The organism is Affinirhizobium lemnae, from assembly GCF_022968395.1.
In the GTDB taxonomy this organism is placed as follows: Bacteria; Pseudomonadota; Alphaproteobacteria; order Rhizobiales; family Rhizobiaceae; genus Neorhizobium; species Neorhizobium lemnae.
The window spans coordinates 113199-169805 of record NZ_JALJQZ010000006.1; the positions used below are offsets into that span (position 1 = coordinate 113199).

Here is a 56607-nt window from a genome sequence, read left to right on the forward strand (position 1 = left end):
GCCGCGCGCCAGCCCGTGCCATTCATAGAAGGCATAGGCGAAGGCCGACAGGATCGGATAGACGAGAAACAGACACATGAAGGCGATGGGCGGCACGACGAGTGCTGCAATCCATAATCTTCGACCTGTCAACTGGCTGGAAATCATCAGACGATCCTGCACGGCCTGCGAGGGAAAGGGTCGCCCGTGTTCAGGCGACCCATTGAGATGCTACTTCTTGAAGGGCGCGTACCAGGCAGCCAGACCATCGGTCATCGACTTGCCGACATCGGCAGGTGTCGCCTGACCATTCAGCAGCTTCGAAACGCCAGCCTGAATGAGGTTGGAGCCCGTGGGTTCGCCGTAGCGGAAGTTCACCAGCGTCATATATGCGATGGAGTTCTTGTTCAGCTCTGCCACCTTCGCCAGAAGCGGGCTGTCGAAGGTGACGCCCGGAACCGCGGACACATTGCTGAGGCGGTTGGCAAAGGCCTGCGCGAAATCCTTACTGGCCGCATAGTTCAGGAACTTGACGGCGGCAGCCTCATCCTTTGGCTTGGCATTGGCACCGAAACCGGAATCGAAGAACAGGCCGACGAGCTTCTCGTCTTCCGCCTTCAGGCCGGGAGCTGCGAAGACGCCCATCTTGAGGGAAGGGTTCTGCTTGGCGAAGTTTGCCAGTTCGAAGGAACCGCCTGCGAACATGCCCGCCATGCCGGAGGTAAAGAGCTGCTGGGCGGAGGCATAATCAAGACCGACGAAACCTTCCGGGAAGTATTTGGAGATTTCCTTCAGCTTCGTCAGCGCTTCGACGTAGCGCTTGTCATTGAAGTCGGTCTTGCCCGCCATCAGGTCTGCATAAAATGCCTTGCCCATGATGGAGGAGGTGAGTGCCGAAACGATGGTTTCGTTCTGCCACGCGGTTGCCGTGCCGTTTGCAAACGGCATGACACCCGCAGCCTTCAGCTTTTCGCAGGCAGCGATGAATTCATCCCAGCTCTTCGGCTCTGTGATGCCGTTCTTCTGGAAAATTTCGGTGTTGTAGATCACCAGCATGGTCTGGCTCGCGGCAGGCACCGCATACAGCGTCTTGTTGGAGCGCATGGTGACAGACGCGAGCGCGGCTTCGGAGAAGCCCTTGACCGCTGGAATCTTCTTGTCGTCAAGCGGCATCAGGTAACCAGCGCCGGCAAGACTTTCGATGCCGCCATAGGTGCGCGTCATCATCAGGTCCGGACCCTTGCCACCGGCAAGTGCTGTGGAAAGCACCGTGTTGTAGTTGGTGGCCTCGAACGCCTCGAACTTGATGGTGATATCAGGGTTCGCCTTGGTGAAATCGGCGAAGAACTTTTCGTATTCAGCCTTGTCTTCTTGGCGCCAGGTCCAGAATGAAAGCTCGGTCGCGAAGGTCGCGGTTGCTGACAACAGGCTTGTGCAGGCGATGGCTGCTCCCAAAAGAAGTCTTTTCATGTGTTCCTCTCTCTTTGTTTTATCATTCACAGGGTGACCATCCTCACACCGCCAGGCGTTGTGAGGTATTGCTGCTGAAGAAGTGGAGCTTGTCCGGCATAACGCGGATCTTGACCGGCGTATCGGGCGCGTATTGCGTATCCGGCGTGCAGCGAATGGAAACCGGTGCCCCTTCGCCCATCTTGACATAGACGTAGGCGCTGTCTCCCAGATATTCGGTGTAAACCACCTGGGCGGCAAAGCCTTCGCCTTGCAGATCTGGAGAGATGCTCATTCCATCCGGGCGCACGCCCATCAGCAACTCACGATCTGCGGCAGAGGGCAGGCGTGTCAACGAAATCGCGCCAATGCCGGGCGCGATCAACCGATCTCCCTCGCGCTCGACGCCAAGCATCGCCATGCGCGGCGAGCCGATAAAGTTCGCTACGAAGGTATTGGCAGGCGTCTCATAGAGTTCACGCGGAGAACCGAACTGCTCGATCCGGCCGCCATTCATCACGACAATCCGGTCTGCCAGGGTCATGGCTTCCACCTGGTCATGCGTGACATAGATCGTCGTGCCGCCGATCTCGCGGTGAAGGCGGGCAATCTCAAGCCGCACCTCCGAGCGAAGTGCTGCATCGAGATTGGATAGCGGCTCATCCAGCAGCAGAAGCTGCGGCTTGCGCACCAGTGCGCGCCCGATGGCCACACGCTGGCGCTGGCCGCCGGAAAGCTCGCGCGGCTTGCGCTCAAGCAGAGGTTCAAGCCGCAGCATGCGCGTTGCTTCTTGAATGCGCGCCTCCACTTCCGCCTTGCTCAACCCCATCAGCCGCGCACCGAAGGCCATGTTCTCGTAAACGTCCATGTGCGGATAAAGCGCATAGGACTGGAACACCATGGCGATGCCGCGGCGTGAGGGGGCCACCTCGTTCATGCGCTTGTCGTTCAGCAGGAACTCGCCATCCGTAATCGGGTCCAGCCCTGCGATGAGGCGCAGAAGAGTGGATTTCCCGCAGCCGGAAGGGCCAACGAAGACGATGAGTTCGCGATCATTCACATCGAGATCGATGCCATGCAAGACCTCTACGGCCTTGAAACGCTTTTTGATTCCGCGCAGTGACAATCGAGCCAAGTGGCAAACTCCGTGTCTGATCGGTCAAAGCTGGTGGGCAGCGGTTGGCTGCCTCAGCACTTGTTCTATGTGGGAAATCGTTTCCGCCGCACTGGTGTGATAGATGCTGTTCCACCCGAGGCAACGGGATGTGTGAATATTGTCCAGCGTATCGTCCACGAAAATGATCTGGTCTGCCGAAACATTCTCACGTTCCTGTACAGCAAGATAAATGTCTTCGGCGGGCTTCTCCATGCCCATTTCATGAGACAGGTAGCAGGCGTCGAAAAACTCCGGCCCTAAGAGCTCTTCTATGATGTGCCGCCAGTGAATGGCTTGCGTGTTCGAAAGGCAGACGACCCGATGCGCCACCCGGAGCTGGCGCACATAGCTGGCCATCTCTTCCAGCACGCCGCTCAGAAGTGCGGTTTCCGCCGCAAGAACTTGTTCAATCGTGAGGCCGTAAATGTGCTGAACCCGGTCGAGATAGTCGGATTCGCTGATACGTCCGAGGCGAAACAGCATGTTGGCTTCAGCCAGGCCGGCATCGGGAGCGGAACCCCCACTCCACCGACCGCCTGCCTCGAGCGCAGTCCTGCGCCTGTCAGCATTCAGCTCGATGAAAACGCCGCCGACATCAAAAACGAAGAGCAGCTGATCGCGCTGTTGTGTCTGCCCGCCCATCCAATGCCCTCCACAGGTCAAACCCGTAATGGGAAGGAGAACGCCCTACATCCTTCCGTTCTCGCTCACATTGGCAAATAGCGGAGGAATTATCAATTCCTTATATCATATATATATAGAATAAATTATTATAAAAAGCAGCTCCCAGCCCAAGATCCGCTCCTTAGGCGACTGTGGATCAGTCGAGGGTTGTGCGGACGTGGTCAAAAACAATGGAGACAGCTTCGATGCTGATTCTGCAGTTTACGCGGCGTAGACAACCTTCCTCTACCAGAAGCTGGATGCCTGCGATCACGATGTGCATGGACGAGTAGACTAGTGCCTCGCCTCATTGACCGTTTTCGACAAGGCCAACGAGATAAGATGTCGCCATTGTGTGTTGTGCGCTGACGAGAAATATGTCGGCGCTGATGGGTTAATAGCCCGAGTGGAGGAATAAACCAGCACTGCGGTCATGGCTGCGCGAAGCAGCGGCAGAATTACATCGCGGATGGAGTGGACGCTGTGAGCCCTAAAAGTCAGCGTGCTGGAGATCGGTGCGATTGCCATTTTCGTCCAGAAACAGTTCCAGGCCGCACCGGGTCAGGCGATCTGGCCACTGTAGATGCCCACCAAGAAGGCGTGGCGTACTGGTCGATGGTGAGTAGCTCATCAAGGCCCGAGCCTTCACGAAACCTCTTGTACCTTTGATCTGACCTATCTCCTACGCTTCCATTTAACTGTGGCTTTCAAAAAAACAACTGGAATTGTATATTCCAGGATGTATAAAGCAATCTATTAGAGTTTTTTCGCAAAATTGTGATGAAGGAGCCGTCGACCCTGTCAGGGTCGAAGGGAAAAATCGAATGAATTTTGATTATGATGTCCTGCTGATTGGCGGGGGGATTACGGGCCTTATGGCCGCACAGAAACTAAGCGATTTGGGATTAAAGGTTGCTCTTGTTGAAAAACATACAACTTTTGCGTCTGGGCCTTCTACCAGAAACGAAGGTTGGCTCCACAGGGGCACCTATCACGCTTCATCTATCCGTGATCGTAAGGCGGCGATTCAGGTCGCGAGAAGATGCATTTATGGTCACAAGCAGTTGCGACGTTTCTCGCCAGAAGCAGTAGAAGATCCAGATGTTCTGCCGTTGGCGTTGATTCGGCGTGAGGATACTCTTTCGGAGGTCATTTCCCGATGGGACGAGGCAGACGTCAAGTACCGACCGATATCTCGGGCCGAAGCTGAGAGAATTGTTCCGGATGCTACATTTGAAAATGTTTCGGGTATTTTCCAGGTTGCAGATGTCAGCCTTAACACCCGAATTCTTTATCGCAAGCTCCTTGCGCTTGCACAAAAGTCCGGGTGCAGTTTCTACCTAGGTTCTGAAATTGAGGTGATCGACGGTCAGGCTGTGGTCATGAGGGACCAGGCTGGAGTACGGATGACATTGAAAGCGAGCACTGTGGTCTATTCCTCCGGTATTGGCGCCAAGGAGATATTTAGAAAACACCACGGTATTGATCTGCCGATTCGGTATTGGAAAAGCCATCTTGTTGTAACCAAGCGACTGGCGCATGCCGGAATCTTCTTCCTTGATCCGCATGAAGCGGCAATGATGCACCATGGTGACGTGAGCATCATCGGGTTCAACGAAGACGCATTGATGTGTGCCGAGCCTTCGTATGATGTACTCAAAGACCGGGCGGAGAATCTGCATCGCGGAATTTGTCGGATTTTTCCGTCCTGGGATAGTCGCGGCTCACTCGATGTCGCTTGCGTGAAGGTCGATTACGTGACCGATCTTGCCGGTGCCCGTTCGCTCAACATCGCCATCAGCGAGCCGGTTCCAGGTCATGTCGTCGTTTTGCCTGGCAAGATGACTGAAGCTCCCTACCTTACAGATGTCCTGACGTCCTACATCCACGATAAGCTCGACAATCCGGCAATCGCCCGCAGACCGTGCGATGAATTTCCAACCCTTGAGGCAGAAGCAACTCGAGAGGTTGCCTAACATGAGCTCTGCCGCATTTATAGACGAAATTCGGCGCTTGCGCGGCCTTATGACCATTGGGGACATTGAAGACCTCGTCGAACGAGGAAATGTCATCTTCGATCCATTCTCGGTGTTGATATCGGCTACGGCAAAAATCGGTACAGGAAACATCATATTTCCTTGCGTTTCCCTCTTCTGCGTCGATCAGGGGGAGCTCTTGATCGGGGACAATAATACATTCTTCAGCAACTCACTGATTGAGGCAGTTTCCGGTCCGATTGTGATCGGTTCAATCAATCAATTTGGCGAAGGTGGTTTCACGGCGAAGACGAACCGACCAAATGCGCGCATCGTTATCGGTGACAACGGTCGATATATCAACGGTGCTTCCGTTTTCGGGGAAACAATCTTGGGAACAGGAAGCCAGATCCTCGGCGCGATAACTGTAGATAGCTGCCATCTGGAGGCTGGTCATTCCTACAAGGATTCCGACCCAGATCTTCGGGCTGGTTTACTGAAAGGTTCTGGCGTTGCTCGCAACCTCACGGTTCCTACAGGTCAGGTCATTCTCGGGAACGGCTTATTCTCTACGAATGAGATCAAACCTCAGGCCTTCTTTCATCCCAAAGGGAAATGATATGCATAAGGTTGAATTGGGCTTGGGCCTGTTGTCGATCGGACGGCAATGGGGAGTCAAGGCTGTACATCCTCCCAAGGAGGATGCTGCGCATGCGTTGCTTGAGGCGGCATACTCGAACGGAATAAGTTTTTTCGATACGGCTCCAGCTTATGCCTGCAGTGAAGCGATCCTTGGCCGAGCGTTGTCCAGCGGTCTTCTGCCGCGAGATGAGATAACGATTGCCACAAAGATGGGTGAGCATTGGTACCCGGCCGAAGAAGCGGCACGAACCGGACATAGCTTCGATGAACTGGTGAGAAGCCTCGATAACAGTATGAGACTGCTGGGGCGCGTTGATCTCCTGCAACTTCATAAGGCAACTGCTGCCAATGTCGCATCTCGCGACGTAATCAAAGCGTTCGACCGTGCGGCATCAATGGGAATCACAAGGTTTGGTGCGTCTGTGAGCGATCTCGAAACAGCTACCATCGCATGCAAATCGGGCCGTTATCATTACCTTCAATTCCCGTTCAATATAAACAATCGTTCATTGGAACCTGTTTTCGAACTTCTGGCTGTGCATGGCATGAACGCTATCGTTAACCGCCCCTTTGCAATGGGCGCTCTTGTCCAAGAGGATTCCACAATATCTTCCACTGAGTTATTTCGCTCTATAGTTAGCATCGGCTTCGCCGGTGTTATCCTAACTGGCACATCATCCATTTCCCATTTGCTGGCGAATGTTGCAGCATTTCAAGGCGCATGCTCCTAATGTGGATGGTTTGTGGTTTATCGGCTGGAGCTTTGCTCGGGCTTTATGATTTTTGGACTAAAAAGGCGATGAATGGAAACAGCGCAATTTCTGTTGTTTTCTGGTCTTCTCTCTTTGGCGCAATCGCCTGGCTACCCGCATTCTTGCCAATCTCCGAAGGCTTGGGATTTCATGTCGATTGGACCCAAACAAATGTCCAGGAGCAGTGTCTCATTCTTGTTAAGGGGCTTGCGATGACGTTTTCATGGGTCTTTGCTTACTACTCTGTCCGGGAGCTACCTATGTCGTTCTCGGGAGCAGTAAGAGCATCCGGACCACTCTGGACGTTCGCCGCCGGTGCTATCGTATTCGGGGAATACCTGTCGCCCCTCCAGCTTTCTGCTGTCCTAGCGTCGATCCTTGCCTATTACGCTTTGTCGCAGATCGGCAAAAAAGAAGGCGTTGGCATGCTTAAAAGCTCGCCAGTGTTGATGATGCTGGCCGCGACAATTCTGTCCGCTATAACGACAGTGTACGACAAGTTCATCGTACAAAATCTGGGGCTGCCGATCTACAGCATTCAGGCTTATTCCGCACTGCACAGATGTGCGCTTGCCCTTTTTCTGTTTCTTGTCCTGTCGTGGAAACAGCAACGAGGTTTACCACTACGATGGTCTGCCTATGTCCCATTGGTCGGTCTTTCGTGGGTCGTCGCAGAGATGATATACTTCTTTGCAATTGCGGATCCATTAGCAAATGTGACGTATCTATCAATATTCCGGCGTGTGAGTCTTGTTGTTGGGTTTTTTCTGTCTGTTTTACTTATCGGGGAAAGAAACGTACTGCCGAAAAGCGCAGTTATAGCGATTATCGTTTTTTCAACTGCAATTTTAATTCAGCAGCGGTGATATTCCTCATTAAAAATGTGTGGAGTTCATGCAATGAGATTTCGATGTTTTCCAAAGTGAGGCAGATTGGCATTCCAAGCTCCTGGAGATCAGGGCAACAGCTTCCGTCAATGCATTCGGTCAGAGGCCGTTCAGCAGACGATTGAGATGGATAGGGTCTTTCGGACGTGCGCCAATCGGAAATGTCGCCGCGCCGTTTACCTCTGGCGAACGGGCACACGGACAACCCTGCGATCGCCTTTGCCGCTTCGCTATAGCATGGTCCACGCAAATGTGTGCAGCAGTATCTTTGGAACAGAGCCCAGTCGCGCTTCGTTTTATTGTCCGACAAAGAATTGGTCTGACGAACGATAAAGTCCGTCAGACCACTCTATTTCAAGCCGCGAAGGAAGGCTTAGCCTTCGCTGCATCTCTGTCGTTGAGGTAGGTGATCAGATCCTCGATCGCGATCAGCGGCAGACCATGTTCCTTCGCGAAGATCTGCAGGTCGGGAAGGCGGGCCATAGTGCCGTCATCCTTCGCCACTTCGCAAATGACGCCGGCGGGAAAACGACCTGCCAGCTTGCACAATTCCACCGCGGCCTCGGTGTGACCGGGACGCGCGCGCACGCCGCCCTGCTTGGCGCGAAGCGGGAACATGTGACCCGGGCGTGCAAACTCTTCCGGCTTCGATTTTGGATCGACGAGCGCCCGGACTGTCGCTGCACGATCGGCGGCAGAGATGCCGGTCGTCGTTCCCGGCAGGTAGTCGACCGATACGGTGAACGCCGTTTTGTGAAGCTCTGTATTGTTCGGCACCATCAATGGCAGTTCGAGTTGATCGATACGCTCGCCCTCCATTGCAATGCAAACGAGGCCGCGCGCCTTGTTCATCATGAAAGCGATGTGTTCGGATGTGGTGGAATCAGCAGCGACGATGATGTCGCCTTCATTTTCGCGGCTATGATCGTCAACCACGATGATCATTCTGCCGCTTTCGATTGCGGCGACCGCTTCTTCAATACTGGAAAAACTCATTTCAACTTGCCTTTCAAGGGTTAAGCCATTTCTGGCTGCGTTCTTTGCGTATCCTTTCGGGAACACGCGAAAACTGCCCTTGGGCGAACAGGCATTCACGCGCGCAGGCCACGGCGGCCCGAGCGCACTCTGCTTGCTCTCTTCCATCCGGACTATACCGTCGGCTCCGGAGTTGCACCGGATCTGCTGACCCTTCACCTCATCGGCAAAGGCGCTCGCGGGCTTGAGGTTTGCACCTTTTACCGCCGGTGGGGAATTTCGCCCCGCCCTGAGAACATCTACAAGATAGGTAGATTATCGTCTCTATTGCAAGTACTTTTGTGAAGATATCGGTACGGAAACTGTTAACGATCAAAAAATTCGCGCCATTGGTTTTCGCCAACGAAACAGTCCGATTTGTGCTCTGCCGCGATCTTCCAGACGTCGACTGGCGGTTGCAGCCCGCTGATTTCCATGATCAGCTTGCGCCGAACGGCCACCTCGAAATCCTCGATCTTTTGAACCGGCAGGACGAAGGATCCCGGTCCACCGATGACGCAATCCTTGTAATATCGATCAAGGCCCGTCGTTGTGCCCGAAGGACGCAATACCAGCGCCAAGCCATTGATAATGATGCCGGACGCTATGGCCTGATCACGCGCAGTTTCGACGGGGCCGCCCATGTTGTTCGGGCCATCGCCTGACACATCGATCACCTTGCGCATTCCTTCGAACCGGTTTCCACCGATCGTCGATGTACCATAAGTAATGGCGGCAGATATGGATGTACGCCGTTGGGTGGCAATCGGCCTTGCCGCCAATTTGTCTGCGAAAGCTTTTGCATCGGCACCGGTCTCGATGATTTGCCAATCAAGAACGGAAGACGGGTCCACTTCGCCCGCCCATTCATAATAGGTGATGGCGATCTTGCCGATAAGCCCCATTTTCACGGCATTGATGAAGACTGGATGCTGAAGGGCCGCAACATAGCCTTCACGCTGTATCCTGACCTCTTCATAATCCATGGAGCGGGAAGTATCGACGGCGAGAACCAGTTCGACATCCACCTCATTTCCACGCGTTGCAACGGGGACGCTATGAAGGCTGGTCAGGCTCAAGAGGACTGCAAGTGTGGAAAGCATGGCATTCTCTTCACAAGCATTCGGATATTCGCAACTGTAACACAGGTTGCGCCCAGCACGAGTGAGCGAATGAACGGCCATTTCACATTTCGGTGAAAGCTTGAGGCTCCTACAGTTTTGTCAGGTCGGTCGGTCGGTTCTGGAGTATGGCCTCCATCGAAAAGAAGCCGGTAACGGTCGAGAAGTCGAAGTCGGTGATGAGCTTCTGATAGAAGGCGTCATAGCCGCGCATTCCGCGCGTCACGACTTTCAGCAGATAATCCCAGTCCCCGCCAATGCGGTAGAAATCCACCACCTCCGGCAACTTGTCGACATGCTTGCGAAACGCCTCTGCCCAATCCTTGGAATGATGACGTGTGCGGATCATGACGAAGACGGTGAGATCGAGACCAACTGCGGGCAGATCGACTGACGCCTGTGACCCGGTAATGACGCCGCTTTCCTGCAATCGCTGCAGCCGCCGTCCGCAGGCGTTTTGCGACAAGCCAACTTGCTCAGCCAGCTCACGCTGCGAAAGAGCTCCATTGATTTGCAGGCAAGTCAGGATGCGGCGATCAATATTATCAATTTTTGTGATTTCTTGGGTCATTTGAAACACACTCTGTCAGAATTTGGTAAAAATAGATGATGAAACCACCGTCCTGCAATCGCTAACTTTACCTCACAGGATTTGAGGGGAATTTCATCATGGATCAGGGCGTTCAACAGCCGATCAGCGCACTAGCTAGGTTTGAGCAGTCGCTGGTGCGACCGGATATCATTGCGGATCTGGCGAATGGCCTGATCGGGCGCGATGCCGTTGTGGATGGCCCGTTCGGGACTAAACCGCTTGTCTATGCGGATTATGTCGCATCCGGTCGCGCACTCATGCAGGTCGAGCAATTCGTACTCGAGCACGTGCTTCCCTATTACGCGAACAGCCACACCGAGGCTTCCTTTTGCGGGGGTACCATGACACGCATGCGCCGTGAGGCGCGTAGCCGGATCAGCGAAATCTGTGGCGCCGATTCCCGTTATGCGGTCATCTTCACGGGCTCTGGGGCCACGGCTGGGCTCAACCGTCTCGTCAAGCTTTTCGGCGCGGATCTGGCAAACACGCGGATTATCCTCGGCCCTTACGAGCATCACTCCAATATCCTGCCATGGCGCGAGTCTGGCGCTGATATTGTCGAGTTGCCGGAAGCGGAAGATGGCGGTCCCGATCTTGAGGCGCTGTCGCAGTGCTTGGCGGAGTCCAGCCGTTTTGACCGCGTGATTTGCAGCTTTTCGGCAGCTTCGAACGTCACGGGGATCGTGACGGATGTGGCGACAGTCACGCGCATGGTCAAAGCTTCCGGCGCAGTGATGATCTGGGATTGCGCCGGGGCCGGGCCCTATGTGCCGATCCGGATGGTGCCCTCCATTGAGGCCGAAATCGATGCTATCGTTGTCTCGCCGCACAAATTCATCGGTGGACCCGGCGCCTCGGGTATCATGATCGTTCGGCGCGATGCGGTCGTTCGTGATCTGCCGACCTGGGCTGGTGGCGGGACCGTCCGCTTCGTATCCTCCCACGGGCACGACTACGCACAGAATCTGGAGGCGCGTGAGGAGGCCGGCACACCAAACGTGGTTGGCGATATCCGGGCAGCTCTTGCCTTCATGGTGAAGGAGGCGATCGGTGCCGAATATATGAAGGAGCGGCAGCAGGAATTGCGTCAGCGTGCGCTTTCAGCGTGGCGGACGCATCCGAATATTGAGCTGCTCGGCAATCTGGACACGGACCGTCTACCGATCTTCTCGTTCCGTCTCCGCGACGGGCAGGGAGGCTATGTGCACCAGCAACTGGCAACGCGTATGTTGAGCGACCGCTTTGGTATTCAGGCGCGCGGCGGCTGTGCCTGCGCCGGGCCTTACGTGCATCGATTGCTGAATATCAGCGATGAAGAGTCAGATCGTCTGCGCGCTGCAATCCTCGCTGGCGAAGAAATGGAAAAGCCGGGCTTCGTGCGCCTCAACTTCTCAGTTCTGCTGGATGACGCCAAGGTGGATTACATTCTGGCAAACGTCACCCAACTTGCCAGCGACGCCCTGAGCTTTGGAGAGGTTTACGGTTTCGATCCTGCGCGCGCCATCTTCTTCCCGAAGGCGGCCTGAGGCTCATTTCTCCGCATCGCCCAGCGTGATCTCTGCCAGCAATTCGATCCGGCGGGCGAGATCCTTTCTGTTGCCGTTCATCGCCGCCAAGGCGAGTTGCGCCGCCTGCTCGCCGATCGCTCTGCGGGGTGATGTCGAGGTAGCTATCCGAACAGGCAGCGCGCTCGTTATCTCAAGCCCATTGAAGCCTGCAATGAGGATGTCGTCCGGGACGGCTCGTCCAAGCTTCATGCAGGCAAACAGGCTGCCTGCCGCCATGTCGTCATTCGAGCAATAGATGCAATCCAGATCCGGATGCCGCGCGAGCAGGCGTTCGGTCAGATCTCTCCCGAGCCGGGAGGATGAGGCGTCAAGACTGGTTTCGACCGAAACGAAGGTCAGGCCGTTATCCTGAAGGGCTGCCTCAAAACCGGCGCGGCGTTTGATGGCTCGTCTGTCGCGGTCGACCGCACTGCCGATATAGCCGATCCGTTTGCGGCCTGATGCAAGAATCGCCTCAGCCATCTCACGCCCAGCTTGCGTGTGAGAAAGACCAACCACGAAATCGATTGGCTCACCGTCCAGATCCATGATCTGGATGACGGGAATATCGCTCTGGCGTAGCAGTTTGCGCGTTTCTTCCGGCTGATCTAACCCCGTAATGATGAGCGCTGCAGGCTGCCATGACAGCATGTTGCGAATGATGTCGCGTTCCTTGTCAAGGTCGTAGTCACTGACGCCGAAAACCGGCTGCAGGCCAGAGCCTTCCAATCCGCTGATGATGCCGCCAAGCACTTCCGGGAACACAATGTTGGACATGCTGGGAATGACGACGCCGATCAGATTGGTCCGGCGCGATGATAAGGAGAGCGCAAGCTGATTGCCGACATAGCCCAGTTGCTCCGCTGCAATCTTGACCTTCTCAATGCTCGCTGCGGATACATCGCGCGCGCCTCTGAGTGCTCGCGACGCCGTCATTTTGCTGACACCGGCCCTTGCCGCCACCTCTTCCAATGTTGGCTGACGCATGTGCGAAATCCTGTTCGAGAAAATTTCCCGGTTGACAGAGTTAACAATCACCTCATACGTTACCGATACCGGTATCGATACCAGTGTCAAGCATGATTTCGTTGGGAGGCGGCAGCATGACGAGGCAAGTGACAGCGACAGTCATCGGTCTAGGCTCCATGGGCTGGGGTGCAGCACTTTCCCTGTTGCGCGCAGGCTTCGATGTGAAGGGCGTGGATATCCGCAGCGACGTGTTGGCCAGTTTCGAGAAGGAGGGCGGCAAAGCCTATCCGGACGCTGCCAGTACTGGCGAAAGCGACGTGGTTTTCGTCTTCGTCGTGAACTCCCGGCAGGCCGAAGAGGTTCTGTTTGGTGAGCGAGGCGCGCTGAAATCTGCCAAGGCTGGCACCGTATTCCTTCTCTGCGTCACCATGGCACCCAGTGCCACTATGGAACTTGCTGAGCGGCTGAGCAGCGCGGGTATGCAGGTCATCGATGCGCCGGTGTCCGGCGGTCATATCAAGGCTCTGGCAGGCGAAATCACGGTCATGGCTTCAGGGCCCGACCAAGCGTTCGACCATGCAGCTCTGGCGCTGGATGCGGTATCTGCAAAGGTTTTCCGGCTGGGCTCGGAGGTCGGTCTCGGCTCCAAGGTCAAGATGATCAACCAGTTGCTGGCGGGTGTCCATATCGCGGCAACGGCGGAGGCGCTGACTCTGGCTGCCGCCGAAGGCCTCGATCTTCAAACCGTATTCGACGTCATTCGTGTGTCGGCAGGCTCCTCCTGGATGTTCGAAAACAGAGGGCCGCACATTGTCGATGGCGACTACACGCCACGTTCGGCGGTCAATATCTTCGTCAAGGATCTCGGCATCGTCACCAGCGAGGCTGACAAGGCAGGTGCCAGCACGCCGCTCAGTGCAGCCGCGCTGGCCCTGTTCAAGGAAGCAGCTGAGTCCGGTCTCGGACTGGAGGATGATGCGGCGGTGGCGAAGATCCTGGCAGAACGTGCATCCATCAAGCTTCCTGGCATGGAGGGATAATCTATGCAGATAAGCTTTGGCGCTATTGCTGACGATTTTACTGGCGCAACCGACCTTGCGGCGCTTCTGTCGCGCAGCGGCTGGCCAGTATCGCTGCGGCTTGGCCTGCCAAAGCCTGCCGATACGCCTGTGGCACCTTTCGAGATCATTGCGCTGAAAATCCGCACCGTACCGGTCGAGCAGGCTGTCGAACAGGCCTTGATCGCCGCCGACTGGCTGGAAAAGGCCGGTGCAAAGCGGTTCTATTGGAAATATTGTTCCACCTTCGACAGCACAGCCGAAGGCAATATCGGTCCTGTCTCGGAAGCCCTGATGCAGCGCCTTGGCGCATCCCAGACCATCTATTGCCCAGCCTTCCCGGAGAACGGGCGCAGCATTTTCATGGGGCATCTTTTCGTTGGCGAGCAGCCACTGGATGAAAGTCCGATGAAAGATCATCCGCTGACGCCGATGCGCGATTCAAGCCTTGTCCGGCTGCTTTCGCCGCAGGTGACCTCACCCGTCGGGCTGGCAAACCGGCTCGTGGTCGCCAAGGGCGTCGAGGCGCTGCGTGATCGACTGGACGCGTTGAAGAACAAGGGCGTGCGGCATGTCGTGGTCGATGCGGTTGCGGACGATGATCTGGCGGTGATTGCAGAGGCAACCATGGGGTTCCGGCTCGTAACCGGCGGCAGTGCGCTGGCAATGCCCTTGCCGAAGTTGCTGGCCGATGCGGGGGAACTTTCGGGTTCACGCGGTCACGAAACTCAGGTTCGCGTGGCAGAAGGGCAGATCGTACTCTCCGGCAGTTGCTCTGCCATGACCCGCAAACAGGTTGCGCGCTATCTGCCTCATGCGGAAAGCTACAAACTCGATCCTCTGATTTTGGCAGAGCAAGGTGTGGAACCTGCGCTGGATTGGCTGCGAAGCGTTTCAATCGATAGGGCCAAGCTCGTCTATGCCACGGCAGAGCCGGATGAGGTGCGCAACTATCAGCAGGCGCTTGGTGTCGAAAAGTCTGGCGCGCTGGTCGAGGAGGCATTGGCCAGGATTGCACAGGAAGCATCGCGACTCGGCGTCAGCCGTTTCGTGGTTGCCGGGGGCGAAACATCCGGCGCGGTGGTCAATGCGCTCGGCGTCAGGCAGCTATCGATCGGCAAGGAAATCGCACCGGGCGTGCCTTGGACCTATGCGAACCTTGAGGGTCGCACCATCGCACTGGCTCTGAAGTCCGGTAATTTCGGAGCGGAAGACTTCTTCGCACAGGCGTTCAACCTTCTGGAGGCGTCATGAGCGAAGAGGCGCGGCTGCGGGACGATATATGCCGCATGGCCAGATCGCTGTTCGAGCGAGGTCTGACAGGCGGTTCTTCCGGCAACATCTCGGCGAGGCTTTCTGATGGTCGGCTTCTGGTCACGCCGACCGGCAGTTCTTTCGGTAGCCTGGAGCCGGGCAGGCTTTCGCTGTTCGATGCGGATGGACGTCTGATCGGTGGCGATAAGCCCACCAAGGAAATGCCGCTTCATTCGGCCTTCTACGAGACGCGCCCGACGCGAACCGGCGCTGTGGTTCATCTGCATTCCTGCCATTCTGTGGCGCTTTCAATGCTGCCGGATGTCGACCCGGAAAACATGTTGCCGCCGCTGACGGCCTATTCGATCATGAAGCTCGGCAAGGTGACGCTCCTGCCGTATTTCATTCCTGGCGACCCCGCCATGGGTGATGCGATCCGCGGACTGGCGGGCAAGCGCAGCGCGGTCATGCTGGCCAATCACGGGCCGGTTGTTGCCGGCAAGGATCTGGAGGCAGCGGTCTATGCGGTGGAAGAGCTGGAAGAGACCGCTAAACTCGCGCTCCTGACGCATGGGCTGAAGCCGCGCATGCTGACACCGGAGCAGATCGCAAAGGTTGTCACGACATTCGATGTGGAGTGGGACTGATGGCGACACGCTTTTCCGCCAATCTGGGATTTCTATGGCAAGAGTTATCTCTTCCCGACGCAATTCGTGCCGCAAAATCAGCTGGTTTCGATGCCGTGGAATCTCACTGGCCGTATAATGAGAGTGTCGATCGGCTGAAAGCGGCGCTGGATGAGACCGGTCTTGCGATGCTTGGTCTGAACACGGTTCGGGGACGCGTAGAGGCAGGCGAAAACGGTCTTGCCGCGCTTCCCGGTCGGGAACTGGAGGCGCAGACAGCAATTCGCCAGGCGCTGGATTATGCGGTGGCGCTCGATGTACCGAACATTCACGTCATGGCGGGTAAGGCATCTGGTGAGGTGGCTCATGCCACTTATGTCGCCAATCTGACCATTGCCTGCGCACTGGCTGCGGCTCAAGGCAAGACAATTCTCATTGAGCCGCTCAATTGCCGTGATGCGCCCGATTACTTCCTGAGCACCACCGCGCAGGCTGTTTCGGTGATCGAGGAGGTTGGGCACGCCAATCTGAAGATCATGTTCGACTGCTACCATGTGCAGATCATGGAAGGCGATCTATGCCGGCGTTTTGAACGCCTGATGCCGCATGTCGGACATGTTCAGATCGCTGCCGTGCCGGATCGTGGTGAGCCGGATTCTGGCGAGGTCGACTATCCTTATGTTCTGTCTCGTCTGGCTTTCCTTGGTTGGGATCAACCTATCGGCGCAGAATATCGACCGCGTAGCACGACGGATGCCGGCTTGGGTTGGATGTCCAGATTCGAAGGGCGAAAATGACGCAGAATTGCCGCGATGCAGCAAAGAATTTGCATTGACGCTAACGCAACCTTAAATACAGTGCATATCCGGTGGTCCGGCCAGTAGACCAGTATGAAGCTGATCGACGAGGGCGGACGGAGGAAGCGGCAATGAAGGCGGATGCCATACTGCATCAGGTTCCCATGGTCGGCGGGTCCGTGACTCGGCAGACCGCACGGGATGTGGTTGCGGACAAGCTGACGACCTTGATTGCGACCGGCATGTTGAAAGCAGGAGACGAACTGCCGGGAGAGCGCGAACTGGCTGCCGTGCTGCATGTCAGCCGGGAGACTGTTCGGGGTGCCATTCAGATCCTCGCGGGCAAAGGGTTTATCGAGGTATCGCAGGGAAGTCGCAGTCGCGTTGCGGATGTCGATCTCAGCCATCTGCCGATCACCCTGGCATCGAAAAGCGTGATCGACCGGTATGACCTTGAAGCCGTTCATGCGGCAAGACTGCTCGTGGAACTGGATGTCGTGCGTCAGGCCGCGCGAAACATGGATGGTGAAACGATTGCGAAATTGGAAAACCTGCTGGAGACCCAGCGGGAAGCAGATCGGGATACGATGCGTTTCCTGATCTGCGACCGGGAGTTTCATCTGGCGATCTATCGGGTGTGCGGCAATCCATTGCTGACCGACATCGTGACGGACCTCTACGGTTATCTGATGGACTATCGCCGTCAGGCCATGGCGAAGCCGAGTGCGACGGAGAACAGCTACGAAGACCATGTGGAAATCGTGGAGGCGCTGAAGCGTAAGGATGATGATGCCGTGGTGGATGCTTTTCGGAGGCATCTGACCCGCATCTACGAGACCACGAAGGCGTTACGCGCCGTTGCCGTCTGACGGCAAGTATAAATGAAATACGGCAGGGAGGAGCGCCGCACATGAAGGTTCTGGTCATTGGGTCTGCCGGGATGGTGGGCCGGAAACTGGTGGAAAGGCTCGGTCGTGAACCGGATTGCCTCGGCGCCAGCATCGATCAGTTGATACTGGCGGACGCTTTTCCGTCGCCGGTGCCGCAAAGCCTTGCTTCTGTCTCGTCGGTTCTGACGCTGGATTTTGCTGCGCCGGGATCTGCTGAAAAGCTAATCGAACAGCGACCTGATCTCATTTTCCATCTGGCGGCAATTGTCTCCGGGGAGGCGGAAGCCGATTTTGACAAGGGCTATACCATCAACTTGGATGGCACTCGGCTGCTGTTCGAGGCCATCAGGCATGTAGGGCTGAAAGAGCCTTACGTGCCGCGTGTGATCTTTGCCTCCTCCATTGCGGTCTTCGGCGCACCCTTCCCGGATGTGATCGGCGGCGAGTTCTTCACGACGCCATTGACCAGTTACGGCACACAGAAGGCCATCGCGGAACTGCTGCTGGCGGATTATTCGCGGCGCGGGATTTTTGACGGTCTTGGCATTCGCCTGCCGACGATCTGCATTCGACCGGGCACACCCAACAAGGCGGCATCCGGTTTCTTCTCCAACATTCTGCGCGAACCGCTCTCCGGCAAGGAAGCCGTGCTTCCGGTGGATGAAAATGTCCGCCATTGGTTTGCGAGCCCGCGCTCGGCGGTTGGCTTCTTCGTGCATGGAGCAACGCTTGATCTCTCGAAGGTCGGTCCGCGCCGCAATCTCACCATGCCCGGTCTCTCTGCCCTGGTTGGCGAGGAAATCGAGGCACTGCGCCGTGTGGCAGGCGAAAAAGCAGTCTCGCTGATCCGCAAGGAGCCGGATCCGGTTATCGCCAAGATCGTGGCCGGTTGGCCAACGAACTTCGATGCAAGCCGTGCAGCGGGTCTCGGTTTCAGAGCCGAGTCTACCTTCGATGAGATCATCCGCATTCACATCGAGGACGAATTGGGAGGTCATCTGGGATGAGTGAGGATACGAACCGGATGACAGGAAAGATCGCTCTTGTAACGGGCGGCGGTACGGGCGTTGGGCGTGCTATTGCTCGAGGCCTTGCCAAGGCTGGTTATGTGGTTGTGATCACAGGCCGCAGATTGGACGTGCTGGAAACCGCTGCGCGTGAACTTCGTGACGAAACCGGAACCGCGGTGCATGCGATCAGCGCCGATATTGGCAACCCCGATGCGGTGAAGGCGCTATTCGACCAGATCTCCGAGAAATTTGGTCGTCTGGACGTGCTGGTCAACAATGCAGGCATGAGCGCACCTGGCGTTCCGCTCGAAGAGATCAGTTTCGAGCAATGGAGCAATGTGGTTTCGGCTAACCTGACGGGTGCATTTCTGTGCACGCAAGGGGCGTTCAGGCTCATGAAGGCGCAGAACCCGCGCGGCGGCCGCATCATCAACAACGGTTCCATTTCCGCCACCACGCCGCGGCCGAATTCGTCGCCCTATACCGCAACCAAGCATGCGATTACCGGTTTGACGAAATCGACAGCACTGGATGGCCGCGATTTCGATATTGCCTGTGGCCAGATCGATATCGGCAATGCGGCGACCGACATGACGAAGAAGATCGCTGCGGGTGTCATTCAGGCAAACGGCAGCATGGCGGCCGAACCGACGATCGACTCGCGCCATATCGCGGACGCGGTGGTCTACATGGCGGGCCTGCCGCTCGACGCCAATGTTCTGACGATGACCGTGATGGCAACAAAAATGCCGTTCGTGGGACGCGGATAACAGCGAGGCGAAACGGCGAGGCTGGAGGAGCCCGCCGTTTGCGCCAGCAGATGACGAAATTTGACATCGCACTCTGGGAGGAGACGCATGGCTACCGTTCAATTTGCCGAGGTGAAAAAATCCTTTGGCGCCTTCCCCGTCATCAAGGGGGTCAATATCGATATCGAGGATGGCGAGTTCGTCATTCTTGTTGGGCCGTCCGGTTGTGGAAAATCCACACTGCTGCGCATGCTGGCTGGCCTTGAGAATATTTCCGGTGGCGAAATCCGCATTGGTGGCCGGCAGGTCAACAACCTGCCGCCAAAGGAACGCGACATCGCAATGGTGTTCCAGAACTACGCGCTCTATCCCCACATGACCGTTGCCAAGAACATGGCGTTTTCGCTGATGCTGAATTCGGCACCGCAGGCGGAAATCGACAAGCGTGTCAACTACGCGGCCGGTATCCTGGGCCTTACCAATCTGCTCGACCGCTATCCACGACAGCTCTCCGGTGGACAGCGTCAGCGGGTGGCCATGGGGCGCGCCATCGTGCGCGATCCCCAGGTCTTCCTTTTCGATGAGCCGCTTTCCAACCTTGACGCCAAGCTGCGTGTTGCCATGCGCGCCGAGATCAAGGAATTGCATCAGCGGCTCAAGACAACGACGGTTTATGTGACGCATGACCAGATCGAAGCCATGACCATGGCCGACAAGATCGTGGTCATGCATGACGGGCGTGTGGAGCAGATCGGTTCGCCGCTGGAACTCTATGACCGGCCGAACAACCTGTTTGTCGCGAGCTTCATCGGTTCCCCAGCCATGAACATGATCAAGGGCAGGCTGGACCCGCAGGATCCCATGCATTTCGTGGCAAAGGACGGTACCCGCCTGCCGCTGACGCGAGCCTATGCGAATGCAGCCGGTCGCGACCTCGTCTACGGTTTGCGGCCCGAATATATTCGTCTCGATCCCAATGGCTATTCCGTTCCCGTCGTGGTGACGGAACCAACCGGCTACGAGACGCAGATGGTCGTGCAGTTCGGTGGCGCGGAAGTGAGTTGCGTGTTCCGCGAGCGTATCCCGGCCCGCCCGGGCGAGAACATCTCGATCACTATCGATGCGGAGCATGTTCATCTTTTCGATGAGCAGACAGGAATGCGGTTGACCGCGTGATCAAAGAGAACCGGCCGGGGAAGAGGAGCCCCGTCCAATTCTGGATCATCCGGCGCATGGTAGCGCGGCATGACCGGCAAGGGGCAGCCGGAATGTGGAACGCGACTTTGTCCCGATAACGGAGGAGGAGTAAACATGTCGATCAAAAGAAGAACATTCCTGGCTGGAACCGCAGGTCTGGCCGGTGCTGCCGGTCTTTCCGGTTTCGGTATCAATCCTGCATTTGCGGCAGAGCCTAAATACACGCCGGAAAAGGGGGCAAGCCTTCGCCTTCTGCGCTGGACGCCCTTCGTCAAGGGCGATGAAGAGGCCTGGCTGGCAAATACCAAGAAGTTCACGGAAGCGACCGGCGTCGAAGTGCGTATCGACAAGGAAAGCTGGGAAGACATTCGCCCGAAGGCGGCCGTTGCGGCAAACGTCGGCTCTGGTCCTGATCTCGTGATGTGCTGGTTCGACGACGCGCATCAATATCCTGACAAGCTTCTGGACCTCACGGAGCTCGGCACCTATCTCGACGGCAAGTATGGCGGCTTCTATGACGGCGTGAAGGGCTATGCGACGCGTGAAGGCAAGTTCATTGCCATGCCTCTTACGGCCATCGGCAATGCCGTCGTCTATCGCGACAGCCACATGAAGGCGGCGGGCTTCAGCGAATTCCCGAAGGATACGAAGGGCTTCTTGGAACTCTGCAAGGCGATGAAGGCCAAGGGCACGCCTGCCGGCTTCCCGCACGGCAAGGCGGTTGGTGATGGCAACAACTACGCTCACTGGCTGCTGTGGAGCCATGGCGCCAAGATGGTGGACGAAAGCGGCAAGGTGACGATCAATTCACCGGAAACGCTGGCCGCCATCAAATATGCCAAGGAACTCTATTCCACCTTCATTCCGGGCACGGAAAGCTGGCTCGACATCAACAATAACCGTGCCTTCCTGGCCGGTCAGGTGTCGCTCACGGCAAACGGCGTTTCCATCTACTACGCTGCCAAAAACGATCCGAAGCTGGCGGAAATCGCTGCCGACATGCGCAGCACCAACTTCCCGGTCGGCCCGGTTGGCAAGAGCATCGAGCTTCACCAGACGAGTTCTCTGCTGCTCTTCAAGCACACCAAGTATCCGGAAGCTGCAAAGGCCTACATCAAGTTCATGATGGAAGCTGACCAGATGAATGCCTGGATCAAGGGCTCCAGCGCCTACTGCTGCCAGCCGCTGAAGGCGTTCGCCAGCAACCCGGTCTGGACGGAAAACCCGATCCACGCGCCCTATGCCAAGGCCTCGGAAACACTGCGTCCGAACGGCTATGCCGGCCCGCTGGGCTACGCTTCGGCTGCCGTGATGGCCGACTATGTTCTGGTCGACATGTTCGCCGCCGCCGTGACGGGAGCTTCCACGCCGGAAGATGCCATGGCGCAGGCGGAGAAGCGCGCCAACCGCTACTACCGCGTCTAACAGGACGATAGCCGGAGGGGCGCGCTTATCGCCCCTCCGATTTTCAGCGCTTTGGAGTGAACCGTCATGACGATGCCCTCATCGGCCGGTCAGAATGCGCCGCAGCGTTCGCTCGGTGCCCGTCTCGGCAACAACCGCGATTTTCTCGGCTTTCTTTTCATGCTTCCCGCAGCCGTGTTTCTGCTGTGCTTTCTCACCTATCCGCTCGGGTTAGGTGTGTGGCTCGGGTTCACCGATACGAAGATCGGCCGGGATGGCATATTTATCGGGCTCGAAAACTATCAGTTCCTCTGGAGCGATAGCGTGTTCTGGATGTCGGTGTTCAATACCGTCCTCTATACGACGGTCGCCTCCGTCCTGAAATTTGCCCTTGGTCTGTGGCTGGCGCTTTTGTTGAACGAGCACCTGCCGTTCAAATCCTTTTTCCGCGCCATCGTGCTCCTGCCCTGGGTCGTGCCTACGGTCCTCTCGGCACTGGCTTTCTGGTGGATCTATGACGCTCAGTTCTCTATCGTCTCCTGGTCGTTGATGAAAATGGGACTGATCGATGCGCCCATCAACTTCCTGGGCGATCCGACCAATGCACGGGCTTCGGTCATCGCAGCCAATGTCTGGCGCGGCATTCCGTTCGTCGCCATCTCGCTGCTTGCCGGCCTGCAGACCATACCAGCCTCGCTTCAGGAAGCCGCTTCCCTGGACGGCGCCTCAAGCTGGCAGCGTTTCCGGCATGTGACCCTGCCGATGCTGACGCCGATCATTGCCGTGGTGATGACCTTCTCGGTGCTGTTCACCTTCACGGATTTCCAGTTGATCTACGTCCTGACCAAGGGCGGCCCGGTGAATGCCACGCATCTGATGGCAACACTTTCCTTCCAGCGCGCCATTCCCGGCGGACAGCTGGGCGAGGGTGCCGCCATTGCGGTTGCCATGGTGCCCTTCCTGCTGGCTGCCATCATGTTTTCCTTCTTCGGCCTGCAGCGACGCAAGTGGCAGCAGGGCGGCGGCGATTGAGAGAGTTTGACGCATTTCCGGATAGAGAACCCGCTTGGTTCTTTCTGCAAATGCTCTGATTGAGGATCTGGTCAATGAATACCAAGGTACAGGCCGCCGATGGGGCGCTCACCGACGACAGCCAGGGCATGTCCTATCTCAACAGGCTGCCGCGCCGTATCGTCACCATTTATATTCCGATGGCGCTCTTCGTCTTCGTGCTGCTGTTTCCGTTCTACTGGATGGCGATTACAGCGGTGAAGCCGAATTCGCAGCTGACGGATTACGACAATTACAGCCCGTTCTGGGTGGTCGGCGCAACGCTTGATCATATCAAGTATCTGCTGTTCGAAACCTCCTATCCCGGCTGGCTGTGGAACACGATGGTCGTGGCCTTTGCCTCCACGTTCCTGTCGCTTCTGGCATCGGTGTTCGGCGCCTACGCCATCGAGCGCATCCGCTTTACCGGATCGCGTTCCATCGGCCTGTTCATCTTCCTGGCCTATCTGGTGCCGCCATCCATCCTGTTCATTCCGCTTGCCTTCATCGTCTTCAAGATCGGCATCTATGACTCGCGTCTTGCGCTGATCTTCACCTATCCAACCTTCCTCATTCCTTTCTGCACCTGGCTTCTGATGGGCTATTTCCGGTCGATTCCGTTCGAGCTGGAAGAAAGCGCCTTGGTGGACGGGGCAAGTCGCTGGCAGATCCTCTCCAAGATCATTCTGCCGCTCGCGGTGCCGGGACTGATTTCGGCAGGCATCTTTGCTTTCACGCTGTCCTGGAACGAGTTCATCTATGCGCTGACCTTCATCCAGTCTTCCGAGAACAAGACTGTGCCGGTGGGTGTTCTGACCGAACTGGTGCGCGGCGATATTTTCGAATGGGGTTCGCTGATGGCGGGCGCGCTGTTCGGCTCTCTGCCAGTCGTCATCCTCTACTCGTTCTTCGTGGACTACTACGTTTCGTCGATGACCGGCGCGGTCAAGGAATAGCATATGAACAGTTACGATCTTTCAGGCCAGCACGCTGTCGTGACTGGCGGGGCTCAAGGTTTGGGCTTCGCCATGGCCAGACGCTTCGTGGAATCGGGCGCCAAGGTGACCCTGTGGGACGTGAACGAAGCACTGCTGTCGGAGTCGGTTTCAGTTCTGTGTGCCAATGCCCGGAGCGTGGCTGTCGATATTGCGGACTACTCTGCCGTCGAGGCTGCGCATCGGGAGAGCGAGGAGAGGCAGGGTCCTGTCTCCATCCTCGTCAATTCGGCAGGCATTGCCGGACCCGCAGCGCCGCTCGATGTCTACGATGTCGAGATGTTCAAGAAAATCATCGATATCAACGTGCACGGTACGTTCCACGTCAACCGCGTCTGTGTGCCGGGAATGAAAGAGCGCAATTACGGACGCATCGTCAACATCGCTTCCATTGCGGGCAAGGAAGGCAATCCAAATGCGTCCGCCTATTCTGCGTCCAAAGCGGCGGTGATCGGCATGACAAAATCGCTCGGCAAGGAACTGGCGGGCTTCGATATTGCCGTGAACTGCATTACGCCCGCGACGGCGCAGACGCGTATTCTCGAACAGTTGAGCGACGAATTCATCGAATATATGCGATCGAAAATTCCGCGTGGTCGCTTCCTGAAGGTAGAAGAGGCAGCTGCCATGGTGACATGGCTTGTTTCCGCAGAGAACAGCTTCACGACGGGTGCGGTGTTCGATCTTTCCGGCGGGCGCGCTACCTATTGACGACCTCAGACAAGGACATGGCGGTGAACGATCTGCCGGTCCTTGATCGGGATGGACTGTGCTGAAGCGGTGCCCACGATGTCCGTGAAGCGTATCACCTTGCGGGTCGGCCCACTTGACCAGATCGAGTGCCATTCGCTCATTCGGCTTGGTTTCCTTTTGAAAATTCTGGTATTTCTGCAGGCAAGGGCCTGACAGTCTTGCGGACAACCAGAGGCAGATCAAGTTGGGAGACGATTGGCGGCGCGGTCGGCTCCTTCAACCGTTGCTCCAGAACCTGCAAGATTTCCCGTGCCTGGCGCTCCGCATTCTGCTGGAAGGTGGTCAGTCGGTAGGCGCCCCAGCGGGCTTCAGGTACGTCATCCAGCCCGATGACCGAGAGATCAGCCGGGATCGCAAGACCCAGCACGTCACGGGCATAATCCATCAGCCCGAACGCCATGAGATCGTTGACGCAGAAAACACCTTCGATCTTACGTTCCTTGGTCAGAAGCAGCGATGCGGCCAGCGTTCCGCCATCATAATTGGTGCGCTCGGCGCGTTCGACATGAACTTCGAGGCCGAGGTCCCTTGCCTTGCGTGTATAGGCCTCTTCGCGTTCTACTAGGTTTGGGCTACCAACGGAGGATGTTATGAGGCCGATGTGGCGCATGCCTCGCGCAGCAAAAAGGCCCACCGCCGTTTCTGCTGCCAGCGCATTGTTGATGCGGATATGGTCCGGCCCCACTTCGCTTCGGCCAATGGCAATCAGTGGTTGACCGTTGCGCTGTGCCAGATCCACAAATGCCTTGGATGGCATGCCTGAGAGGATGATCGTGGCTTCCGCCCGATAGCGCAGAAGGGTTGCATGCGAGGCACGGCCTGCTTCTGTCTGATCAGTTGTGATCAGAACCGGAACTCTGCCACTTTCGATCAGCAGGCGCGAAAGGGCAGCGATCTGCTGCGATCGGAACGGGGTTTCCGCATCGGAAGCGATCATGCCAATCAATTGGCTGCGGTTGGCCAGCAGTCCGCGCGCAAGATCATTGACCTGATAACCAAGCTCTTCCGCTGCCCGGATCACCTTCTCTCGGGTTGCGGAGGAGACACTCGCTCCGTGCGTGAAGGTGCGGGAAACCGCAGAGCGAGATACACCTGCGCGTTGCGCGACTTCATGCGCACTGATGAAGCGCGGCAACTCTATTTCATCCGTGCCATTTTTCTCTGCCATTACCGGCCCACCTTGAAAAGCACATCTGCCCGTAGAAAGCGTTCAACGATCAGCATGAACGCAATCGACGGAATAAGTAGGATGAGAGCGGTGGTAGAAGCAATCTGATAGTTGCCGCTGAGCTTGCCCAGTAGAGCAGGAGTCGCAGGGAGGAGATATCGGGCGCGCTCACGAAATAGCTACCAGTAAAGTCGTCAACAAATGCTGGCGCAAAAATTTCTATCGACGACCATCTGTTTCCGTCAGATAATCTTGTGGTCTTTTCATATGCGTCTGTCGCGCGGTACCTTAGCCCGCCAGCGCAATCGCGCCTGCGTTGAAAATGATGGGACGGCAGAAGTCTGCCCTGTGCTCCGGCCAATTAAAGGTCCGCCTATCTGAAGCGTCACGAACTTGATGAAGTCTGCACGTATGTGCAAACAATTCAATTCTTACAGGCGGACTTTCAGGTGCCGATCCGTGTCGTCCTGCAATTCTGCTTTTCCATGCCAAGGCCTCTGATGATTTCGATGATCTGGCCGAACTGTGCTGCCAGCGGGGTCGAGTGGCGCCACACGATGCCGATCGTACGCGTCGGCTTGGGATCGGCGAGATGCGACACGGAAACGTTTGCTCTATGCGCCTCTATGTCGATGGCCATGTGAGGGATAAGGGTTACGCCTATTCCCGCGCCGACCATTTGCACGAGGGTGGAGAGCGAGCTCCCCTCCATCAGGTCGCGTGGCGGCGCACTTGGTATGTTGCAGAAGGAAAGGGCCTGCTCGCGGAAGCAATGTCCTTCTTCAAGCAGTAGCAGCCGCATCTGCTTCAGCATGTCCGCGCTTGGCACCGGCTTGTCGGCATCTTCGATCGGCCTGACAAGAACGAATTCCTCCTCGAAAAGGGGAACCTCCTCAAGCGAAGCTTCGGAAATGGGCAGGGCAACGATTGCCACATCCAGCTTACCGTCGACAAGATCCTCTATCAGTTTTTGTGTAATCGCTTCCCTGGGGCGAGCATCCACCAGAGGATAGCGAGCAGTAATAGCCTTCATGATGTCCGGCAAGAGATAGGGTGCAACCGTCGGTATGACGCCGATCCGCAGCCGTCCGCTCAAGGGCCCTTGGGTGGAACGGGCAAGATCTGCCAATTCGTCAACAGAACGCAAAATCGCGCCTGCCCGGTCAGCAAAAACCTCGCCCAATCCTGTGAGATGGATCTGGCGTCGCCCCCGCTCCACCAGAGGTGCTCCGATCAGCTCTTCCAACTCTTTGATTTGGACGGAAAGCGCCGGTTGCGAGATGGAACAATCTTCCGCTGCGCGCCCGAAATGGCGGTGTCGGGCCAAGGATTCGAAATATCGCAAATGCTTCATGGAAAGGCCAATCATAACCGCAGCATATCGAACCGTTAGGAATATACAATTGGAAACTATGGAACTCGTCTGCTAGGCCTCTGCCGGGATGATTTACCTAAGGACAATTTGTTTTCACACTACATTGGTATCACCTGCCAGCTTACCGAAATAAACGGAACGATCGTCGGAGAACATCATGGACGCGCATAAAACGAACTCAGCCGGCAAATGTCCGGTCATGCACGGTGGCAACACCGTTTCCGGCCAATCGACTGTCGCCTGGTGGCCAAACGCCCTCAATCTCGACATCTTGCACCAGCACGATGCCAAGACGAACCCGCTCGACAAGGGTTTTAACTATCGCGAAGCCGTCAAGTCGCTCGATGTCGCTGCCCTGAAGGCCGACATGAAGGCTCTGTTGCGCGACAGCCAGGAGTGGTGGCCTGCAGACTGGGGCCATTACGGCGGTCTGATGATCCGTCTTGCCTGGCATTCTGCCGGTTCCTACCGTCTGGCGGATGGCCGCGGTGGTGGCGGCTCCGGCAACATTCGTTTCGCTCCACTAAATTCCTGGCCTGATAATGCGAGCCTTGACAAGGCACGCCGTCTCCTGTGGCCGCTGAAAAAGAAGTATGGCAACAAGATTTCCTGGGCTGACCTCATTCTTTTCGCGGGCACCGTTGCCTACGAAGACATGGGCCTGAAGACCTTTGGTTTCTCCTTCGGTCGCCCGGATATTTGGGGTCCGGAAAAGGACGTTTACTGGGGCGCGGAAAAGGAATGGCTGGCGCCGTCCGACACGCGCTACGATGATGTTACCAAGCCGAACACGATGGAAAACCCGCTTGCCGCGGTGCAGATGGGCCTCATTTACGTCAATCCGGAAGGTGTGAACGGCAATCCGGATCCGCTGGCGACAGCGGCCCAGATCCGCGAAACCTTTGCCCGCATGGCGATGAATGACGAAGAAACCGCAGCCCTGACCGCTGGTGGTCACACGGTCGGCAAGGCGCACGGCAATGGCCTGGCGCAGGAACTCGGCCCTGAGCCGGAAGCAGCAGGCATCGAAAACCAGGGCTTCGGCTGGACCAATCCGCACCAGAACGGCAAGGCGAGCCTTGCAGTTACCTCCGGTATCGAAGGGGCTTGGACCACGAACCCGACCGTGTTCGATATGGGCTATTTCCAGCTTCTGTTCGGCTATGACTGGGAACTGACGAAGAGCCCTGCTGGCGCGCACCAGTGGCAGCCGATCGGCATCAAGGAAGAGGACAAGCCGGTTGACGCCAGCGATCCGTCCATTCGTCGCATGCCGATGATGACCGATGCCGACATGGCCATGAAGGTCGATCCGACCTACCGCGCCATCTGTGAAAAGTTCATGGCGAATCCGGACTACTTCAACGACACCTTTGCCCGCGCATGGTTCAAGCTGACGCACCGCGATCTTGGGCCTCGCGTTCGCTACATTGGCCCGGAAGCTCCGACCGAAGATCTGATCTGGCAGGATCCAATTCCGGCTGGCACGACGGGTTATAACGTCGATGCGGTCAAGGCGAAGATTGCAGCATCCGGCCTCTCCACCGCCGAACTGGTCGCAACCGCATGGGACAGCGCCCGCACCTTCCGTGGTTCGGACCTTCGCGGCGGTGCCAACGGTGCCCGCATCCGCCTTGCCCCGCAGAAGGATTGGGAAGGCAATGAGCCTGCCCGTCTTGCCAAGGTTCTGGCCGTTCTGCAGCCTATCGCTGCCGAATTCGGTGCGAGCCTTGCCGATGTCATCGTCCTCGGCGGTAATGTCGGTGTTGAGCAGGCTGCAAAGGCTGCCGGCTTCAATGTGAACGTTCCGTTCGCCCCGGGTCGTGGCGATGCCACGGCAGAGCAGACCGATGCGGCCAGCTTCTCGGTTTTGGAGCCTCTTGCCGATGGCTTCCGCAACTGGGCCAAAAAGGATTATGTCGTGAGCCCGGAAGAAATGCTTCTGGACCGCGCCCAGTTGATGGGCCTCACTGGTCCGGAAACCACGGTTCTGCTGGGCGGCTTGCGTGTGCTCGGCACCAATTACGGTGGCAGCAAGCACGGCGTGTTCACGGATCGCGAAGGCCAACTCACCAACGACTTCTTCGTCAACCTGACGGACATGAAGTTCACCTGGAAGCCGACCGGCAAGAACTCCTATGACATCGTTGATCGCAAGACCGGCGTCACCAAGTACACCGCAACGCGCGTGGATCTGGTGTTCGGTTCCAACTCCATCCTGCGCGCCTATGCGGAAGTCTATGCGCAGGACGATGCACAGGAAAAGTTCGTCCGTGACTTCGTCGCGGCCTGGACGAAGGTCATGAACGCGGATCGCTTCGATCTCGCTGTCTGATTGAACCAGTCTTAAATTGGGAGGATCCGCCTGATCGGCGGGCCCTTCTTTGTGCCTTCAAACCCCCAGATAACGATCCTGCAGATCCGCAGTCAGCGCGTGCGGCGCGCCGGTCCAGACCGTCTTGCCGTTCTCCAGCACCACGCAGCGGTCGGCCACCGGAAGAAGTTCCGATAACGTCTTGTCCACCACGAGAATGGAAAGGCCGTCTGCTTTAAGCGAGCGGATGGCCCGCCAGATATCCTGTCGGATGACAGGGGCCAGACCTTCTGTCGCCTCGTCGAGGATGAGCAGGCGCGGATTGGTCATCAATGCGCGCCCAACCGCCAGCATCTGCTGTTCACCACCGGAAAGCGACCGCGCAAGCTGGTTTTTCCGCTCTTCGAGCCGGGGAAATAGCTTCGAGATGCGCTCAAGGGTCCACGGCCCCGGCCGCGCCGCCGTAACCAGATTTTCGTATACGGTGAGATTGGGGAAGCAACGTCTTCCTTCCGGCACAAGGCCGATCCCCAGTCTTGCGACCTTGTGTGTCGGCATGGCGCGGGTGGTAACGCCACCAAAAGCTATGTTGCCGTCGCGTGGCGGTACGAGGTTGCAGATTGCCTTGATGGTGGTGGATTTGCCCATGCCGTTGCGCCCCATGAGCGCCACCACCTCGCCCTCTGAAAGCGAAAGATTGACACCGAACAGTGCCTGGCTTGAACCGTAGAAGGCCGTAATCTCCTGAACATCCAGCAGCATCAGGCGTGATCCCCCAGATAAGCGGTACGCACGGTTGGATCGTTTCGGATCTGATCGACCGTGCCTGTCGCGATGATGCGTCCGTAGACGAGAACGGAAATCCGGTCCGCCAGCGCATAAACCGCATCCATGTCGTGCTCCACCAGAAGAATAGGGGCTTCCCGCCGCAAACCATCCAGAAAACGGGTTAGTGTCTTGGAACCTTCAGGTCCCATTCCGGCCATGGGCTCATCCAGCAAGAATGCGCGCACATCGAGTGCCAGTGCAATCGCGATTTCGAGTTGCCGCTTTTCCCCATGGGAAAGTTCGGCAGCCGGAACATGGGCGCGATCGGCGAGACCCACACGAGACAACCGCTCCATTGCGGCCTCTGTGAGGGACTTGTCCTTCAACACAGGTTTGAAGAAGTGGAAGCTGGAGCCTTGCTGTGCCTGCACCGCCAGCATCACGTTGCGCAGCGCGGAAAACTCTCCCGCCAGCGACGAGATCTGAAACGTACGTCCCAGACCGAGACGGGCTCGATCTGCGACACTCAAACTGCTGACATCCTGACCGCCGAGATGGATCGTGCCTTTGTCCTGTTTCAGCGTGCCGCAGATCTGGTGAATGAGCGTCGATTTGCCAGCCCCGTTCGGCCCGATGAGCGCATGGATTTCGCCGGGTCGCAGCGTCAGGCTCACATTGTCTGTCGCCTTCAACGCACCGAAGCTTTTTTCAAGGCCGTTGATTTCAAGAACAGCATTCTCAGCCATGACGTGCCTTTCCGGCCAGAAGACCCATGACCCCGCCCCGCGCGAACAGGACGACGGCGAGCAGAATGAGACCGAGGAAGAACTGCCAGCGCTCGGTCATGCCGCCCAGTACGAATTCCAGGATGACATAGAGAGCGGCACCGGCAAGCGGCCCGAACAGCCGGCCCGTTCCACCCAGAATGATCAGCACGATCAGTTCGCCGGACATGTGCCAGGAGAACATGGACGGGCTGACGAAGCGGTTGAGGTCCGCATAGAGAGCACCGGCGAGCGCGGTGATCATGGCAGACAGCACGAAGGCCGTCAGGCGGATAGGGAAGGGCTTGATGCCGATGGAGGCAACGCGAACATCGTTCTGCCGCACGGCCTGCAAGGCTGCACCGAAGCGGGATGAGCGTATCAGTGAAAACAGGCCAAGCGTCAGCATCAGCAGGCCATAGGCCACCAGGAAAAACTCCATCGGGCGCATGGTGTTCAAGCCGGGAAACCCGTTGCGAACGGCAATCGACAGACCGTCTTCGCCGCCATAGGCAGGCCAGGAGATCGCGAAGTAAAAGATCATCTGCGCGAAGGCGAGCGTAATCATGATGAAGTAGACGCCGGACGTTCTGAGGCTGACGACGCCGATTCCAAGCCCTATGAGACCGGCAAGGACGGCTGCGACCAGCCAGATGACCGGCATGGATTGCGATCCTTCGAAGCCGAACATCATCGGTTCACCGGACAGCGCGTGGGCAGATAGAATGCCTGCGGCATAGCCGCCAATCCCGAAGAAGGCCGCATGACCGAAGGAAACGAGGCCGCCGAGGCCAAGGGCAAGATTGAGCCCGGTTGCGGCAAGTGCCAGAATGGCGATGCGTGTTGCCAGCGTGATGGTGAAGGTCTGGCCTATTTGCAGCGCGATGATGGGCACGGCAAGCAGCGCCAGCGCCATGGCTGCGTTTATTGAAACCTCGCGATTCATCGTCTTATGTCCTCACGCCTGAGCCGGAAAAAGGCCGCGCGGTTTGACTGCCAGAATGAAGGCCATGACCAGATAGATCAGCATGGATGCGATGGCCGCTCCCATGGGCTTGGCATCGGCAGGTGATACGAAAAGGGTCAATATCTGCGGCAGCAGGAAGCGCCCCATCGTATCCACGACGCCAACAGTCAGCGCGCCGACGAAAGCGCCCTTGATGGAGCCTATGCCGCCGATGATGATGACCACGAAAGCGAAGATCAGAACCGGTTCGCCCATGCCCACCTGAACCGACTGGATAGCCCCCACCATGGCACCCGCAAGTCCGGCCAGTGCTGCACCCAGTGCAAAGACCAACGTGTAAAGTGTGCGAATATCGACGCCGAGAGCCGCAATCATTTCGCGGTCACTTTCACCGGCACGAATGCGCATTCCGAGCCGGGTGCGCGAGATCAGCAGGTAGAGACCTCCAGCCACAAGAGCGCCCGTGATGATAATGGCGAGCCGATAGAGTGGATATTGCGCGCCGCCAGGCAGAGAAACAGCGCCTTGCAGAAGTGGTGGTATGTCGAGATAGAGCGGAAATGAACCGAACAGCCAGCGCGTGCCTTCCGAAAAGATCAGGATGAGTGCGTAAGTCGCCAGCACCTGTTCCAGATGGTCCCGATTATAAAGCCTGCGGATGACGGTAATCTCCATCAGGGCACCAGCGCCCGCTGCAAAGGCCAGGCTTGCGGCAAGGCCCAACCAGAACGAACCGGTGGCTGCCGCCACGGCGGCGCAGGCGAATGCGCCGACCATGTAGAGCGAGCCATGGGCCAGATTGATCAGGCCCATGACGCCGAAGACGAGAGTCAGCCCGGCCGCCATCAGAAACAGCATGAAACCGAGCTGAACGCCGTTCAGCAATTGCTCGAGGGCAAGTGCGAAGGTCACAAGTCTGCCCGCCTTACTTCTTGCATTCCTTGGCGTAGGCATCGCTGTGATCGGTGAAGATCTTCTCGACGGTCTTGTTGGTCAGAACGCCGTTTTCCTTTACCACTTCGGTCACATAGATGTCCTGGATCGGGTGACGATTGGTGTTGAACTTGAAGTTGCCGCGTGGCGATTTGATATCGGCCGCATTGAGTGCGGCTGCAAACGCCTTGGCATCCTTCACGCTGGCCTTGGACGAGGCCGAAAGGATCAGTTGCGCCGCATCGAAAGCCTGCACGGCATAGATGGAAGGCAGGCGGCCATATTCCTTTTCAAAGGCTGGTACGAAGGCCTTGTTGGCAGCGTTGTCGAGGTCCTTCACCCACTGGCCGGACGCTTTCACGCCAAGCGCAGCATCGCCAATAGCGGGCAGCACGTCCTGGCTGAAGGAGAAGCCGGGGCCAATGATCGGTGTCTTCACGCCGGATTGCGCATACTGCTTCATGAAGGCGATGCCCATGCCGCCGGGAAGGAAGACGAACACCCCATCGGCACCGGATGCGCGGATCTGGGCGATTTCAGCGGCGTAATCCGTCTGGCCGACCTGAGTATAAACCTCGTTGGCAACAGTGCCCTTGTAGTAGCGCTTGAAGCCGGTCAGCGAATCCTTGCCCGCCGGATAGTTCGGCGCCATGATGAACATCTTCTTGTAGCCTTTGTTGGCATATTCGCCCATGGCTTCGTGAAGATTGTCGTTCTGGTAGGCGGCGTTGAAGTAGAGCGGATCGCACTTGGCACCGGCAAGCGCCGCAGGGGCTGCGTTGGTCGAGACGTAGAACTTGCCCTGCGCCACGACGCCCGGCTGAACGGCCATGAGAAGGTTCGACCAGACGATGCCCGTCAGGACGTCAACATTTTCGCTCTGGATCATCTTGTCGGCAATCTGCACCGCAAGTTCCGGCTTCTGGGCATCATCCTCGGTGACGACGGTAACGTCCTTGCGGCCCGATTGCTTGATAGCGAGCATGAAGCCATCGCGCGTATCGACACCAAGTCCTGCGCCGCCGCCCGACAATGTCGTGATGAGGCCGATCTTGACCGGTTCAGCGGAAGCCATGCAGGCGCTGCCCAGCATCAATGCTGCAGTCGCAGCCAAAAGAGAAGTTTTCATCCGATGCACTCCGTTTTCTGTTGCTGTTCCCGATTATTGTTATTTTTCATTCGGTTCTTTGGAGAACCTTTATGCTCAACTGCGCTCACCAATGCAACCGCCCGGCACTTTGTTGTTTAGCAGGTTGTCACAGGTCATTTCAGACCACAAGAATTATTTTAAGCTTAGAATAAATTCTTGAGCGTTGCTTGCGCCATTAGCGATGAAGCACATGAAAGCTTACCGGGCGTTCCTCCGCCCGGTCGCAAATTCCCGATATTTGGCCATGCGGGCCTTAGGGTGAGGACCCCATCATATTTTTGAAATGGCGCGATGAACGGCAAAAATATGCAAGGAGAAGCACGCATGGATGGGTTCCAGACCCATTCAAGTGCTTCGACACAGTAGATTGAAGCCGTTCACGCGTTCTTCGAATGTGGTCGATCCGGCGAGCTACATCGTTGAAAAGCCTCGCCGATACTTTAGTATCGCCTGCGTTTTTCGCCTCGTATCTCATCCGGATCGCCTCACACCATTTCAACAAGATGATGAGGTCCTCACCCTAGAATATGCCGGTCTCGACGGCGACCCGACGATAGGCGGCACCTGCGGTAAACCCGCCATCAATGACAAAGTCTTCGCCGGTGATGAAAGCGGAGCGCGAGGAGGCGAGAAACAGAACCAGTTCCGCAATCTCCTCCGGAGCGCCCGAGCGCTTCATCGGCGTCATCTCGATCATCGGCTTCAAATGCGGGCTGCTGGCATTGAGACCGGTAACGACGAGGCCGGGGCAAACTGCGTTGACGCGAATGGCCTTGCCCGCCAGTTCCATGGCTGCACTTCTCGTCAGCCCACGCAGGCCCCATTTGCTGGCGGTATAAGCCGGATCGTAATGACCAGAGAACGCGCTGTTGGAGGAAATATTGACGATGGAGCCACCGCCATTTTCCGCCATCAGATCGGTCACGGCACGGATGCCAAGAAAGGCACCGGTGAGGTTGACCTTCAGCAGACGTTCCCAGGCTTCAAGCTCTGTCGAGCCAACCGTCGAGCGATTGATGATCCCGGCATTGTTGACGAGGATATCGAGACGGCCCTGCCATTCGCGGGCAAGGTTGACAACCTTTGCCCAGCTTTCCGGGCTGGTCACGTCATGCGCCATGAACCGTGCCTGATGACCTTCCTCGGTGAGCGTTTTCTCCAAAGCTTCACCTTCCGCCGTCAGCACATCTGCGATGATGACGGCGGCGCCGTGAGACGCGAAGAGTCGGGCTTCCGCCTCACCCTGTCCGCGCGCGCCACCGGTGACAATCGCCAGTTTGCCAGCAAGTTCTCCCTGTGACGTCATGGTCAGGCCCTCGATTCGACAGTGGTCTGCTTTTGTTCGCCAAGGCCCTCAATGCCAAGCGTCATGACCTGACCGGCTCTCAGGAACACCGGTTCCGGTTTGATACCCATGCCAACGCCCGGAGGTGTTCCAGTCGCGATGATATCGCCCGGCTCCAGTGTCATGAACTGGCTGATATAGCTGACGAGATGGGCGACACCGAAGATCATCGTATTCGTATTGCCGGTCTGGCGGCGCACGCCATCCACATCCAGCCACAGCGACAGGTTTTGCGGGTCTGGCACCTCGTCGCGCGTCACCAGCCATGGGCCGATCGGGCCGAAGGTGTCGTGGCTCTTGCCCTTAGTCCATTGCCCGCCACGCTCTGACTGGAAGGCGCGCTCAGAAACATCATTGACGACGCAATAGCCCGCCACGTGGCTGAGCGCTTCAGCCTCAGTCACGTATTTTGCACGGGTCCCGATCACGACGCCGAGTTCCACCTCCCAGTCGGTCTTCAACGACCCGCGCGGGATTTCCACATCGTCATTCGGACCGACGACGGCATTCGTCGCCTTCATGAACAAGATCGGCTCTTCCGGTGGTGCCTTGCCGGTTTCCTTTGCGTGGTCGGCATAGTTCAGGCCGACGCAGATGAACTTGCCCGGACGGCTGACACAGGCGCCGATGCGCTGCGGGTCAACCACCGGCAGGGTCGAGAGACCGATCTGACGGAGGCGGTCGAGTGATGCGTCCGACAGCGCCTCTCCACCGAGATCGCTGAGGATGCCGGAGAGATCGCGGATCTTGCCCTCGGCGTCGAGAATGGCAGGCTTTTCGGCGCCTGCCGGTCCATGGCGAAGGAGTTTCATCAGGCCCGCCGATATCCAACCAGAACACTGTCATCCACATCTGGCAGATTGACCACGATGTTATCCGGCGTGCGGGTTGTGAGCCACACCAGTTCCTCGGTCGTGGACATATTGACCTCAATATGCGGCCAGTTCGGCGGCACAAAGATGAAGTCGCCTTCTTCCATGTCGATGAATTCCTGCCAGTTCTCGCCGAAATAGATGCGGCCCTTTCCCTTCAGCACATAGCCGCCGGTTTCGGCTTCGCCATGGTGGTGTGGATAGGAGCGGTAGCCCGGCTCGTTGGAAACCTTGCCGAACCAGATCTTGGTCGCCGGGGTGTGCTGCGGGCTGACGCCGGAAATACGCACACATCCGCCGGACTGGCCGGTTCCGGTATCTTCCTGACCCTTGCGGGTCACGACGGGCATAACCTTGTTGCTCATGAAATCCTCCTCTAGAACCTGTATAGATGGCTAGATGTCTAGATAACTAGACATCCTCTGAGTGACCTTGGTGCTCAATCCGGCACGACGGCCAGCGCCTGGATCTCGATCTTGGCGCGGTCTTCCATCAGCGCGACAACCTGCACGGCGGCCATGGGCGGGAAGTGGCGTCCGATGATCTCGCGATAGACGGCGCCGATCTCTTTCATGCGCGTCTTGTAGGCTTCGCGATCCGTGAAATACCAGGTCATCTGGATCAGGTGTTCCGGCTTGGCATCTGCGGCCGAGAGAACACTGACGATATTCAGCAGCGTCTGCCGCACCTGCTCGACAAAATCGTCGGAATGAAACTCGCACTGCTCATCCCAGCCGATCTGACCGCCCACCTGAACGATGCGCCCACGGGCGCTGATGCCGTTGGAATAGCCAATCGGCTTGGCCCAGCCTTCCGGCTGGATTATTTCATGCATCATGGGAAGGCTCCAGGTAACGGGTCAGTCCGGCCCTGACATCGTCGGGCCATGGATGAGATTTGTGATCTTCAAGCGAAGTCATCACGATGCGCTGACGCACCGTCCAGATGATGTCGCCGCGGACGGTAACGATAGTTTCAAGGTCCAGTGAGGCGCGGCCAATGGCGCGCACATGCACGGCAAAATCCAGCACGTCGCCATAGACGGCGGGCTTCTTGAATTCGAGGTTCAGCGTCACGGTCGGCAAGCCGAGCTTGCGCTCGAACATGATTTCTTTCCATGTCACTCCGAAGGAGGCGAACATTGCCTCGTTTACATCGACCAACATGGAAAGATAGGCCGGGTGATAGGCGATTCCGGTCAGGTCGCAGTCGCCGAACCGCATTGGCTTCGAGATTGTAAAAGGCATGCTTCCTCCCTGTGGCTCAGCCGGACAAGACTTCGCCGCCCGCCACCGCAATGGCCTGGCCGTTGATGGATTGCGACAGGGGCAGCGCGAGCCACGCGACTGTCTCGGCCACTTCTTCCGGCGTGACCAGGCGTCCCTGCGGATTGCTCTTTGTGAACTCGGTCAGCGCCTGCTCTGGCGTGCGCCCTGTCTTGGCGACGATCTCTTCGATGGAACGGGCAATGATCGGCGTATCGGTAAAGCCGGGGCAGACGGCGTTGACCGTGATACCCTTCTTCGCCAGTTCCAGCGCAAGCGCCCGCGTCAGACCCACAACGCCGTGCTTTGCCGCGCAATAGGCCGAGACGTAAGCATAGCCGGTCAGGCCTGCGGTGGAGGCAATGTTGATGATGCGCGCGCCTGCGCCATGGGCTTTCAAATCGGGCAGGACCGCTTGCGTGACGTTGAATACGCCGGTCAGATCGACATTCAGAACCTTCGACCAAAGCTCCAGCCCCGTCTTTTCGAAGGGTGCGCTTGGGGCTTCGCCAGCATTGTTGACGAGAATGGTAACCGGTCCGAAGGCTTCACGTGCCTGCGCAAGCCCGCTTTCAATGGCCTTTGGATCGGTGACATCGAAACCCGAGGCAACCAAAATCCGCTCGTTTCCAAGCCCTTCCGCCAGTGCCTGTAGCGGCTCCCGGCGGCGACCGGCAATCGTCAGTCTTGCGCCGCCCTCATGCAGGCGGCGGGCGATGGCAGCGCCTATTCCGCTTCCAGCGCCGGTGACCAATACGTGTCTGTTTTCAATGCCAGCCATAGCGGATCACTTCGCCGGTGCCGCAGCGCGTTCGAGACCGGATTCGTACTGGTACTTGCCGGACATGTACTGCTTCGGCCACGGTACATCCTTCAAGCCAATCTTTGCGGCCTCGTGCAAGGCCCAGGCCGGATCAGCCAGATGTGGACGGGCCACGGCGCAGAGATCGGCGCGTCCTGCGGCAATGATGGAATTGGCATGGTCGGCTTCGGAGATTGCGCCCACGGCGATGGTCGGTATGCCGATCTCGTTGCGGATCTTGTCGGAGAACGGCGTCTGGAACAGGCGGCCATAAACCGGCTTCTCTTCCTTCGATACCTGACCGGAGGAGCAATCGATGAGATCGGCACCGGCCTCCTTGAATATTTCCGCGAAGATCGCCGCATCTTCCGGCGTATTTCCACCGTCGGCCCAGTCGTGGCAGGACAGGCGGACGGAGATCGGCTTATTCTGAGGCCAGATCTCGCGAATGGCTTTGAACACTTCCAGTGGATAGCGCACGCGGTTTTCGTGACTGCCGCCATATTCGTCTTCGCGCCGATTGGTCAGCGGTGAGAGGAAGGAAGACATCAGGTATCCGTGGGCGGCGTGGAACTCCAACCAGTCTGCCCCGGCTTCTGCAGCCCGCTTTGTGGCGGCAACAAAGTCTGCCTTCACGCGGTCCATGTCGGTACGATCCATCGCCTTCGGCACCTGGCTGTGCTTCAGATAGGGCAGGGCGGAGGCTGACAGAAGTGGCCACGCGCCTTCGTCCAGCGGCTGATCTATGCCTTCCCAGGCGAGCTTGGTCGCACCCTTGCGGCCTGCATGGCCGAGCTGGATGCCGACCTTGGCGGCGCTGTTGTTATGGACGAAATCGACGAAGCGCTTCCAGCCAGCCGTCTGCTCATCGCTCCAGAGACCAAGGCATCCGGGTGTGATGCGGGCATCGGGCGAAACGCAGGTCATTTCCGCAAAGATGAGGCCAGCACCGCCAAGGGCACGGCTTCCCAGGTGAACGAGATGGAAATCGTCCAGCATGCCATCCTTCGCGGAATACATGGCCATGGGCGAGACAACGATGCGGTTTGGCAAGGTCACGTCACGCAGGCGGTAGGGCGTGAACATGGGCGGCAGGCAGCGTTCACCTTCCTGGACATTCAAGCCCTGCTTGGCGGCGAACCAACGCTCATAGCCCTCCAGCCAGGTTTTGTCGCGCAGGCGAAGGTTCTCGTGGCTGATCCGCTGCGAACGGGTCAGCATCGAATACATGAACTGCTCCGGTTCCAGCGTATCGGCATAACGCGTCCCAACGACTTCGAACCATTCCATGGCGTTGCGGGCAGCGTTCTGGATGCGGGCAACATCGACCCGGCGGATTTCCTCATACGCTGTCAGGACGGCTGGAATGTTCTCCTTGCCATGTCCGAGCTTCTGGAACTGGTTGGTCAGCTCAATCGCATCGTCGATTGCAAGCTTGGTGCCGGAGCCGATGGCGAAATGCGCCGTATGTGCGGCGTCGCCCATCAGCACCACATGGCTGTTGCCGTTGAAGTGGCTCCATTTGCCGCAAATCAGCCGCTGAAAGTTCAGCCATGCTGAACCCCGCATATGCCGGGCATTCGTCATCAGGGATGAACCTTCCAGCGTTTCGGCGAAAAGGTCATCGCAGAACTTGATCGACTCGTCCTGCGACATCTCACCAAGCTTGTGGGCCTGATAGGCTTCTTCTGTCGTCTCGATGATAAACGTCGAGGTCTTGTCGTCAAACTTGTAGATATGCGCCTGAAACCAACCGTGATCCGTCTTGCGGAAATCGAAGGTGAAGGCGTCGAAAAGCTTGTTGGTGCCAAGCCAGATGTAGCGATTGGGACGAACCACGAGATCTGGCTGGAAGACGTCCGAATATTTGGCTCGAATGCGCGAGTTCACGCCATCGGAGGCAATGACGAGGTCGGCATCCGGAAAATCCAGATCGCTTTCGGCCTCGGTCTCGAATTGTAGATTGACGCTGAGCGCTTCGCAGCGAGCCTGCAGAATGTTCAAAAGCTTGCGGCGGCCAATGCCGACAAAGCCATGGCCGCTGGTGCGCTGACGCGTGCCCTTGAACAGAACCTCGATGTCGTCCCAATGGTTGAAGGCATCCTGGATTTCGCCAGCGCTTTCCGGATCCCAATGCCGCATGGACTGCATGGTCTGATCCGAAAAGACAACGCCCCAGCCGAAGGTATCATAGGGGCGGTTGCGCTCCACCACCGTCACGTCGTGTTCCGGATGGAATTTCTTCATGAGAAGGCCGAAATAGAGGCCAGCCGGACCTCCGCCGATGCAGACAATCTTCATTGCCGTTCCCTTCATTGTTGACGCAAGTTCATGCGCGCCAATTATTTTAAGATTAAAATATTTGACATTCGAGCATTGTCAACTGGAAAAATCGGAGGCTTTTCCGGCATCTTTCAGACACCTCGATTTGCTTGAATCTTGAATGATCAAGCTTGACATCGGCATCATTCATCAGCACTCCGATAGGACGGGGCAGAGGAATCGCATGTTGAATGATATCGAGGCGATTGTTGCGGATACGCAGGAAGGCAAGAAGCTGGAACTGCGGTTGTGGCTGCGTCTGCTTTCCACCACCCGCCTCGTGTCTCAGGAAATTCGCCGCCGGCTCAGGCTGGAGTTCAACAGCACGCTGCCGCAGTTCGACGTGCTCTCCCAGCTTTACCGTCAACCCGATGGCCTGCGTCTGGGTGAGCTTTCCCAACTGACCATGGTCACGAACGGCAACATCACGGCCCTTGTCGAGCGGCTTGAAGCGGATGGGATGTTGGTTCGCGAAAGACTGGGGCAGGATCGGCGTGTGACCGTTGCGAAGCTGACGCCGCGCGGCCGTGAGATCTTCAGCCGCATGGCGCAGGCGCATGAGGCCTGGCTGAAAGAGTTGATGGTGGATGTGGACCCGATCGTTTTGGCCGGTTTGCTGACGCATGTCGGTCAGGTCAAGAATTCCACCATCCGGCACATGAGCCGTGGCGAACTCGAAGACGCCGAGTAGTTCGTCACACATCACTTGAACATGCCATCCGATCAGAGACTGCTGCGCGAAGCCAGGATGGCGGCTCGTTCGCGTCGCCGTGTCACCGTTCAGGAAAAATCATTATAAGCTTAAAAGATTTTTCTTGCCGAGCTTTTGGACCTGTGCCAGTCTTTCCAAAAATCAAAATACGCCACCTGGAAAACCAGCAAGGCGTGCAGACCAAATGTTTGCGAATAGGGGAACTGACATGAATCTGGGTCCAACCGGACACGCGGATACCTTCGCGCGCGACCATCTTCCGCCCTTTGAAGAGTGGCCGGAAATCAATCTGCAGGGCTTTGACTACCCCGAATATCTCAACGCGGCTGTGGAGCTCACGGACCGTATGGTGGAGAAAGGGTTCGGCGACCGCGTGGCGCTGATCGGCGTTGGCCGAAAGCGCACTTACCGCGAACTGACGGAATGGACCAATCAGCTGGCGCGGGCGCTGATCGAGGATTACGGCCTCCAGCCAGGCAATCGCGTTCTCATCCGCTCTGGCAACAATCCGGCCATGATCGCCTGCTGGCTGGCGGCAACCAAGGCGGGGGCTGTGGTCGTCAATACCATGCCAATGATGCGTTCGGGCGAATTGCTGAAATATCTCGAAAAGGCGGAAATTTCGCTGGCTCTGTGCGACCATCGGCTGATGGATGAGCTGGTGGAGGCGGGTAGCCAGAGCCAGTTCCTCAAGCGCATCGTCTCCTTCGACGGAACCGACGGCCATGATGGCGAACTGGACCGGGCAGCCCTTGCCAAGTCCAGGGAATTTGCCGCCGTGCAAACAGGGCGTGATGATGTGGCCTTGCTGGGCTTCACGTCCGGTTCAACCGGCATCCCCAAGGCTACGATGCACTTTCACCGTGATATCCTCATCATCGCGGATGCCTATGCGAAAGAAGTGCTGCAGGTTCAGCCGGAGGATGTCTTTGTCGGTTCGCCACCGATTGCCTTCACATTCGGTCTCGGTGGCCTCGTGGTGTTTCCGCTTCGTTTCGGCGCCTGCGGTGTGCTTCTTGAGAACGCCGCCCCACCAAAATGCCAGAGATCATTGAGGAACATCAGGCCACGATCTGCTTCACCGCGCCGACGGCCTATCGCGCCATGCTGGCCGCAATGGATGGTGGGGCAGATCTGTCATCGCTGCGTATTGCAGTATCCGCCGGAGAAACCCTGCCGGGTCCTGTGTTTGAAGAATGGACACGCAAGACCGGTAAACCGATCCTCGATGGTATCGGCGCTACCGAGATGCTGCATGTTTTCATCTCCAACCGGCTGGGGGAGGGCAGGCCTGCCTGCACCGGACGCCCGCTCACGGGCTATGAGGCGATCATCGTCGACGACTCGATGAACGAGGTGCCGCGCGGCACGGTGGGCAAGCTCGCCGTGCGCGGGCCGATTGGTTGCCGCTATCTCGCCGATACGCGTCAGAAGGATTATGTCCGGGGCGGCTGGAATCTGACCGGCGATGCTTTCTATCAGGACGAAGAGGGCTATTTCCACTTTGCGGCCCGAGCCGACGACATGATCGTTTCTGCTGGCTACAACATTGCGGGCCCAGAGGTCGAAGCAGCACTCCTGAAGCACGATGCCGTTGCCGAATGCGCCGTGATCGGCGTTCCGGACGAAACACGCGGCATGATCATTCAGGCCCATGTCGTGCTGGCGCAGGGCTTCAGCGGTGATGACGTGTTGACGAAGCATTTGCAGGAGCATGTGAAGTCCATCATCGCCCCTTACAAATACCCCCGCTCGATCATCTTTACGGAAGCTCTGCCCAAAACGGAGTCCGGCAAGATCCAGCGGTTCCGATTGCGCAGTGCAGCAACAGCGCCGCAAGTATCGGCGCAAGCGGTCTGACCTCGGCCTCGATTGACGATTGGCATTTGTCTTTTGCCCGCAAATGATCGACATCACGTCTCGATCAGATGCAAGGGGCAGACACAGTGACCGACAAAAGCCAAACGGCGCGTGCTTTCACCGTGGAAAGCCGGGATGTACTGCGCATCTCGCTTCCCATGATGATCGCCTATCTTTCGACGCCCTTGGCCGGGTTGATCGCGACGGGCGTGATCGCCCAGCTTGGCGACGAAAATCTGGTTGGAGGCGTTGCCCTCGCCTCCGTCATTTTCGACGTGATGTTCACGACATTCAATTTCCTGCGCGCCGCGACAACCGGTTTCACGGCGCAGGCCGTTGGGGCTGGCAGCAAGCTTGACGAAAACCGGATGCTGGCGAGCGGCTTGATCATTGCGCTTGTGTCCGGCCTGCTTCTTCTTCTGGTGCAAGGTCCGCTTGGAGCCTTCAGTCTTGGCGTGCTGGGTGCCGAGGGCGCTGTGGCCGAAGCTGCCGCCACCTATTTTCACTGGCGCATATGGTCGGCACCGCTCGTGCTCTTCAATTTCGTCGCCTTCGGCTGGATCATTGGGCGTGGAGAGGCGATGTGGAGCATGATTCTGCAAACTCTCCTGAATGTTCTGAATGCGGGGATCAGCTATTATTCCGTGATGCGGCTTGGCTGGGGTGTAGAAGGCGTCGCGATTGCCGCGCTCGTGGCGGAAGGTGCAACGGCGCTTCTCGGAGGCATCCTCATTCTGGTCAAGACAGACCGGCTGGCTTGGGAACTTCCGGGGCTGAAAAGCTTTCAGCGATCCTTCTCCGTCAATGGCGACATGATGATCCGCTCCTTTGCATTGCTGATCGGCCTGTCATTCTTCACACGCCAGAGCGGCACGCTGGGGATCGATATTCTTGCGGCAAATACGATCCTGCTGCGCTACTATTTCTTCGGTGTCGCGTTTCTGGATGGCGTGGCGACTGCAGCGGAACAACTGGCCGGCAAGGCGGTGGGCGCCCGCTACCGTCTGGCCTTTGATCAGGTTATCCGTCTCACGACCATCTGGGGTCTCGTCTTTGCAGTGATTGTTTCTCTAGCCTTCATGCTGAGCGCCGGCTGGGTGATCGATGTGCTGGCACCCACTGGAAATGTCGCAACCCTCGCGCACGTATATCTTCCCTACATGCTGGCCTTGCCGATTCTCGGTGTCATCGCGTTCCAGATGGATGGCGTCTATATCGGGGCCACATGGTCACGGCAGATGCGCAATCTCATGGTTGCCTCGCTGGCGACCTACATTCTGACCTGGGCTGTGCTGCAGCCGCTTTTCGGCAATCACGGTCTGTGGATGGCTCTTCTCGTCTTCCAAAGTGCACGAAGCATTGCCTTTCGCCTGATGCTGCCGAGGCTTGCCGATCGTACGTTCGGCTGATCTGGGCGGTCTTTATGTTTTCCTTACATGAGGCAGCATTCTTCCCAATCGAAACCTGACGGGTTCAGCGCCTAATCATTCTCCTGCATCAACAGGAGAATAGCGATGCTCGATTTCATCTTCCTCGTGCTGGGTTGCGGCACGCTTGGCGTGCTGGCGCTCTATGCCCGCGCGCTCGACCGGCTGTGAGGTCCAACCCATGCTGGAACCCCTTTTCGGCCTTCTCGTCGCTCTCGCTCTCGGCGTCTATCTCGTCGTTACGCTGCTGCGTCCCGAACGCTTCTGATTTCCCAGGAGAAGTCTCATGACAATCGTCGGGTGGCTGCAGATCAGCCTCCTTTTCCTATTCGTCGCCATCGCCATCAAGCCGCTGGGTGTTTACATGGCGCAGGTTTTCGAGGGCGAGCGTAATCTCGCGACCAAACTCGGCGGCCCTTTCGAGCGCGGTTTCTATCGTCTGGCCGGTATCAACCCGGACAAGGAACAGGGCTGGCTGTCCTATACGCTCGCCATGCTCGCCTTCTCGCTCGCAGGCTTCGTCTCGCTCTATGCGATCCTGCGCCTGCAAGCCTATCTGCCGCTCAATCCGCAGGGTTTTCCGGCGGTTCCGGCAGATCTGGCGTTCAACACGGCTGTGTCCTTCGTGACCAACACCAACTGGCAGAACTATGCCGGTGAGGCGGTGATGAGCCATTTCAGCCAGATGGCGGGCCTTACGGTTCACAACTTCCTGTCGGCTGCCACCGGCATGGCGCTTGCCATGGCGGTGACCCGCGCGCTTGCCAGATCCAAGGTGTCCACGCTCGGAAACTTCTGGGTCGATATGACCCGCGCCACGCTTTACGTTCTTCTGCCCATCGCATTCATCATCGCGCTTGGCTTCGTGGCGATGGGCCTTCCACAGACGCTGGATGCCTCTGCGACCGCAACCACTCTGGAAGGTGCCCAACAGGTCATTTCCCTCGGTCCCGTTGCGTCTCAGGAAGCCATCAAGCAGCTTGGCACGAACGGCGGTGGCTTTTTCAATGCGAACGCTGCACATCCGTTTGAGAATCCCACGGCCTGGTCCAACTACCTCAACATTTTTTCCATGCTCTCGTTGTCCGCCGCACTCGTCTACACGTTCGGGCGAATGGTCGGGAACAGGCGTCAGGGCTGGGCCTTGATCACGGCCATGGCGGTTCTCTTGATCACTGGTGTTGCCGTGACCTACTGGGCAGAAGCCGCTGGCAATCCGATCCTGACCAGTCTCGGCGTCGATGCTGCGCAAGGCAACATGGAAGGCAAGGAAGTTCGCTTCGGCCAAGCCATGACGGCGCTTTACGCGGCCGTGACCACCGGCCTGTCGGATGGTGGCGTCAATGGCATGCATGGCTCCTTCACGGGCCTCGGCGGTCTCGTACCCATGTTCCTGATCCAGCTTGGCGAAGTTCTGCCCGGCGGCGTCGGCTCCGGTCTTTATGGCATGCTCGTCTTTGCGCTTCTTTCCGTCTTCGTCGCGGGGCTGATGGTTGGCCGGACACCGGAGTTCCTGGGCAAGAAGATCGAAGGCCGCGAAATGAAATTTGCCATGCTGGCGGTTCTTATCCTGCCACTGGTGATCCTTGGCTTCACGGCGATCTCGGTCATGCTGCCGTTTGCGGTGGCAAGCATCGGAACCGCGGGCCCACACGGGCTCTCGGAAATCCTCTACGCCTACACGTCTGCTGCCGGTAACAACGGCTCTGCCTTCGGTGGCCTTTCCGGCAATACGCTCTGGTACAACTCGACGCTCGGCATCGCCATGCTGCTCGGTCGTTTCGCCTATGTCATTCCTGTCATGGCCATCGCGGGCTCGCTTGCCGCCAAGGTCAAGACACCGGCGTCCGCAGGAACTTTTCCAACCGATGGCCCGCTCTTCGTTGGCCTGCTGATCGGGATCATCCTGATCCTGGGAGGTTTGCAGTTCTTCCCGGCGCTCGCACTCGGTCCCATCGTCGAGCATTTCGCAATGCTTGCTGGCCAAACTTTCTGAGGAAACAACCATGTCAAAGGATCATAAGGCGCAGAGCCTTCTCGACCCTGCCATTCTTCTGCCAGCCATGCGGGATTCCGTTTTGAAACTGAACCCGCGGCAATTGCTGCGTAACCCGGTCATCTTCGTCACTGAGGCGGTGGCTGCAGTCGTTACCATCCTGTTTCTCCGTGATCTGGCGGTTGGAAACGGGCAGGCCGGGTTCTCCGGGCAGATTGCCGCCTGGCTTTGGTTCACGGTGCTGTTTGCAACATTCGCGGAAGCCGTTGCAGAAGGCCGGGGCCGCGCCCAGGCGGAAAGCCTGAAGAAAACCAAATCCGAAATGACGGCCCGGCGCCTGACATCGAACGGTGGCGAGGAAAGCGTTGCCGCGACCAGCCTCAAGGTTGACGACATCGTGCTCGTCGCAGCGGGTGAACTCATTCCCGGCGATGGCGAGGTCATTGAAGGGGTTGCATCGGTTAACGAGAGTGCGATCACTGGCGAATCCGCGCCCGTGATCCGCGAATCCGGTGGCGATCGTTCCGCCGTGACGGGAGGGACGCAGGTGCTTTCCGACGAGTTGCGGATCAGGATTACCGTCGCGCCCGGTTCATCCTTCGTCGATCGCATGATTGCGCTCATCGAAGGGGCGCAACGCCAGAAGACGCCGAATGAAATCGCGCTCTCCATTCTTCTGTCGGGCCTCACGCTGATCTTCCTGCTTGTCTGTGTCGCGATCTGGGGGCTGGCAGGCTATTCGGCCACGATCCTCTCCATCACCGTTCTTTCGGCGCTCCTGGTGACGCTGATACCGACGACGATTGGCGGGCTTTTGTCGGCCATCGGCATTGCGGGCATGGATCGGCTGGTCCGTTTCAACGTCATTGCAACGTCCGGACGTGCGGTAGAGGCGGCGGGCGATGTCGATACGCTACTCCTGGACAAGACCGGAACCATCACCTTCGGCAATCGCATGGCCAGTGATTTTCTGGCGGCCCCCGGTGAGACGCAGCAACAGCTTGCAGAAGCCGCACTGCTGGCCAGCCTTGCCGATGAAACACCTGAAGGCCGTTCCATCGTCGCGCTTGCGACGGGTGAGTTCGGGATTGCTATGCCAGAGCAGCGGTTCGACGAGATCATTGCATTCACCGCCGAAACACGGCTTTCGGGCGTTGATCGGGATGGTCGAAGACTTCGAAAGGGTGCCGTCGATTCCATCCTCAAATTTGCCGGTGTGACGGATGCCGAGGCTCCGGCGGAGTTCCGCCGCGCGGTCGACATGATCGCACGAAGCGGCGGCACGCCGCTGGCTGTTGCAGACGGCAACAGGCTGCTGGGCGCCATCCATCTGAAGGACGTCATCAAGCCCGGCATCAAGGAGCGTTTCGCAGCGCTGCGCGCCATGGGTATTCGTACGGTCATGGTCACCGGCGACAACCCTGTGACGGCTGCGGCGATCGCGTCAGAAGCAGGGGTTGATGATTACATCGCTCAGGCAACGCCGGAAGATAAGCTGAATTACATTCGTCGCGAACAGCAGGGCGGTCGTCTGATTGCCATGTGTGGCGATGGCACGAACGATGCGCCAGCCCTTGCGCAGGCCGATGTGGGTGTTGCCATGCAGACCGGAACACAGGCTGCGCGCGAAGCCGCCAACATGGTGGATCTTGATTCAAGTCCGACCAAGCTCATCGAGATTGTGGAGATCGGCAAGCAATTGCTGATGACCCGCGGGGCGCTGACGACGTTTTCCATTGCCAATGACGTGGCGAAATACTTCGCCATCATCCCGGCGCTCTTCGTCGCAACCTATCCGGCTCTCGGCGCGCTGAATGTCATGGGGCTGGCCTCTCCGAAATCGGCCATTCTCTCCGCCGTCATCTTCAATGCGCTCATAATCATTGCGCTGATCCCGCTCGCCCTGCGCGGTGTTACCTATCGGCCGTCCGGTGCCGCAAGTGTGCTGCGACGCAACCTGCTGGTCTACGGGCTTGGCGGATTGATCCTGCCCTTCATCGGCATCAAGGCAATCGACGTTGCCGTCAGCACGCTTCATCTGGTGTAAACATGATTAACCATCTCAGACCTGCAATCACTATTCTGTTCCTCCTGACACTGGTGACGGGACTTGCCTATCCACTGGCGGTCACCCGAATAGGTCGGGCTCTGCTTCCACAACAGGCGCAGGGAAGCCTGATCGAGCGCAACGGCCAGATCGTTGGCTCGCGGCTGATCGGTCAGAATTTCACGAGCGACCGCTATTTCTGGCCGCGTCCATCTGCCACCAGCCCAGATCCCTATTCGGCTTCGGCGTCCGGTGGTTCGAATCTTGGTCCGACCTCGGCCAAGCTGAAGGAGCGCGTGGATTCAGATATGAAGCGTTTGAGTGTGGCGGGCATTGCCGCACCGGTTCCCGCCGATGCCGTGACCACGTCCGGCTCCGGGCTCGATCCGCATATTTCACCGGACTATGCTGCAGCGCAGGTGGCCCGCGTTGCCAAGGCGCGTGGCGTCAATGAAGCCGACCTGAAGGCTCTGCTTTCGCGACTGACCGAAGGCCGCGACCTGGGATTTGTCGGTGAACCGCGTGTCAATGTGCTAGAGCTTAACCTGGCGCTTGATGAAATGAAGTCCTGAGAACTGACAGAGACCGAGACGAATGACGGATGATGATCGCCGCGATCCGCGCCGCCCTGACCCCGATGCACTGCTTACCCTGGCGGATAAAGACCGCCGGGGCAAGCTCATCGTTTTTCTGGGGGCGGCACCCGGCGTGGGCAAGACCTATGCCATGCTTTCCAGAGCGAGAAGGCTGCATGCCGATGGTGTCGATGTCGTCGTCGGTCTGGTGGAAACCCATGGCCGAAGCGAAACCGCAGCGCTTGTGGACGATCTGGAAGTCTTGCCCCGCCGTCGCATCAGCCATCGTGGCCGAGTATTGGAAGAGTTCGATCTCGATGCTGCGCTCGCCCGAAAGCCCGCCATCATCATCGTGGATGAACTTGCGCATTCGAACCCGGAGGGTAGCCGCCACCCCAAGCGCTATCAGGACATAGAAGAGCTCAGGGCTGCCGGTATTGAGGTCTGGACGGCGCTCAATATCCAGCATCTGGAAAGCCTTGCGGATCTGGTGGGCCAGATTACAGGAATCGTCGTGCGCGAGCGTGTGCCTGATATCGTGTTGAAGCGGGCCGACGACGTTTTGCTGGTAGACCTGCCGCCGACGGAGCTCATTCAACGGCTGAAGGAGGGTAAGGTCTACCTGCCGGAAAGCGCAAGCCGTGCGGTTGACCGATTTTTCCGCCTCGGCAATCTGACGGCTCTGCGGGAACTGGCCCTACGTCGGACCGCAGACCGGGTGGATGACCAGATGGTCGATTATCTGCGGCAGAATGCAATCGATGGGCCATGGGCCACGGGGGAGCGGCTGATTGTCTGTGTTGGAGCAGATGAGCTGTCAGCCAGGGTGATTCGGGTCGCCAGCCGTCTTGCGTCCGGTCTGAACGCGCCGTGGACCGTCGTATCCATCGAGAGGGCCGACCGGGAACTGGAGACAGCGGATACGCTGCGCCAGATGGAAGCGTTGTTTCGACTGGCGGAACAACTGGGTGCGGAAACGCGCCGGGTGATCGGTCAGGATTATGTCGAAGAAATCCTGAAACTTGCCAAGCGGGAGCATGCAACGCAGATCGTTGTCGGCGTGCACAAACGAGGCGGCCTTTCGCGTCTTCTCAAACGCTCCTTGCCGGATGAACTCGCCAGACGTGCAGCCGGCATCGGCGTTCATTTCGTAACGGCCGATCGACAGGAAAAAGCGACCAGGAAAATTCCGCTGCCTGCGCTTTCCGTGGCGGGATTGTCGCGCTCCGCGATGATAGCCGCCTCTTTCGTGGCGGTCGCGACGTCAATCGGGAAACTGATCGACACGATCATCTATCTGCCCAATATCTCGCTCGTGTTTCTGTTGGGCGTTCTCGGCTCGGCTGCAATCGGAGGCTATGTGTCAGCCCTGATCGCGGCGTCCCTGTCGACGCTCGCCTATAATTTCTTCTTCATCGACCCGCTCTATACCTTCACGATTGCTGCGCCGCATGAGGTATTCGCTCTCTTTGTCTTCCTAGCCGTTGCCATCATCTCCGGCGGATTTGCCTCCCGGATCCGCGAACAGGCCAAGGTCGCGGGAACCCGTGCGACCGCCCTGCAATCGCTCTATGATTTTTCACGCAAGCTTGCGGGGACAGACCAGCGCGATGATGCGATCTGGCTTGCCGTGTCGCAACTTCAGGCCAGCCTCAAGCGGCCGATCGTCTTTCTGACCTCGTCTGCCGGGGAACTGAGCGTCACGGCGGCTTGGCCGCCCGATACAGAACTGGACGTGACCGACATGGCTGCGGCGCGTTGGGCGGAAGCGAAACGAGAGGCCGCGGGTCATGCGACCGGCACATTGCCAAACAGCCGTTTTCAGTTTCGCCCGCTTCTTGGCCCTCATGGCATCGTGGGCGTGTGCGGCATCGCCAATGACAAGGATGATGTCGATCCGGCATCGGAGCGATCGCTGTCGGCGGTGCTGGATCAGACAGCTATTGCGCTCGACCGCGCCCGTCTTTCTGAGGAAACGATCCAGCAGGCAGCGCAGCTTGAAGGCGAGCGCTACAGGGAAGCTCTGCTATCGTCCATTTCTCACGACCTGCGCACGCCGCTTGCCACGATCACAGGATCAGCCAGCAGTCTGATCGAGCTGGGCGACAGAATGAATCCGGAATCGCGACGGGATCTGCTGCAATCAATAGAGGAGGAATCGCAGCGGATGAGCCGCTTCGTGGCAAACTTGCTCGACATGACCCGGATCGAGGCGGGAAGCCTGAAGCCGAAGCAGGACTGGGTGGATGTAGCCGACGTCGTGCACTCTACCGTGGAACGCACGCGCAAATATGCGCCCAACCGCCAGATCGAAACACGGATGGCGCCCAGCCTTTCGCTCATCCGGGGCGACAGTGTGCTTCTGGGGCAGGTTCTTTTCAACCTGCTCGACAACGCAATCAAATATGGTGGCAACGAACCTGTTACCGTCTATGTTCGCCAGGATGACGACGAGATCGTCATCTCGGTGACCGATCTCGGGCGCGGAATTCCCGCCGAAGAACTGGAGCGCGTCTTTGAAAAATTCTATCGCCGTGGCAAGGCCGATGGCAGGGCGCCCGGCACGGGTCTCGGTCTCTCGATTGCGCGGGGTTTCGTGCAAGCGATGAATGGCACGATCCATGCCGAGAGCCCGGCTATACGCAAGAGGGGAACGCGGGTCGTGATGCGGTTTCCTGTGGCGGGTAATGCAGATATGGTCGAGGCATGAACCTTTCGCGCATTCTTGTCGTCGACGACGAACCCCAAATCCAGCGCTTTCTGAGGCCTGCGCTGACAGCAGCCGGTTATGACGTTCTGGAGGCTGTCAACGGCGCCGAGGCGCTGAAGGCCGCAGCCACGCAGGCTCCCGATCTCATCATTCTCGATCTTGGTCTTCCCGATATGGACGGCAAGGATGTTGTGACGAGCCTTCGCGGCTGGAGCGACGTTCCGATCATCATCCTGTCGGCACGCGACAGGGAGAGCGAAAAGATTCTGGCGCTTGATCTCGGTGCCGACGATTATGTCGAGAAGCCCTTCCGCATCGGTGAACTGACGGCGCGTATTCGCACAGCGCTTCGCCACAGGAACAGGCCGGACGCAATTCCGGCCATTTTGGAGGCGGACGGACTGCGCATCGACCCTGTGCGGCGTCAGATCACGCGCGGAGAGGACATAATCCACCTGACCCCGAAGGAATATGACCTGTTGATCCTTCTGGTGCGCCACGCAGGTAAAGTTGTGACCCATCGAACGCTTCTGACGGCGGTATGGGGGCCGGCCCATGGTGACGATCTGCATTATCTGCGCGTCTTCATCGGTCAGTTGCGGCAAAAGATCGAACGTGATCCAGCCGAACCTCGCATCGTTCAGACGGAACCAGGCGTCGGCTACCGGTTGATCGCGGAAGGATAAGGCGCACGCATCATGGAAGACCAAAGCGTACGACTTTGAAAAATAACAACGCGATATCAGAGACATAAAACTTATAAAGAACGAATATGGGTGCATCGCTTGACTGAATGTTATCGATAACATAGTGTTTGAACATGAGCTTTGGGAGGAGCTGATGAACGACGAAACGCTGCTGGAATTCCGGAATGTTTCAAAGGTCTTCGGCGGGACCAAAGCGCTGACGGATGTCTCGCTGGACCTGCGCAAAGGCGAAATTCTGGCGCTTCTTGGCGAAAACGGCGCCGGCAAATCCACGCTGATCAAGACTCTGGCCGGGATTTTCAAGCCAGATGGCGGCGAGATCCTGTTTCGCGGCCAGCCCTATAGCCATCGCCCGCCCAAGCCGAACGAGCGCCAGCCTGTTGCCTTCATCCATCAGGATCTGGGTTTGATCGAATGGATGACTGTCGGCGAGAATGTGGGATTGGCGCAGGGTTTTTCGATGCGCCGAAAGCTCATCGATTGGCGCGCCACGGAGCGGCGTACCGCGGAAGCGCTGAAGCTGGTCGGCTGTGATTTCGATCCATCGACACGCGTCCAGAACCTGACCAGAACGGAAAAATCGCTCGTTGCCATTGCTCGTGCATTGGCTGTCGAGGCTGATATTCTCGTGCTCGATGAGCCGACGGCCAGCCTGCCTGCCGACGAAGTGGAGCGGCTTTTCAACGCCATCCGTCCGCTCAAGGAACGTGGCGTTGCCATGATCTATGTTTCTCATCGTCTGGATGAAATCTTCCGTATCGCGGATCGCGTTGCCGTGTTGAGAGATGGTCGCCTTGTCGGCCAGACGCCCGTTCAGCAAACCAATCCGGACGAGTTGATCCGCATGATCGTCGGTCGCAAGGCCGACCAGCTTTTTACGAAAGCGGAGCACAAGGCGGGCAAGACGCTTGTGTCTGTCCGCAACCTGATGTGCAGCGGTGCGGGACCAGTAAGCTTCGACCTTCGAGAGGGCGAATTGCTGGGTCTTGTCGGACTCCGCGGTGCGGGGCAGGAATTGATCGGACGCGCGCTTTTCGGATGTGAGGCCTATCGCGGCGATGTCCGTATTCATGGCGAGACGCCCGATCTCTCGAGTACGGTCACGGCGATCAAGTCCGGCATCGGGCTTATTGCCAGAGACCGAACGGAAGAGTCGGTCGCATTGTCGCTATCGCTGCGGGAAAACACCTACATCAATCCATCCGCCTCCGGACGGGGTCTCTTCACCTTTAAGACACCTGGCGACGAGGCCCGCGAGGCGGCGACGCTGGGAGACAAGGTTGGCCTGCGGCCCAACGATCAGAGCCTTGCGATCGAAGCGCTTTCCGGGGGCAATCAGCAGAAGGTTGTCGTCGGGCGCTGGCTGGCGACAAACCGCAAGCTGTTGATTGCTGAAGACCCGACAGCCGGCGTCGATGTGGGTGCCAAGGCCGACATCTATCGCCTGATCGCCTCCGCCGTCGAGTCCGGCCTGGCGGTTCTCGTCATCTCGACGGACTTCGAAGAAATCGCCCACATTTGCCACCGTGCTCTCATCTTCTCGCGTGGACAGATCGTCCGCGAGCTGTCTGGCACCGATCTCACAACATCCGCCGTCATTGCAGCGGCATCCGCATCCGAAGCGGCCTGAAAGGGGAGGAACCGCCTTGAACTCCATCCAGTCGACGGCGCTTGAGCCGACCAAAACAGAACTCGCCGGGTTGAACCGTCTCGAGAAAGCGCAGCGCCTTCTACCGGTTTATGGTCTGGTGATCCTGACCGCACTGCTGATCGTGCTCTTCTCGCTGCTGCTGCCGGATACGTTTCCGACGATCCTGAACCTTCGCTCTATCATAGCTGCCAAGACCATCATTGCCATTCTTTCGCTTGCGGCGATGATCCCTATGGCCTGCGGGCGCATCGATCTCACCATCGGTTATGGCATCGTGCTCTGGCACATTCTGGCGATCAGCCTGCAAACCATGTACGGTTTTCCATGGCCGGTCGCGGTGCTCGTCGTTCTCGCGCTCGGTGCATTCACCGGCCTTCTCAACGGTATTCTCGTTGAAGTGGCGAAGATTGACAGCTTCATCGCGACACTCGGCACAGGCACGGTGATCTACGCGCTGGCGTTGTGGCATACGGGTGGACGCCAGATGATCGGCGTGCTGCCAGAAGGCTTCTATGCTCTGAACAGCACGATGTTTCTCGGGCTGCCGATCACCGGTTTCTATGTGCTGGTGCTGGCCGTCGCCATGTGGATCATCCTCGAATATACGCCGGTTGGCCGCTATCTCTATGCGATTGGTGCCAACCCGAAAGCGGCGGCGCTGAACGGCATTCCGGTTCGCCGCTTCGTCATGGCCGCTTTCATTGCTTCTGGAACCTTGTCGGCAATCGCAGGTGTTCTCCTGGCATCCAAGCTGCGAATCGGTCAGGCGAGCGTGGGTCTGGAATATCTGCTGCCAGCACTCGTTGGTGCCTTCCTCGGGTCGACGACCATCAAGCCGGGCCGTGTCAATGTCTGGGGAACGATGATTGGCGTTATCATTCTGGCCGTCGGCATTGCCGGTATCCAGCAGTTTGGCGGATCGTTCTTCGTGGAGCCACTGTTCAATGGCGTCACGCTTCTCGTCGCCATCGGCATTGCAGGATATGCGCAGCGCAGGAAGGGCTTCGCCGCAAAGGCACCGCCAGCCGAGCCCGCAAAGACAACAGCATCCAATTGAATTCAACGCGTAAAGTTTCTCGTGGGAGGAGAACAACATGAAGCGCAGACATTTTCTTCAGCTGACGACTGCCCTTGGCATGGTTGTCATGGCCGGTCCCGCATTGGCCGATGCCATGGCAGATGCGAAAGCCATGGTCGCAAAATATGCCAGCAAGGTCGAGAAATGGGATGGCCCGACGACGGGGCCGAAGGCGCAAGCGTCCAAGAACATCGTCATTCTCGCAGCCGATATGAAGAACGGCGGTATTCTGGGCGTTACCAACGGCATCCAGGAAGCGGCCAAGGCAATCGGCTGGAAGGTAACTGTGCTTGACGGTGCAGGCTCGATCGACGGCCGTACCGCCGCTTTCGGTCAGGCCATGACGCTGAAGCCGGATGGCATCATCATCAATGGCTTCGATGCTGTGGAGCAGAAGCCAGCCATGGAAGCCGCCAAGAAGGCGAAGCTGCCCATGGTCTCCTGGCACGCGGCATCTGCTGTCGGGCCGGTTGATGAAGTCGGTGTATTTGCCAACGTTACCACTGACGCCATGGAAGTGTCGAAAGCGGCTGCCAACTGGGCCTTTGTCGATGCGGGCGGCAAGCCGGGCGTCGTCATCTTCACCGACTCCACCTATGCCATCGCGATTGCCAAGGCAGACCGCATGAAGCAGGAGCTTGAAAAGCTCGGCGGAACTGTTCTCGAATATGTCGATACGCCGATTGCCGAAACATCCCAGCGCATGCCGCAGCTGACGACGACGCTTCTGCAGAAATACGGGGCGAAGTGGACGCATTCGCTGGCGATCAACGATATCTACTTCGACTTCATGGGCCCATCGCTGGCAGCGGTCGGCATCAAGGGTGATGGTGCGCCGAAGGCGGTCGCCGCTGGCGATGGTTCCGAAGGCGCTTACCAGCGTATCCGTGCAAAGCAGTATCAGGCAGTGACCGTGGCCGAGCCGCTGAACCTCCAGGGCTGGCAGTTGGTGGACGAGCTGAACCGTGCACTGGCAGGCGAAAAATGGTCTGGTTACGTTTCGCCGCTGCATGTGGTGACGACGCAGAATGTCGAATTCGACGGCGGCCCGAAGAATACGTTCGACCCGGATAACGGCTATCGCGACGCCTACAAGAAGATCTGGGGCAAATAAGCAAAGCTTGCAGCCTTACCTCCTGCCTGGCGCGGTCCTTCAGGTGGATCGCGCCTTTTTTGATTTCCATAAGATTTTCTAGGCGGTAGTGACGATTTAGCTATTTGAGCCAGATGGCGATGGCTGCGAGTTTGACGAATCCCATGAAGTTGGCG

Annotated in this window: 53 protein-coding genes, 3 pseudogenes and 1 riboswitch (1 of these 57 cut by a window edge); of the genes and pseudogenes, 30 read left to right on the plus strand and 26 right to left on the minus strand. The window is 57.8% G+C overall.

The window, feature by feature from the left end; all coding sequences use genetic code 11:
* From MUU53_RS05830 to MUU53_RS05850, 5 genes and pseudogenes are all read right to left on the minus strand, one after another.
* Nucleotides 1–147: the 5' portion of a carbohydrate ABC transporter permease gene (locus MUU53_RS05830; RefSeq protein ID WP_247260051.1), read on the minus strand. It extends 774 nt beyond the left edge of the window; only the first 147 of its 921 coding nucleotides appear in the window; its start codon is at nt 145–147; its stop codon lies off the left edge, out of view.
* A gap of 63 nt (nt 148–210) precedes the next feature.
* The gene (locus tag MUU53_RS05835) at nt 211–1449 is read right to left on the minus strand and encodes an extracellular solute-binding protein (protein WP_247260052.1); all 1239 of its coding nucleotides are present in this window, start codon (nt 1447–1449) and stop codon (nt 211–213) included.
* Between the two features lie 43 nt (nt 1450–1492).
* Nucleotides 1493–2563 carry an ABC transporter ATP-binding protein gene (locus tag MUU53_RS05840; RefSeq protein ID WP_247260053.1) on the minus strand — a complete coding sequence of 357 codons (1071 nt, stop codon included), beginning with the start codon at nt 2561–2563 and terminating at the stop codon, nt 1493–1495.
* 24 nt (nt 2564–2587) lie between these two features.
* Nucleotides 2588–3226, minus strand: a complete 639-nt coding sequence (locus tag MUU53_RS05845) for an HAD-IA family hydrolase (RefSeq protein WP_247260054.1) — start codon at nt 3224–3226, stop codon at nt 2588–2590.
* A gap of 178 nt (nt 3227–3404) precedes the next feature.
* A pseudogene (locus tag MUU53_RS05850) lies at nt 3405–3754 on the minus strand (iron ABC transporter permease); the annotation flags it as partial.
* A gap of 317 nt (nt 3755–4071) precedes the next feature.
* Here MUU53_RS05850 and MUU53_RS05855 point away from each other — a divergent pair.
* Genes MUU53_RS05855 through MUU53_RS05870 form a run of 4 tightly spaced genes read left to right on the plus strand, consistent with a single transcriptional unit; the run spans nt 4072 to nt 7483 of the window.
* Nucleotides 4072–5223, plus strand: coding sequence for an NAD(P)/FAD-dependent oxidoreductase (locus MUU53_RS05855; protein ID WP_247260055.1), 1152 nt, complete (start codon nt 4072–4074; stop codon nt 5221–5223).
* A gap of 1 nt (nt 5224) precedes the next feature.
* A complete protein-coding gene (locus MUU53_RS05860) occupies nt 5225–5842 on the plus strand; it encodes an AraC family transcriptional regulator (protein ID WP_247260056.1) in 618 nt (205 codons plus the stop codon).
* Nucleotide 5843: 1 nt separating this feature from the next.
* Nucleotides 5844–6596, plus strand: coding sequence for an aldo/keto reductase (locus tag MUU53_RS05865; protein ID WP_247260057.1), 753 nt, complete (start codon nt 5844–5846; stop codon nt 6594–6596).
* Complete coding sequence (locus tag MUU53_RS05870; protein ID WP_247260058.1) at nt 6596–7483, plus strand: DMT family transporter; 888 nt, start codon at nt 6596–6598, stop codon at nt 7481–7483. Before MUU53_RS05865 ends, MUU53_RS05870 begins: the two co-directional genes overlap by 1 nt.
* A 375-nt stretch (nt 7484–7858) precedes the next feature.
* Here MUU53_RS05870 and ribB read toward each other — a convergent pair whose 3' ends face one another.
* From ribB to MUU53_RS05885, 3 genes are all read right to left on the minus strand, one after another.
* The gene (ribB, locus tag MUU53_RS05875) at nt 7859–8500 is read right to left on the minus strand and encodes a 3,4-dihydroxy-2-butanone-4-phosphate synthase (protein ID WP_247260059.1); all 642 of its coding nucleotides are present in this window, start codon (nt 8498–8500) and stop codon (nt 7859–7861) included.
* A 131-nt stretch (nt 8501–8631) separates the two neighbouring features.
* A riboswitch (FMN riboswitch) is annotated at nt 8632–8780 on the minus strand.
* 64 nt (nt 8781–8844) lie between these two features.
* On the minus strand, nt 8845–9621 hold the full coding sequence (locus MUU53_RS05880) for a DUF1194 domain-containing protein (RefSeq protein WP_247260060.1): 777 nt from the start codon (nt 9619–9621) through the stop codon (nt 8845–8847).
* Nucleotides 9622–9730: 109 nt separating this feature from the next.
* Nucleotides 9731–10210: an Lrp/AsnC family transcriptional regulator gene (locus MUU53_RS05885; protein ID WP_247260061.1), complete on the minus strand. Its 480-nt coding sequence runs from the start codon at nt 10208–10210 to the stop codon at nt 9731–9733.
* Nucleotides 10211–10308: 98 nt separating this feature from the next.
* On the opposite strand from MUU53_RS05885, the gene MUU53_RS05890 reads away from it, so the two are divergent.
* The gene (locus MUU53_RS05890; protein WP_247260062.1) at nt 10309–11757 is read left to right on the plus strand and encodes an aminotransferase class V-fold PLP-dependent enzyme; all 1449 of its coding nucleotides are present in this window, start codon (nt 10309–10311) and stop codon (nt 11755–11757) included.
* Between the two features lie 3 nt (nt 11758–11760).
* On the opposite strand, the gene MUU53_RS05895 is transcribed toward MUU53_RS05890, so the two are convergent.
* Nucleotides 11761–12765 carry a LacI family DNA-binding transcriptional regulator gene (locus MUU53_RS05895; RefSeq protein ID WP_247260063.1) on the minus strand — a complete coding sequence of 335 codons (1005 nt, stop codon included), beginning with the start codon at nt 12763–12765 and terminating at the stop codon, nt 11761–11763.
* 116 nt (nt 12766–12881) lie between these two features.
* On the opposite strand from MUU53_RS05895, the gene ltnD reads away from it, so the two are divergent.
* From ltnD to MUU53_RS05955, 12 genes are all read left to right on the plus strand, one after another.
* Nucleotides 12882–13787 carry an L-threonate dehydrogenase gene (ltnD, locus tag MUU53_RS05900; RefSeq protein ID WP_247260064.1) on the plus strand — a complete coding sequence of 302 codons (906 nt, stop codon included), beginning with the start codon at nt 12882–12884 and terminating at the stop codon, nt 13785–13787.
* A 3-nt stretch (nt 13788–13790) separates the two neighbouring features.
* Nucleotides 13791–15059, plus strand: a complete 1269-nt coding sequence (gene otnK / locus MUU53_RS05905) for a 3-oxo-tetronate kinase (protein WP_247260065.1) — start codon at nt 13791–13793, stop codon at nt 15057–15059.
* On the plus strand, nt 15056–15706 hold the full coding sequence (gene otnC / locus MUU53_RS05910; RefSeq protein ID WP_247260066.1) for a 3-oxo-tetronate 4-phosphate decarboxylase: 651 nt from the start codon (nt 15056–15058) through the stop codon (nt 15704–15706). The genes otnK and otnC overlap by 4 nt, the downstream gene beginning before the upstream one ends.
* Complete coding sequence (locus MUU53_RS05915; protein ID WP_247260067.1) at nt 15706–16482, plus strand: hydroxypyruvate isomerase family protein; 777 nt, start codon at nt 15706–15708, stop codon at nt 16480–16482. The genes otnC and MUU53_RS05915 overlap by 1 nt, the downstream gene beginning before the upstream one ends.
* Nucleotides 16483–16613: 131 nt before the next feature.
* Nucleotides 16614–17351 (plus strand): FadR/GntR family transcriptional regulator, encoded by a 738-nt coding sequence (locus tag MUU53_RS05920; RefSeq protein ID WP_247260068.1) that lies wholly within the window; start codon nt 16614–16616, stop codon nt 17349–17351.
* A gap of 41 nt (nt 17352–17392) precedes the next feature.
* A complete protein-coding gene (gene denD / locus MUU53_RS05925; RefSeq protein ID WP_247260069.1) occupies nt 17393–18379 on the plus strand; it encodes a D-erythronate dehydrogenase in 987 nt (328 codons plus the stop codon).
* Complete coding sequence (locus MUU53_RS05930; protein WP_247260070.1) at nt 18376–19152, plus strand: SDR family oxidoreductase; 777 nt, start codon at nt 18376–18378, stop codon at nt 19150–19152. Before denD ends, MUU53_RS05930 begins: the two co-directional genes overlap by 4 nt.
* An 87-nt stretch (nt 19153–19239) precedes the next feature.
* Nucleotides 19240–20307, plus strand: coding sequence for an ABC transporter ATP-binding protein (locus MUU53_RS05935; protein ID WP_247260071.1), 1068 nt, complete (start codon nt 19240–19242; stop codon nt 20305–20307).
* 135 nt (nt 20308–20442) lie between these two features.
* Complete coding sequence (locus MUU53_RS05940; RefSeq protein ID WP_062557022.1) at nt 20443–21753, plus strand: ABC transporter substrate-binding protein; 1311 nt, start codon at nt 20443–20445, stop codon at nt 21751–21753.
* A 72-nt stretch (nt 21754–21825) separates the two neighbouring features.
* The gene (locus tag MUU53_RS05945) at nt 21826–22764 is read left to right on the plus strand and encodes a carbohydrate ABC transporter permease (protein ID WP_376748618.1); all 939 of its coding nucleotides are present in this window, start codon (nt 21826–21828) and stop codon (nt 22762–22764) included.
* Between the two features lie 74 nt (nt 22765–22838).
* Nucleotides 22839–23738, plus strand: a complete 900-nt coding sequence (locus MUU53_RS05950) for a carbohydrate ABC transporter permease (RefSeq protein ID WP_165132038.1) — start codon at nt 22839–22841, stop codon at nt 23736–23738.
* 3 nt (nt 23739–23741) lie between these two features.
* Nucleotides 23742–24488 (plus strand): SDR family NAD(P)-dependent oxidoreductase, encoded by a 747-nt coding sequence (locus MUU53_RS05955; protein WP_247260072.1) that lies wholly within the window; start codon nt 23742–23744, stop codon nt 24486–24488.
* A gap of 5 nt (nt 24489–24493) precedes the next feature.
* Here MUU53_RS05955 and MUU53_RS05960 read toward each other — a convergent pair whose 3' ends face one another.
* The 4 genes and pseudogenes from MUU53_RS05960 to MUU53_RS05975 form a co-directional block, all read right to left on the minus strand.
* A complete protein-coding gene (locus MUU53_RS05960) occupies nt 24494–24631 on the minus strand; it encodes a hypothetical protein (protein ID WP_247260073.1) in 138 nt (45 codons plus the stop codon).
* Nucleotides 24628–25698: a LacI family DNA-binding transcriptional regulator gene (locus tag MUU53_RS05965; RefSeq protein WP_247260074.1), complete on the minus strand. Its 1071-nt coding sequence runs from the start codon at nt 25696–25698 to the stop codon at nt 24628–24630. The genes MUU53_RS05960 and MUU53_RS05965 overlap by 4 nt, the downstream gene beginning before the upstream one ends.
* A pseudogene (locus MUU53_RS05970) lies at nt 25698–25894 on the minus strand (ABC transporter permease); the annotation flags it as partial. The gene MUU53_RS05965 and the pseudogene MUU53_RS05970, both read right to left, overlap by 1 nt.
* Before the next feature lie 249 nt (nt 25895–26143).
* Nucleotides 26144–27067, minus strand: a complete 924-nt coding sequence (locus MUU53_RS05975; protein WP_247260075.1) for a hydrogen peroxide-inducible genes activator — start codon at nt 27065–27067, stop codon at nt 26144–26146.
* Nucleotides 27068–27230: 163 nt separating this feature from the next.
* Here MUU53_RS05975 and katG point away from each other — a divergent pair, with 163 nt between their 5' ends.
* Nucleotides 27231–29408 (plus strand): catalase/peroxidase HPI, encoded by a 2178-nt coding sequence (katG, locus tag MUU53_RS05980; RefSeq protein WP_247260076.1) that lies wholly within the window; start codon nt 27231–27233, stop codon nt 29406–29408.
* Nucleotides 29409–29465: 57 nt separating this feature from the next.
* Here katG and MUU53_RS05985 read toward each other — a convergent pair whose 3' ends face one another.
* The 12 genes from MUU53_RS05985 to MUU53_RS06040 form a co-directional block, all read right to left on the minus strand.
* Nucleotides 29466–30152, minus strand: a complete 687-nt coding sequence (locus MUU53_RS05985) for an ABC transporter ATP-binding protein (protein ID WP_377307319.1) — start codon at nt 30150–30152, stop codon at nt 29466–29468.
* A complete protein-coding gene (locus MUU53_RS05990) occupies nt 30149–30901 on the minus strand; it encodes an ABC transporter ATP-binding protein (protein ID WP_247260078.1) in 753 nt (250 codons plus the stop codon). Before MUU53_RS05990 ends, MUU53_RS05985 begins: the two co-directional genes overlap by 4 nt.
* Complete coding sequence (locus MUU53_RS05995; protein WP_247260079.1) at nt 30894–31865, minus strand: branched-chain amino acid ABC transporter permease; 972 nt, start codon at nt 31863–31865, stop codon at nt 30894–30896. Before MUU53_RS05995 ends, MUU53_RS05990 begins: the two co-directional genes overlap by 8 nt.
* 12 nt (nt 31866–31877) lie before the next feature.
* Nucleotides 31878–32798, minus strand: a complete 921-nt coding sequence (locus MUU53_RS06000) for a branched-chain amino acid ABC transporter permease (RefSeq protein ID WP_247260080.1) — start codon at nt 32796–32798, stop codon at nt 31878–31880.
* 13 nt (nt 32799–32811) lie between these two features.
* Nucleotides 32812–33948 carry an ABC transporter substrate-binding protein gene (locus MUU53_RS06005; RefSeq protein ID WP_247260081.1) on the minus strand — a complete coding sequence of 379 codons (1137 nt, stop codon included), beginning with the start codon at nt 33946–33948 and terminating at the stop codon, nt 32812–32814.
* A gap of 541 nt (nt 33949–34489) precedes the next feature.
* Nucleotides 34490–35275, minus strand: a complete 786-nt coding sequence (locus MUU53_RS06010) for an SDR family NAD(P)-dependent oxidoreductase (RefSeq protein WP_247260082.1) — start codon at nt 35273–35275, stop codon at nt 34490–34492.
* Nucleotides 35276–35277: 2 nt separating this feature from the next.
* Nucleotides 35278–36126 (minus strand): fumarylacetoacetate hydrolase family protein, encoded by an 849-nt coding sequence (locus MUU53_RS06015; RefSeq protein ID WP_247260083.1) that lies wholly within the window; start codon nt 36124–36126, stop codon nt 35278–35280.
* Nucleotides 36126–36551, minus strand: a complete 426-nt coding sequence (locus tag MUU53_RS06020; protein WP_062556995.1) for a cupin domain-containing protein — start codon at nt 36549–36551, stop codon at nt 36126–36128. Before MUU53_RS06020 ends, MUU53_RS06015 begins: the two co-directional genes overlap by 1 nt.
* A gap of 74 nt (nt 36552–36625) precedes the next feature.
* Nucleotides 36626–37021, minus strand: coding sequence for a RidA family protein (locus tag MUU53_RS06025; RefSeq protein WP_062557180.1), 396 nt, complete (start codon nt 37019–37021; stop codon nt 36626–36628).
* Entirely contained in the window at nt 37014–37433 is a 420-nt protein-coding gene (locus tag MUU53_RS06030) for an acyl-CoA thioesterase (RefSeq protein WP_062556994.1), read from the minus strand. The genes MUU53_RS06025 and MUU53_RS06030 overlap by 8 nt, the downstream gene beginning before the upstream one ends.
* 16 nt (nt 37434–37449) lie before the next feature.
* Nucleotides 37450–38232, minus strand: coding sequence for an SDR family NAD(P)-dependent oxidoreductase (locus tag MUU53_RS06035; RefSeq protein WP_247260084.1), 783 nt, complete (start codon nt 38230–38232; stop codon nt 37450–37452).
* A gap of 6 nt (nt 38233–38238) precedes the next feature.
* A complete protein-coding gene (locus MUU53_RS06040) occupies nt 38239–40554 on the minus strand; it encodes a bifunctional salicylyl-CoA 5-hydroxylase/oxidoreductase (RefSeq protein ID WP_247260085.1) in 2316 nt (771 codons plus the stop codon).
* Nucleotides 40555–40759: 205 nt separating this feature from the next.
* On the opposite strand from MUU53_RS06040, the gene MUU53_RS06045 reads away from it, so the two are divergent.
* The 3 genes and pseudogenes from MUU53_RS06045 (at nt 40760) to MUU53_RS06055 (ending at nt 44556) form a co-directional block, all read left to right on the plus strand.
* Entirely contained in the window at nt 40760–41266 is a 507-nt protein-coding gene (locus tag MUU53_RS06045; RefSeq protein ID WP_247260086.1) for a MarR family winged helix-turn-helix transcriptional regulator, read from the plus strand.
* Between the two features lie 229 nt (nt 41267–41495).
* Nucleotides 41496–43147 (plus strand): annotated as a pseudogene (locus tag MUU53_RS06050) (AMP-binding protein).
* Between the two features lie 86 nt (nt 43148–43233).
* Complete coding sequence (locus MUU53_RS06055; protein ID WP_247260087.1) at nt 43234–44556, plus strand: MATE family efflux transporter; 1323 nt, start codon at nt 43234–43236, stop codon at nt 44554–44556.
* 75 nt (nt 44557–44631) lie between these two features.
* Here MUU53_RS06055 and MUU53_RS23175 read toward each other — a convergent pair whose 3' ends face one another.
* Complete coding sequence (locus tag MUU53_RS23175) at nt 44632–44757, minus strand: hypothetical protein (RefSeq protein ID WP_280139228.1); 126 nt, start codon at nt 44755–44757, stop codon at nt 44632–44634.
* On the opposite strand from MUU53_RS23175, the gene kdpF reads away from it, so the two are divergent.
* From kdpF to MUU53_RS06095, 9 genes are all read left to right on the plus strand, one after another.
* Nucleotides 44756–44842, plus strand: a complete 87-nt coding sequence (gene kdpF / locus MUU53_RS23340; RefSeq protein ID WP_156379363.1) for a K(+)-transporting ATPase subunit F — start codon at nt 44756–44758, stop codon at nt 44840–44842. The two genes, MUU53_RS23175 and kdpF, sit on opposite strands and share 2 nt — an antisense overlap.
* 18 nt (nt 44843–44860) lie before the next feature.
* The gene (kdpA, locus tag MUU53_RS06060; RefSeq protein ID WP_247260088.1) at nt 44861–46570 is read left to right on the plus strand and encodes a potassium-transporting ATPase subunit KdpA; all 1710 of its coding nucleotides are present in this window, start codon (nt 44861–44863) and stop codon (nt 46568–46570) included.
* Between the two features lie 10 nt (nt 46571–46580).
* Complete coding sequence (kdpB, locus tag MUU53_RS06065) at nt 46581–48617, plus strand: potassium-transporting ATPase subunit KdpB (protein WP_247260089.1); 2037 nt, start codon at nt 46581–46583, stop codon at nt 48615–48617.
* A gap of 2 nt (nt 48618–48619) precedes the next feature.
* Complete coding sequence (gene kdpC / locus MUU53_RS06070; protein WP_247260090.1) at nt 48620–49189, plus strand: potassium-transporting ATPase subunit KdpC; 570 nt, start codon at nt 48620–48622, stop codon at nt 49187–49189.
* Between the two features lie 22 nt (nt 49190–49211).
* Nucleotides 49212–51902, plus strand: coding sequence for a sensor histidine kinase (locus MUU53_RS06075; RefSeq protein ID WP_247260091.1), 2691 nt, complete (start codon nt 49212–49214; stop codon nt 51900–51902).
* Complete coding sequence (locus tag MUU53_RS06080) at nt 51899–52588, plus strand: response regulator (RefSeq protein WP_247260092.1); 690 nt, start codon at nt 51899–51901, stop codon at nt 52586–52588. Before MUU53_RS06075 ends, MUU53_RS06080 begins: the two co-directional genes overlap by 4 nt.
* Nucleotides 52589–52742: 154 nt before the next feature.
* Entirely contained in the window at nt 52743–54239 is a 1497-nt protein-coding gene (locus tag MUU53_RS06085; protein WP_247260093.1) for a sugar ABC transporter ATP-binding protein, read from the plus strand.
* A 16-nt stretch (nt 54240–54255) separates the two neighbouring features.
* Nucleotides 54256–55317, plus strand: a complete 1062-nt coding sequence (locus MUU53_RS06090) for an ABC transporter permease (protein ID WP_137134020.1) — start codon at nt 54256–54258, stop codon at nt 55315–55317.
* Nucleotides 55318–55354: 37 nt separating this feature from the next.
* Nucleotides 55355–56452 (plus strand): ABC transporter substrate-binding protein, encoded by a 1098-nt coding sequence (locus MUU53_RS06095; RefSeq protein WP_247260094.1) that lies wholly within the window; start codon nt 55355–55357, stop codon nt 56450–56452.
* Nucleotides 56453–56607 lie beyond the last annotated feature (155 nt).

Coding starts and splice junctions, on each gene's coding strand:
- katG (WP_247260076.1), top strand. CDS start 27,231: ATGGACGCGCATAAAACGAACTCAGCCGGCAAATGTCCGGTCATGCAC.
- MUU53_RS06015 (WP_247260083.1), bottom strand. CDS start 36,126: ATGAAACTCCTTCGCCATGGACCGGCAGGCGCCGAAAAGCCTGCCATT.
- MUU53_RS06075 (WP_247260091.1), top strand. CDS start 49,212: ATGACGGATGATGATCGCCGCGATCCGCGCCGCCCTGACCCCGATGCA.
- kdpF (WP_156379363.1), top strand. CDS start 44,756: ATGCTGGAACCCCTTTTCGGCCTTCTCGTCGCTCTCGCTCTCGGCGTC.
- MUU53_RS05890 (WP_247260062.1), top strand. CDS start 10,309: ATGGATCAGGGCGTTCAACAGCCGATCAGCGCACTAGCTAGGTTTGAG.
- MUU53_RS05870 (WP_247260058.1), top strand. CDS start 6,596: ATGTGGATGGTTTGTGGTTTATCGGCTGGAGCTTTGCTCGGGCTTTAT.
- MUU53_RS05865 (WP_247260057.1), top strand. CDS start 5,844: ATGCATAAGGTTGAATTGGGCTTGGGCCTGTTGTCGATCGGACGGCAA.
- MUU53_RS05860 (WP_247260056.1), top strand. CDS start 5,225: ATGAGCTCTGCCGCATTTATAGACGAAATTCGGCGCTTGCGCGGCCTT.
- MUU53_RS05955 (WP_247260072.1), top strand. CDS start 23,742: ATGAACAGTTACGATCTTTCAGGCCAGCACGCTGTCGTGACTGGCGGG.
- MUU53_RS05835 (WP_247260052.1), bottom strand. CDS start 1,449: ATGAAAAGACTTCTTTTGGGAGCAGCCATCGCCTGCACAAGCCTGTTG.
- MUU53_RS05920 (WP_247260068.1), top strand. CDS start 16,614: ATGAAGGCGGATGCCATACTGCATCAGGTTCCCATGGTCGGCGGGTCC.
- MUU53_RS05965 (WP_247260074.1), bottom strand. CDS start 25,698: ATGGCAGAGAAAAATGGCACGGATGAAATAGAGTTGCCGCGCTTCATC.
- MUU53_RS05915 (WP_247260067.1), top strand. CDS start 15,706: ATGGCGACACGCTTTTCCGCCAATCTGGGATTTCTATGGCAAGAGTTA.
- MUU53_RS06010 (WP_247260082.1), bottom strand. CDS start 35,275: ATGACGTCACAGGGAGAACTTGCTGGCAAACTGGCGATTGTCACCGGT.
- MUU53_RS05960 (WP_247260073.1), bottom strand. CDS start 24,631: ATGAGCGAATGGCACTCGATCTGGTCAAGTGGGCCGACCCGCAAGGTG.
- MUU53_RS05855 (WP_247260055.1), top strand. CDS start 4,072: ATGAATTTTGATTATGATGTCCTGCTGATTGGCGGGGGGATTACGGGC.
- MUU53_RS06085 (WP_247260093.1), top strand. CDS start 52,743: ATGAACGACGAAACGCTGCTGGAATTCCGGAATGTTTCAAAGGTCTTC.
- ltnD (WP_247260064.1), top strand. CDS start 12,882: ATGACGAGGCAAGTGACAGCGACAGTCATCGGTCTAGGCTCCATGGGC.
- otnC (WP_247260066.1), top strand. CDS start 15,056: ATGAGCGAAGAGGCGCGGCTGCGGGACGATATATGCCGCATGGCCAGA.
- MUU53_RS06030 (WP_062556994.1), bottom strand. CDS start 37,433: ATGCCTTTTACAATCTCGAAGCCAATGCGGTTCGGCGACTGCGACCTG.
- kdpA (WP_247260088.1), top strand. CDS start 44,861: ATGACAATCGTCGGGTGGCTGCAGATCAGCCTCCTTTTCCTATTCGTC.
- MUU53_RS05975 (WP_247260075.1), bottom strand. CDS start 27,067: ATGATTGGCCTTTCCATGAAGCATTTGCGATATTTCGAATCCTTGGCC.
- MUU53_RS06080 (WP_247260092.1), top strand. CDS start 51,899: ATGAACCTTTCGCGCATTCTTGTCGTCGACGACGAACCCCAAATCCAG.
- MUU53_RS06045 (WP_247260086.1), top strand. CDS start 40,760: ATGTTGAATGATATCGAGGCGATTGTTGCGGATACGCAGGAAGGCAAG.
- MUU53_RS05995 (WP_247260079.1), bottom strand. CDS start 31,865: ATGAATCGCGAGGTTTCAATAAACGCAGCCATGGCGCTGGCGCTGCTT.
- MUU53_RS06035 (WP_247260084.1), bottom strand. CDS start 38,232: ATGGCTGGCATTGAAAACAGACACGTATTGGTCACCGGCGCTGGAAGC.
- MUU53_RS05880 (WP_247260060.1), bottom strand. CDS start 9,621: ATGCTTTCCACACTTGCAGTCCTCTTGAGCCTGACCAGCCTTCATAGC.
- denD (WP_247260069.1), top strand. CDS start 17,393: ATGAAGGTTCTGGTCATTGGGTCTGCCGGGATGGTGGGCCGGAAACTG.
- kdpC (WP_247260090.1), top strand. CDS start 48,620: ATGATTAACCATCTCAGACCTGCAATCACTATTCTGTTCCTCCTGACA.
- MUU53_RS05935 (WP_247260071.1), top strand. CDS start 19,240: ATGGCTACCGTTCAATTTGCCGAGGTGAAAAAATCCTTTGGCGCCTTC.
- MUU53_RS06005 (WP_247260081.1), bottom strand. CDS start 33,948: ATGAAAACTTCTCTTTTGGCTGCGACTGCAGCATTGATGCTGGGCAGC.
- kdpB (WP_247260089.1), top strand. CDS start 46,581: ATGTCAAAGGATCATAAGGCGCAGAGCCTTCTCGACCCTGCCATTCTT.
- MUU53_RS06020 (WP_062556995.1), bottom strand. CDS start 36,551: ATGAGCAACAAGGTTATGCCCGTCGTGACCCGCAAGGGTCAGGAAGAT.
- MUU53_RS06025 (WP_062557180.1), bottom strand. CDS start 37,021: ATGCATGAAATAATCCAGCCGGAAGGCTGGGCCAAGCCGATTGGCTAT.
- MUU53_RS06095 (WP_247260094.1), top strand. CDS start 55,355: ATGAAGCGCAGACATTTTCTTCAGCTGACGACTGCCCTTGGCATGGTT.
- MUU53_RS05990 (WP_247260078.1), bottom strand. CDS start 30,901: ATGGCTGAGAATGCTGTTCTTGAAATCAACGGCCTTGAAAAAAGCTTC.
- MUU53_RS06040 (WP_247260085.1), bottom strand. CDS start 40,554: ATGAAGATTGTCTGCATCGGCGGAGGTCCGGCTGGCCTCTATTTCGGC.
- MUU53_RS05945 (WP_376748618.1), top strand. CDS start 21,826: ATGCCCTCATCGGCCGGTCAGAATGCGCCGCAGCGTTCGCTCGGTGCC.
- MUU53_RS05950 (WP_165132038.1), top strand. CDS start 22,839: ATGAATACCAAGGTACAGGCCGCCGATGGGGCGCTCACCGACGACAGC.
- MUU53_RS05885 (WP_247260061.1), bottom strand. CDS start 10,210: ATGACCCAAGAAATCACAAAAATTGATAATATTGATCGCCGCATCCTG.
- MUU53_RS05845 (WP_247260054.1), bottom strand. CDS start 3,226: ATGGGCGGGCAGACACAACAGCGCGATCAGCTGCTCTTCGTTTTTGAT.
- otnK (WP_247260065.1), top strand. CDS start 13,791: ATGCAGATAAGCTTTGGCGCTATTGCTGACGATTTTACTGGCGCAACC.
- MUU53_RS23175 (WP_280139228.1), bottom strand. CDS start 44,757: ATGGGTTGGACCTCACAGCCGGTCGAGCGCGCGGGCATAGAGCGCCAG.
- MUU53_RS05930 (WP_247260070.1), top strand. CDS start 18,376: ATGAGTGAGGATACGAACCGGATGACAGGAAAGATCGCTCTTGTAACG.
- ribB (WP_247260059.1), bottom strand. CDS start 8,500: ATGAGTTTTTCCAGTATTGAAGAAGCGGTCGCCGCAATCGAAAGCGGC.
- MUU53_RS05940 (WP_062557022.1), top strand. CDS start 20,443: ATGTCGATCAAAAGAAGAACATTCCTGGCTGGAACCGCAGGTCTGGCC.
- MUU53_RS05895 (WP_247260063.1), bottom strand. CDS start 12,765: ATGCGTCAGCCAACATTGGAAGAGGTGGCGGCAAGGGCCGGTGTCAGC.